This window comes from Albidovulum inexpectatum (assembly GCF_002927635.1).
Taxonomy (GTDB): Bacteria; Pseudomonadota; Alphaproteobacteria; order Rhodobacterales; family Rhodobacteraceae; genus Albidovulum; species Albidovulum inexpectatum.
Genome location: NZ_PRDS01000002.1, coordinates 1 through 56,262 on the forward strand (window position 1 = coordinate 1; position 56,262 = coordinate 56,262).

The window sequence follows — 56,262 nt, forward strand, 5'->3', positions numbered from 1 at the left end:
CGCATCCCGCGACCCGCGCTTCTTTGCTGTCGGTGATTGTCCCATGGAACGCTCCTCCTTTCCCTGAATTGCACGGAAAGAAGATTAAGTGAACATGCCGACAAGTCTCGCAAGCTTGCGGTGGGCGCCTGATCTGCCAGCGTGGGCATGGCCCGTCTGGACCTTGGGCGGGTCTGGACGTAACAGTACCGCCAGTGGCCAGATTTGGGGGCGGGCATGTCCAGGACCGGTCGGGAAGGCGAAGACGAAACAACGGCAGTGGATAAGGGCCCGGCGAATGGGGATCCTTCCATGCGCCCCGTCGAAATGCTTTCGGAAGACGAGGCGCGCGCCGAATGGCAGCGCCTGGCCGGGGCCGTAACGCGGGCTGACGAGGCTTATTATCGCAATGATGCGCCAGAGATCTCGGACGCGGAATACGATGCGCTGAAGCTTCGCCTTCGCGCCATCGAAGAGCGTTTTCCGGCGTTGGCGCGGCCCGACAGCCCAACCCAGCGCGTCGGCGCCGCGCCGGCCGAAGGCTTTGCCAAGGTGCGGCATGTCGTGCGGATGCTCAGCCTCGAAAACGCCTTCAGCGAAGAGGATGTACGCGACTTTGATGCAAGGATCAGGCGCTATCTGAACCTCGGCCCGGATGCGCATCTGGGCTACACGGCTGAACCGAAGATCGACGGATTGTCGCTATCGCTGCGCTACGAAGATGGTTTGCTGGTTCAGGCCGCGACCCGTGGCGATGGCGAAACGGGCGAGAACGTCACCGAAAACGCGCGCACGATCCGCGAGATTCCGCAGCGTCTGTCAGGTGCGCCGCGGGTTCTGGAGGTCCGTGGCGAAGTCTATATGAGCCACGCGGATTTCGCCGCGCTGAACGAACGTCAGGCCGAAACCGGGGGCAAGACCTTTGCCAACCCGCGCAATGCGGCGGCGGGGTCTTTGCGCCAGCTCGACCCCGGGGTCACGGCTCAACGGCCGCTGCGATTCTTTGCCTATGCGTGGGGAGAGGTGTCGGAACCTCTTGGCCGGACGCAGATGCAGGCCGTCCGCCGGCTGGCCGAGCTGGGGTTCCAGGTCAATCCGTTGACGCGCGAATGCGACGGGGTCGAGGAGTTGCTGAACGCCTATGCCGAGATTGAACAAAAGCGCGCGACCCTTGGCTATGACATCGACGGCGTCGTCTACAAGGTCAACGACCTGGCCCTGCAAGAGCGATTGGGGTTCCGCTCGACAACGCCCCGCTGGGCCATCGCGCACAAGTTTCCCGCCGAAACCGCCTGGACGCGGCTCGAGCGGATCGAGATCCAGGTCGGCCGCACCGGCGCGCTCAGCCCCGTCGCCCGGCTTGCGCCGGTCACGGTGGGCGGCGTTGTCGTCTCGAACGCGACGCTGCACAACGAAGACTATATTGCCGGGCGGGACGCGCAGGGCAATCCGATCCGCGGCGGCAAGGACATTCGCGAAGGTGACTGGGTCAAGGTCTATCGCGCCGGCGACGTGATCCCCAAGATTGCCGATGTCGATCTGTCGAAAAGACCCGCCGGGTCAAAGCCCTATCGCTTCCCCGACCGATGCCCGGTCTGCGGCTCTCCCGCGATCCGCGAGGAGGGGGATTCGGTGCGGCGCTGTACGGGTGGTCTGATCTGCCCCGCGCAGGCGGTCGAGAAGCTCAAGCATTTCGTCAGCCGCCCGGCCTTTGATATCGAGGGGCTTGGGGCAAAGCAGGTCGAGCTGTTCTATCGGCTGAACTGGATCGCGGAACCTGCCGACATATTCACGCTCGCGCGGCGCGACGCCGAGCGGCACAAGATGCTGTCCGCGCCACAGGAATTTCTGGGTGCGGAGCGCAGCGTCGAACGGGTCGATGCCCTGGTGGCCGAATACCGCGAGTTGCTCGAGCCGCTGGGCTACCAGATTGTCGGCTTTGCGCAGATCGGCCCCGCGCTTGCGGAACTGGACGGCAAGCCCCTGGCCCGAATCCGGGGATGGGGCGAAACATCGGTCCGCAACCTGTTCGAAGCAATCGAACGACGGCGAGAGATACCGTTCTCGCGGCTGATCTTCGCGCTTGGCATTCGCCATGTCGGCGAGGTCGCCGCTCAGGAACTGGCCCGGCACTTCCGTGACTGGCAGACGCTGACCGCCTGCGTGGATGCGGCCCGTCCGGCGGCTGAGGCCCATCGCCGCGCGCAAGAGGCAGAGGAACAGGAGCGCCGTGTTGCACAGGCAGAAGGCCGCCGTCCGCGCCTGGCAGAGGCACGCGAGCGCGCGCGTGCTGAAAGCGTGGTTCCCGCAGAGGCCGATGCGGCCTGGGCCGAACTGACAGGAATCGACGGGATCGGCCCGGTCCTTGCCTTGTCGCTTTCCGACGCCTTCTCGAACCCGCCAGAGCGCGCAGCCTTTGACAGGCTGGTGGCCGAGTTGCGACGGATCGTGCCCCCAGAGGCGGTCGCCAAGGATTCGCCCGTTGCCGGCAAGACGATCGTCTTTACCGGCACGCTGGAAAAGATGACGCGCGATGAAGCCAAGGCCCGCGCCAAGGCGCTTGGGGCAAAGGTCACGGATTCGGTTTCCCGGAAAACCGATCTTGTCGTCGCCGGGCCGGGCGCGGGGTCGAAGGCAAGAAAGGCGGCCGAACTGGGCATCGAGATCATCGACGAGGATGCCTGGTTGGCCCTGATCGGTTCATGAGCAGGCCCGAGATCCTGTTCCCCCTGTTTGGCGATCTCCGCGGTCTGCCCGGAATCGGCGACAAGCTGGCCGAAAACTTTGCCGCGGCCGGGATCACGCGCCCAAGGGACCTGATCTTCACGTTGCCCGGAGCGGTGATCGACCGCCGCAAGGTGCGCACCATCAAGGGCGCTGCCCTGCCGGCGACCCTGACGGTCGAGGTCGAAATCGGCGCGCATGTCCCGCCAAGCCGCAAGGGAGGCCCGACGCGGATCATGGTGCGCGACGCTGAATGCGATTTCCAGCTCGTGTTCTTTCATGCCAAGGGCGATTGGCTGCAACGGCAATTGCCCAGTGGCGAACGGCGTATCGTATCGGGCAGGGTCGAGCTGTTCGATGGAGTGCCGCAAATGGTGCACCCCGATCATGTCCTGCCCATCGACCGCGTCGGCGATCTGCCTGACTTCGAGCCGGTCTATCCCTTGTCCGCCGGCATAACCCAGCGCGTCATGCAAAAGGCGGTGCGTGCGGCGCTTGGCCGATTGCCCGATCTGGCGGAATGGATCGACCCCGAGCTGAAGGCGCAACGTGGCTGGCCCGGCTGGGCCGAGGCAATGCGCCGGGCCCATGCCCCGCAGGGGACGGCCGAGACGCAGCCGGACTTTCCCGTGCGACAGAGACTGGCCTATGATGAACTCTTTGCCCACCAATTGACGCTTGCCCTGGCGCGGGCGTCGGTTCGTCGGCAGAAGGGCCGGCCAAGCCGTGGCGATGGCGCGCTGCGCGCCAAGGTGCTGGCCGCCTTGCCTTACAAGCCCACCGGGGCGCAGATCCGGGCGGTGCAGGAAATCGCCGAAGACATGGCGTCCGACAGGCGGATGAACAGACTTCTGCAGGGCGATGTCGGTGCGGGCAAGACGCTGGTCGCGTTCCTTGCGCTGCTGATCGCGGTCGAGGCGGGCGGGCAGGGCGCGATGATGGCGCCAACCGAGATCCTTGCGCGCCAGCATCTTCAGGCTCTGCGCCCCCTGGCCGAGGCCGCCGGCGTCCGCATCGAGATTCTGACCGGCCGAGACAAGGCGGGCGAGCGCGCAGCCAAGCTGAAGGCTCTGGCCGAGGGCGAGATCGATATCCTTGTCGGGACGCATGCCATCTTTCAGAAGGACGTGGTCTTTGCCGATCTGCGTCTGGCGGTTGTCGATGAACAGCATCGCTTCGGCGTGGCCCAGAGGCTTGAGCTGGCTGCCAAGGGGCTGCGCGCCGATGTTCTGGTGATGACCGCAACCCCGATACCACGTTCCCTTGCACTGGCCCAGTATGGCGACATGGACGTGTCGGTGCTGGATGAAAAGCCGGCCGGCAGAAAGCCCGTCCGCACGGCCCTGGTTTCGGCACAAAGATACGACGAGGTCGTGGCCCATCTGGCCCGCGCAGTCCAGCAGGGCCGACAGGCCTATTGGGTTTGCCCGCTGGTCGAGGAGAGCGAGCGTGTCGATCTGACAGCAGCCGAGGAGCGGTTCAGGAAGCTTCGCGCAACCTTGGGCGAAGGTGTGGTCGGGCTGGTGCATGGCCAGATGCCCGCAGCCGAGAAGGACGCCGCGATGGCCGACTTCGCGGCGGGACGCACCCGCGTTCTGGTCGCCACGACGGTCATCGAGGTCGGTGTGGATGTCCCGAATGCCTCGATCATGGTGATCGAACGGGCCGAGATATTCGGCCTTGCACAGCTTCACCAGCTGCGTGGCAGGGTGGGGCGTGGCAGCGCCGAATCCACCTGTCTGCTGATGTATCAGCCCCCCCTTTCCGACACCGCTGCACGACGTCTGCAGATCCTGCGGGATACGGAAGATGGTTTCCGCATCGCCGAAGAGGATCTGGCGATGCGGGGCGCGGGCGATCTGATCGGCACGGCCCAGTCGGGCCTGCCGCGTTTCCGGATCGCCGATATCGAACGCCAGGCGGGCCTGATGGCCACGGCACAAATGGATGCGCGCAAGCTTCTGTCGGACGATCCGCAGCTGCAAGGTCCGCGCGGGCAGGCGGCGCGCGTGCTTCTGTGGCTGACCGAGCAGGACCGCGCGATCCGGCTGATATCTGTCGGTTAGCGCGGCGTTCCCGTTTGTTCTCACTTGTTCTCAAAAAGTTCTTTACTTGTTAACCAGCATGTGAGAACAAAGTGGCAACACAAGCGGTTCCAGGAGGTGCAAAATGAAGACCGATCTGAAATCCGTCCTGATGCGCGCGCGCCCGAACCTGGTGCAGGACGCGCTGGGCCTTGGGGCGCTGGTTCTGATGCTGTTCGTCGGGCTGCACCTGCCGCAGATTTTCTAGACCCCGTTCGATCTGCCTGCCTGCGATCGGCTGGCGCTCCGCCCGTCCTGTCCCCAACAGGTCCGCTGTCCCCCAAGACTTTGGCCACGGGCGGCTGTCGCTCGATCGCAACTTGCCGCCGCCTCTGGACCAGAGCGCGGCGGTCTTTTTTTGGGGGTCAGGCGGCGCGTTCGGCCTGTTCCATCGCCTCGGCCGTGGCCTCCAGCGCAAGAAGGATCGAGGCATGACGGTTTCGATAATCGCGCGCGGGCAACAGCGCTTCGTAACCAACGAATGGGGGCGAGGGGACGGGACCGTTTTCCTTGAGCATGGCGCGCAATTCGTCCCGGGCGCGCTCGACTTCGTCGCGCGTGCGTCCGATCATGACCGCGCCTGACAGGGCGGCCGATGCCTGGCCAAGCGCGCAGGCGCGCACGTCCTGGCCATATTCGACGATCCGCCCGTCACGCACCACGACATCGACCGTCACGGTCGAACCGCAAAGCGGCGAGCGTTTGCGCACCGTGGCCGTCGGGTTTTCCAGCCTGCGCGCGTGCGGAATGTTCGCCGCCAGTGCCAGGATCCTTTGCGAATAAAGCTTGATCAGGTCGGTGTCGCTCATGCCATGCCCCCGGCGCTTCGGGCTTTCGTTCCTCGCCCGCAAATTCTAGATAGGCCCAAAGGCCATCTTTGCAAAGGTACCAGACATGCCATTCGACCCTTCGACCTTGCGATTTGACGCCCATGGTCTGATCCCGGCGATCGCACAGGACCATCAGAGCGGCGAGGTGCTGATGATGGCGTGGATGAACGCAGAATCCATCCGCGAAACCTTGCGCACGGGGCGGGTGACATATTGGTCGCGCTCGCGGCAGAAACTCTGGGCCAAGGGCGAAAGCTCGGGCCATATACAGCGTTTGGTCGAGCTGCGGATAGATTGTGATCGCGACTGCCTTCTGTTGCTGGTCGATCAGTCCGGGCCCGCCTGCCACACCAACCGTCAAAGCTGCTTCTACACCGCCCTGCGTGGGGGCGAAGAGGTCGAGATCCTGTCACCCGTTGCGTGACGTGGGCAGCCTCACCATCTTGCGGATGTCGCTGGGCGTGGCGCCGTCCTCGCGATACTTCGCGATGGCCCGGGCGTCGTCGCGCTTGGCAAGGCGCTTGCCGTTTTCGTCGCGGATCAGGCGGTGGTGATGATAGAGCGGCGTCGACAGGCCGAACAGGCGTTGCAGCAGGACATGGATGCGCGTTGCCTCGAACAGGTCCGCGCCGCGAACCACATGCGTGATGCCCTGGAAAGCGTCATCCAGCACGACCGCAAGGTGATAGGACGACCCCATCTCGCGCCGCGCCAGAACGACGTCCCCCACGCGATCGATCAGCTCTTGCGCGGCAAAGGCGATCTGGCCAACTGACGTTCCTTCGCCGCCACCGGTTTCGATAAAGCTCAATCTGTCGCCAGACGCCAGGCCAAGCGAAGCCAGCGCGGCACGCATGTCAAGCCGCAGGGCCACATTGCGCGGCCGGGGCCGGTCGCGCCATGGACGGTTGGCGGCAGGCCGGCAGGTTCCCGGATAGACGATGCCATCCGGCCCCATCGGCGGCTCGCCTTCATTCGGTGCGCCAGCAGCGGCCGCAATGTCGCGGCGATTGCAGCTGCAGGGATACAGAAGGCCACGCGACCAAAGATCGTCCAGGGCGGTGTCATAGGCAGCCTGCCGATCGGATTGGCGCAGGATCGGGCCGTCCCATGTCAGCCCCAGCCACGATAGGTCGCGTTGGATCTGTCTTTCCCATTCGGGGCGTGATCGGCTGCGGTCGATGTCTTCGATCCGCAGCAGGAACTGGCCGCCCGCCGCACGCGCCATGTCATGGGCCAATATCGCCGAATAGGCATGGCCCAGATGAAGCGGCCCGGTCGGCGAGGGCGCAAAGCGCGTGCGCATCAGCCCTGACGTGCCAGCCATTCGGAGAATGCGGCCTTGGCCCTGTCGGTATAGGCCTTGTAGCGTTCCTTGCGCCCCTTGCGGCCGCCGCGCGCGTCGATCGGGGGAAACAGGCCGAAATTGACATTCATCGGCTGGAACGTCCTTGCATCGGCCCCGCCGGTTATGTGGTTCACCAACGCACCCATGGCCGTTTCGGGCGGCGGGGGCGGAAGATCCCGTCCCAGGATCTCGGCCGCGGCCATGCGTCCGGCCAGCAGCCCCATCGCCGCGCTTTCAACATAGCCTTCGACCCCGGTGATCTGGCCGGCAAAGCGGATATTCGGCCGCGATTTCAGTCTCAGCCGGTCATCCAGAAGCGTCGGAGAATTGATGAACGTATTGCGATGAATTCCGCCAAGACGTGCAAACCGCGCGTTTTCAAGTCCCGGAATCATCCGAAAAACATCGACTTGCGCGCCATACTTCATCTTTGTCTGGAAGCCGACCATGTTGTAGAGCGTGCCCAGCGCATTGTCGCGCCGCAACTGCACCACCGCATAGGGCTTTTCGTCCGGGCGGTGCGGGTTGGTCAGGCCCACGGGCTTCATCGGCCCATGACGCAGGGTTTCGCGCCCGCGTTCGGCCATGACCTCGATCGGCAGGCAGCCATCGAAATAGGGGGTGTTCTCGACCTCGCCTTCGTGGAATTCGGTCTTTTCCGCCGCCAGAAGCGCGTCGATGAAGGCGTCGTATTGCTCGCGCGTCATCGGGCAATTCAGATAGGCTTTCCGCTCTTCCTCGGTTTCGCCCTTGTCATAGCGCGACTGCGCCCAGACCACCGACATGTCGATGGAATCGGCATGGACGATCGGCGCGATCGCATCGAAGAAGGCCAGCGATCTGGCCCCGGTGACGGCGCGGATGGATTCGGCCAGCGTGCCCGAGGTGAGTGGACCCGTGGCGATGATCCACATGCCCTCGTCGGGCAGTTCGGTGATCTCTTCGGTGCTGATCGTGACATTGGGGTGCTGGCGCAGCGCGTTCGTCACGGCCTCGGCAAAAGGCTCGCGGTCAACAGCCAGTGCTCCGCCCGCAGGCAGACGATGGCGATCGGCCATGCGCATGATCAACCCGTTCGCCGTGCGCATTTCCCAGTGCAGAAGGCCGACGGCATTCTGTTCGTCATCGTCCGAGCGGAACGAATTGGAACATACCATCTCGGCCAGGTTGCCTGTCCGATGTGCGAATGTGCCGACCTTCGGGCGCATCTCATGGATCACGACGGGCACGCCCGCCCCGGCGGCCTGCCAGGCGGCTTCGGAACCGGCCATGCCGCCGCCAACGATATGCAATGTCTGTGTCATGGCGCTGATGTAGCTGTGGCAGACGACAAAGAAAAGGGGGCGCTCGGCCAGTGTGCCGATCGCCCCCCTGCATTATGGCGCCGTCTTCAGCCGTGTTGCAGCCTGCCCCGCGCTAGTGCCGCATCGACCGACCACGTCCCGGGGCCCTGCAGCGCCAGAAGCAGGAAGCCGCCGCCAAGTCCCAGATTCTTCATCAGCATGGTCATCTGCATCTGATCGGCCGGGTCGAAGTGATACAGCAGGCCAGCCAGAACGCTGAACCCGCCCAGTGCCAGCGCCGCGGGCCGCGTGAGAAGGCCGATCAGCACGGCCACTCCGCCCAGGATTTCCAGCGCAATGACCGGCCAGGCAAGGAATGCCGGCACGCCGCCGGATTCCATGAAGGCGGCAAAGCCCTGGACATTGCCCAGCTTGCCCATGCCGGCGGTGATGAACAGGATGGCGAGCAGGATCCGCGCCACGAGAATTCCGATGTCTTTCATTTCCATGTCTCCGTGCATTCGGGATGCGACCGGCATACCCTGTGCGGATGTGCGGATATAGAGCGAATGGGAAACATAATTTGTGCGAAATTGCAGAATCCTTGGCGCGGGCCGGTGTCCATTCGACAACGCCCCGCCAGGGCGGGGCGTCGCATGATGTTGCTTTCCAAGACGGTCCTCAGGCCTGATCGGCGTCGGGTTCGTCCTGGCCCTGATCCGCGATGCGCGCGACGGACACGACTTCCTCGTCTCCCGTGACGTCGATGACTTTCACACCTCCCGCCGTGCGTGAGCGGAAGCTGATCCCGTCGACCGGGCAGCGGATCGAGCGGCCCGTCGTCGTCGCGACCATGATCTGGTCGTCCAGCTCGACGGGGAAGGAGGCAACCAGCGGCCCGCCGCGCAGCCCCTTGTCGATCGCCATGACACCCTGACCGCCGCGGCCGCGCACCGGATAGTCGTGGCTGGAGGTCAGCTTGCCCTGGCCCCGCGCGGTGACGGTCAGGATCAGATCCTCGGCCGCCGACATCTCGGCATAGCGTTCCGGCGACAGCTGGCCAGCGGTCACGGTTTCCTCGTCATCTTCGGCCGACTCGTCCTCGGTGACACCGGCCATCAATCGGCGCTGTTTGAGATAGGCGGCGCGTTCCTCGGGCGTGGCCTCGAAATGGCGGATGATCGACATCGAGACGACCCGGTCGCCTTCGGCCAGCCGGATGCCGCGCACGCCGGTCGAGTCACGGCCCTTGAAGACGCGCACCTCGGTCGTCGGGAACCGGATCGCACGGCCTTGGGCGGTGACCAGCATCACATCGTCGGATTCCATGCAGATGCGTGCATTCACCAGGCTGACGCCCTCGGGCAGTTTCATCGCGATCTTGCCGTTCGACTTGACGTTGGTGAAGTCGGACAGGGCATTGCGCCGCACGCTGCCATCCGATGTCGCAAAGAAGATCTGCAGGTTGTCCCAGTCTTCCTCGGGCGCATCGACGGGCATGATCGCGGCCACCGAGACGCCCTGCGGTATCGGCAGGATGTTGACGATGGCCTTGCCCTTGGAGGTGCGGCCGCCCTGCGGCAGGCGCCAGCACTTCAGCTTGTAGACCATGCCGTCGGTCGTGAAGAACAGAAGCTGCGTATGGGTGTTGGCGACGAACAGGGTGGTGACGATGTCGTCTTCCTTGGTCGCCATGCCGGAAATGCCCTTTCCGCCGCGACGTTGCGCGCGGAACTCGGCCAGCGGTGTACGCTTGATCCAGCCACCCGAGGTCACGGTGACGACCATGTCCTCGCGTTCGATCAGGTCCTCGTCGTCCAGATCGCCCGCCCAGTCCACGATCTCGGTCCGGCGGGGCACGGCAAAGAGATCTTTCACCTCGCGCAGTTCGTCGGCGATGATGGCCATGATCCGCTCACGCGAACGCAGGATGTCCAGGTAGTCGCGGATCTTCGCGGCCAGATCCTGCAATTCGTCGGTGACTTCCTGCACGCCCATCGCCGTCAGCCGCTGCAGGCGCAGGTCCAGGATCGCGCGGGCCTGGATTTCGGACAAGTTGTAGGTGCCGTCGTCATTGATCGTATGCGTCGGGTCGTCGATCAGGCGGATATATTCGGCGATGTCGTGGGCGGGCCAGCGGCGGGTCATCAGCCGCTCGCGCGCCTCGGCCGGGTCCCGGGAGGACCGGATCGTGGCCACGACCTCATCGACATTCGACACCGCAACCGCCAGTCCGCACAGCACGTGGCTGCGTTCACGCGCCTTGCGCAGTTCATAGGCCGTGCGGCGGGCGACGACTTCTTCGCGGAAGGCGATGAAATGGGTCAGGAAGTCGCGCAGGCTCAGCGTTTCGGGACGGCCGCCGTTCAGCGCCAGCATGTTGCAGCCGAACGAGGTCTGCATCGGCGTGAATCGGTACAGCTGGTTCAGCACGACCTCGGGCGTCGCGTCGCGCTTCAGTTCGATCACGACGCGCACGCCGACCCGGTCGGATTCGTCCTGGATATGGGCGATCCCCTCGATCTTCTTTTCGCGGACCAGTTCGGCGATCTTCTCGATCATCGTGGCCTTGTTGACCTGATAGGGGATCTCGTCCACGACGATGGCATAGCGATCCTTGCGCAGCTCCTCGATATGCGTGCGCGCGCGGATGATCACGCTGCCGCGCCCTTCCAGATAGGCCTTGCGCGCACCCGATCGCCCAAGGATCAGGGCGCCGGTCGGAAAATCGGGACCCGGGATGATCTGCATCAGTTCTTCCGACGAAAGGTCGGGGTTTTCGATCAGGGCCAGCGTGCCGTCGATGACCTCGCCCAGATTGTGCGGCGGGATGTTGGTCGCCATGCCGACGGCGATGCCGCCCGCACCGTTGACCAGCATGTTGGGAAAGCGCGCGGGCAGGACGGTGGGCTCACGGTCCTTGCCGTCATAGTTGTCCTGGAAATCGACCGTTTCCTTGTCGATATCGGCCAGCAGATAGGCCGCGGGTCTGGCCATGCGCACCTCGGTGTAGCGCATCGCCGCGGCATTGTCGCCGTCCATCGAGCCGAAATTGCCCTGGCCGTCCAGCAGCGGCAGCGACATCGAGAAGGGCTGGGCCATGCGGACCAGCGCGTCGTAGATCGCCGCGTCGCCGTGGGGGTGATACTTACCCATCACGTCGCCGACCGGGCGGGCCGACTTGCGATAGGGCTTGTCATGCGTGTTGCCGGTTTCGTGCATCGCATACAGGATGCGACGATGCACCGGCTTCAGCCCGTCGCGCAGATCGGGGATCGCGCGGCTTACGATCACGCTCATCGCGTAATCGAGATAGGCGGTCTTCATCTCCTCGGCGATATCGACGGTGGGGCCGTCATATGCGGGCCGAGGCGGCAGATCGTCTTCCTTTTCAGGGGTTTCTGGCGTGTCGTTCACGAATGCTCGCCCTTGTCTTGATTGGCGCCGTCGGGCGCTAGATCTTGTTGCGCGCGACTATAGCCCAGCCAGGGCTTGGGGTGCAATGCCGCCCCGGCATGGTTGCGGTCAAAACCCGCGCGGATGCGGTAACATATTGTTTTCGTTGCGCGACGCCTGCTCTGATGTAGCATTGAAGTCAGGAGGAAGTGACGGAGGCAATGATGAAGGCGGAAACGCGTCCCAAGGAAGTCGAGCTGATGCTGAAGGGGTACGGGCTGACGACGGCGCAGATCTTCTATCGCATGCCGGATTACAGGAATGTTCTGAACACGTTCATCTGGCAGGAATACGACCTGGCACCGGACTATCCCGAACTGTTCCGCTTCATCGAATTCTGGCAGGAAAAGATCGAAGGCCCCCTGCATTCGGTTGTCTTCACGCACCGCAAGCTGATCGCGCCTGGTGAATGGCAGAACGTGGTGGGCGAATTCCACCTGCACTGAAACGGCGTTGACGGCCCTTGCGCAGCCGGGGGCGTCACGGCATCCTGCGCGCCGAAACAACGATCGTGACGGGGGACAGGATGAAAGCGCGCGTGACCTGGGTGGAAGATCGGACCTTTACGGGGCAGGTCGAGTCAGGCCACCAGATCGTGCTGGGTGCGGCCCATGGCGACAGCCCCAAGCCCGGCCCCAGCCCGATGGAGCTTGTGCTGATCGGCACGGGTGGCTGCGCCAGCTACGATGTCGTGCACATCCTTGAAAAGGCACGTCAGCCGGTCGAGCGCGTGACCTGCGAGCTGGAAGCCGATCGGGCCGAAAGCGACCCCAAGGTCTTTACCCGCATTCACATGAAATTCGTGGTTCGTGGCCGTGGCCTTGACCCCGCGCGGGTCGAACGCGCCGTCGCGCTTTCGGCCGAGAAATACTGTTCCGCCTCGGCCATGATGGCCAGGACCGCCAAGGTCACCCACAGCGTCGAGGTCATCGACACCACGGCCTGATCGGTTCTTCAGGCGTCGATGGGCTCGATCAGTTCGGGCCCGTCATTGCGCACCGAGCCCACGGCGCGGGTGACGGGATGCCATGCAAGGCCCGGAAGACCAAGACGGGGCAGGGCAGACGCATCGGCCCCGTCCAGCCAGTCAAGCGCGCGATCGGGTGACAGGATCACGGGCATCCGGTTGTGGATGCTGCTCATCGGCTCTGGCGCGGTCTCGGTCAGGATCGTGCAGGTCAGCCCTTCGAAGTCCGGCAGGCGGACCGAGCTCCACAATCCGGCCAGAAGCAGGGCCGGGGCATTGCCGGCCGGGCTGATGTAAAGGGGCTGCCTTTCGGTGCCGCGCTTTTGCCATTCGTAATAGCCGGAAACCGGAATCACGCAGCGCGCGCGGCGCCATGCGTCGCGAAAGGTCGGGCTTGTGGCCGCAGTCTCGACCCGCGCGTTGAAGGTCGTGGCCTTGAACTCTGACAGTGTGCCGCGATGCCAGTGCGGGATGAACCACCAGCGCGCGAGGTCCAGGCGCGCGGTGCCATCCGGCCGCCGCAGGATCGGAAGGTCCGATGTCGGCGGCACGTTCCAGCGCGAAGGAATCTCGGGCGTTCCGGCCGGCGGCTTGCCCAGTTCGAGCCATTCGAACAATTCGCGGCTGGAAAGCCCGGCCAGATTCACCCTTCCGCACATGGCGCTCTCCTTCCCTTGCCCCAGACTGGGCCGGGGCGGGACAGGATGCAACCGCGATCAGCCTTCGGCGCGGGCCTGACGCTTGCGTTCGTGCGGGTCGAGATAGCGCTTGCGCAGACGGATCGCCTTTGGCGTGACTTCGACCAGTTCGTCGTCGTCGATATAGGCGATCGCCTCCTCGAGGCTCATCCGCACGGGCGGGGTCAGGCGCACATTCTCGTCCGATCCGGCGGCGCGGATATTGGTCAGCTTCTTGCCCTTCAGCGGGTTGACCTCCAGATCGCCGGGTCGGCTGTTTTCTCCGATGATCATGCCGACATAGACCTGCTCTTGCGGCCCGATGAACAGGCGTCCGCGTTCTTCCAGGTTCCACAGCGCATAGGCCACCGAGACGCCATTTTCCATCGAGATCAGCACGCCCTGCCGGCGACCTTCGATCGGCCCCTTGTAGGGTGCCCAGGAATGGAAGATCCGGTTCAGGACGCCGGTGCCACGCGTATCGGTCAGGAACTGGCCGTGATAGCCGATCAGCCCGCGCGAAGGGACCAGAGCGACGATGCGGGTCTTGCCCGCGCCCGCGGGCTTCATTTCCACCAACTCGCCCTTGCGCTGTCCGGTCAGCTTGTCGATCACCGCTCCGGTGAACTCGTCATCGACGTCGATGATGACTTCCTCGATCGGCTCCAGCCGTTCGCCATTCTCTTCGCGGAAGATCACGCGCGGGCGCGAGATCGACAATTCGAACCCCTCGCGGCGCATGTTTTCGATCAGCACGCCCATCTGCAATTCGCCGCGGCCCGAGACGATGAAGGATTCGCCGCCCGGCGTGTCCTCGACCCGGATCGCGACGTTCGATTCCGCCTCGCGCATCAGGCGTTCCCGAATGACGCGGCTCTGCACCTTGGACCCGTCGCGCCCGGCCAGGGGGCTGTCATTGATGCCGAAGGTCACGCTGATCGTCGGCGGGTCGATCGGCTGGGCGGGCAGGGGCGTCTCGACCTCGGGCGCGCACAGCGTGTCGGCCACCGTGGCGCGAGTCATGCCCGCGACGGTGACGATGTCGCCCGCGACGGCTTCGTCGATCGGCTGCTGCGAAAGACCCCGGAAGGCGAGGATCTTGGTGGCCCGGAACTGTTCGATCCGCTCGCCCGTGCGCGACAGCGCCTTGACGGTGTCGCCCACGCGCAGGCGGCCGGATTCGACGCGCCCGGTCAGGATGCGGCCGATGAACGGGTCGGCCGAAAGCGTCGTCGCCAGCATGCGGAAGGGCTCGTCCACGCGCGACAGCTGGGCGGGCATGGGAACATGGCGCAGGATCAGGTCGAACAGCGCCGACAGGTCCTTGCGCGGACCTTCCAGCGACTCGTCGGCCCAGCCTGCGCGGCCCGAGGCATAGAGATGCGGAAAGTCCAGCTGTTCGTCGCTGGCGCCAAGGGCCACGAACAGATCAAAGACCTCGTTCAGCGCGCGTTCGGGTTCGGCATCGGGCTTGTCCACCTTGTTCAGTACGACGATGGGTTTCAGGCCCAGCGCCAGCGCCTTTTGCGTGACGAACTTGGTCTGGGGCATCGGCCCTTCGGCGGCATCGACCAGAAGCACGACGCCATCGACCATGCTCAGGATCCGTTCAACCTCGCCGCCGAAATCGGCATGGCCCGGGGTGTCCACGATATTGATGCGCGCGCCGTTCCATTCGACGCTGGTGCATTTTGCAAGAATCGTGATGCCACGCTCACGTTCGATGTCGTTGGAATCCATGGCGCGTTCCGCGACGGCCTGGTTTTCCCGGAACGCACCGGATTGTTTCAACAGCTGATCGACAAGGGTTGTCTTGCCGTGGTCGACATGCGCGATGATCGCGATGTTGCGAAGGTCCATGGGTTTGCCTTTTTGCGTCTTTGGCGCACCCGATACACAAGGCCGTGGCGAAAGGCCAGATGCAGCATGCCCCGCGCCGGGGGCGCGGGGCACCGGATCATTCCAGTTCGATGGTTCCGGGCGGTTTGGACGTGACGTCATACATGACGCGGTTGATGCCTGGCACCTCGTTGATGATGCGCGTCGCGGTTTCGCCCAGGAAGTCGTGGCTGAACGGATAGTAATCCGCGGTCATGCCATCGACCGAGGTCACGGCGCGCAGCGCAAGCGCATAGTCATAGGTGCGCCCGTCACCCATCACGCCGACCGTGCGCACCGGCAGGATGGCGGCAAATGCCTGCCAGATCTCGTCATAAAGACCATGCTTGCGGATCTGGTCGATATAGATCGCATCGGCCTTGCGCAGGATGTCCAGCTTTTCGCGCGTGATCTCGCCGGGACAGCGGATCGCCAGACCCGGGCCGGGGAAGGGATGGCGGCGGATGAAGCTTTCGGGCAGACCCAGTTCGCGGCCAAGCGCGCGGACCTCGTCCTTGAACAGCTCGCGCAGCGGTTCGACCAGCTTCAGCCCCATCTTTTCGGGCAGCCCGCCGACATTGTGATGGCTCTTGATCGTGACCGAAGGCCCGCCCGAGAAGCTGACCGATTCGATCACATCCGGATACAGCGTGCCCTGCGCCAGGAACTCGGCCCCCTCGATCTTGGCGGCCTCGCGCTGGAAGACGTCGATGAAGAGCTTCCCGATCGTCTTGCGCTTCACCTCGGGGTCCGAAACGCCCTCGAGCGCGCTCAGGAACAGCTCGGATTCATCGGCGTGGATGAGCGGGATGTTGTAGTGGTCGCGGAACATCGAGACCACTTCCTCGGCCTCGCCCAGCCGCAGCAGTCCGTGATCGACGAAGACACAGGTCAGCTGATCTCCGATCGCCTGATGGATCAGCACCGCCGTGACCGAGGAGTCGACTCCGCCCGACAATCCGCAGATCACGCGCTTGTCACCGACCTGGGCGCGGATCTTCTCGATCGCGTCCTCGCGGAATGACGCCATCGTCCAGTCGCCCACGAATCCCGCGATGCGCACGAAATTCTCGAGCAGTTTCGTTCCCTTCGGCGTGTGGTGCACCTCGGGGTGGAACTGCACGGCAAAGAAGCGGCGTGCGGGGTCGGCCGTGATCGCATAGGGCGCGCCGGGCGAGGTGGCCAGAACCTGGAACCCCGGCGCCAGTTTCGACACGTGATCACCGTGGCTCATCCAGACCTGCTCGCGCCCATCCTCGGTGAACCAGCCGTCAAGAATTTCGTGGCGATGTTCTGTCGGGGTCACGAAGGCGCGGCCGAATTCGGCGGTGCCATGGCCGCGTTCCACCCTGCCGCCCAGGCAATGCATCATCACCTGCTGGCCATAGCAGATGCCCAGGATCGGCACGCCCAGTTCGAAGACCGAGGCCGGCGGCATGGGCGCCCCTTCGGCAAAGACCGAGGCCGGGCCGCCCGAGAAGATGACGGCCTGCGGCGCGAAGCTTTTCAGAAAGGCGTCGTCCACCCGGTTGAAGGGGTGGATTTCGCAATAGACCTTCAGCTCGCGCAGGCGGCGGGCGATCAGCTGCGTGACCTGGCTGCCAAAGTCGATGATGAGGAGGCGTTGATGCGCATGTGTCATGGGCGCGGAATATTGCCTGATTTGCGTTTCTGCAAGCGCCTTGGTCGCGCAATGCGCCGGGCGTCCGTATTTTTCACGCCAGCAGTCCCAGCGTCCGGCGAAACGATTGCTCGGTCAGGCGCGCGGCCTTGTCCCAGCCGAACTGGCCTGCCCGGGCAAAGGCATTGCGCCGCAAAGTTGCGCCAAGGCCGGGCTCGGACAGCAGACGGATGGCCTGTGCCGCAAGGGCGTGCGGATCGGTCGGGTCGAAGAACAGGCCGGCATCGCCCACGACCTCGGGCAGGCTGCCCCGATCGGATGCCAGAACGGGCGTGCCGCAGGACATGGCTTCCAGAGCGGGCAGACCGAAGCCTTCCCACAGCGATGGCATGACAAGCGCGTCGGCGATGGCCAAAAGACCGGCCATGTCGGGGTCCGAAAGCTCGCCCGCAAAGACAATGCGGTCCGAGCTGCGCGCGTCACGGCGGGCGGCGTCCTGCAGATCCGCGATATTGTCCCAAAATCGTGCGCCGGTCGTCCGGCCGACGATGACCAGCCGCGTGCGTGGCGCATGCGAAAGGATTTCCGGCATGGCCCGGATCAGGCTGACGACATTCTTGTGCCGGTTGAACCCGCCGACATAGACCAGCAGACGATCCCGGGGATCGATACCATGGTGGCGCCTGATGTCCTCGGCCCGCCGAGGATCGTCGAGGGGCGCGAAGACAGGCTGGGCGCCTTCGGTCGTCACGTCGATCCGGTCCCGTGGAACAGAAAGCATCCGGGCGATATCGCGGGCCGAGCTTTCCGAAACGGTCAGGATTCGCCGGGCCTGCCGGCGCGCAAGCCAGCCCTTGGCACGCCACAGCAGGTGGTTGCGCCGGGTGGGAAACACCAGGTCCGGGAAACGTTCGGGAATCGTGTCATGGATGCAGACCAGCGCCGGGATCCTGCCAAGAACGGGAAAGAAGGAATAGCTTGCCGGAAAGAACAGCAGGTCGGGCCGCAGTCGGGCCGCACGACGTGCCAATGTCAGCAGGTCGGCCCCGCGCCGCGCCGAATCCCCCGAGGCGGACTCCGCCATGCTGTGAGACGCGCCAGCCACGACGACATCGATACCGTCGGGCAGGGGGCGTTCAGGCGGGCGGTCGCAGATCAGGGTATAGCGAAATCCGGCATCCCGCGCGGCAAGGGCACCGACCAGACTGCGGGTGAAGCGCCCAAAGCCCCGTTCGTTGTCCCAGCTTTGCCCATCCAGCCCGACATGGATCATGCGCCACCCCCTTGCCACGAACCAAGTCGTAACCCGCTGTTGCGCCTGCGTCACCCGGTTTGGTCGGCCTTGGCGCTTTCATTGCCGCGCCGCTCGTGTAGGCTGAAGCCGTATTTGACCCCAAAGGCCTTGTTTCGATGACGGATACCCGCCCGCTTCATGTGCTCGAAATGCAGACCCAGTTTGGCGTGGGCGGGATCACCCGCCATGTCCTGTCGCTGACGGACTGGCTGCGCGGGCAGGGGCACCGCGTCACGCTTGGCGGCTCGCCCGCTGCATGGGCCGGTCCGGACGATCAGCCCGATTACCTGGATCTGCCGACCCGCGCGGTTTCGGGCGAGGGGGGCGGGATGCCCAGGCGGATGGTGGCGGTCGCCCGATCGGTCTGGCGCCTGCGCGCCTGGCTGAAGGCCAATCCGGTCGATGTGATCCACGCCCATGAATCCGCGCCCGCCCTGGTCGCCAACCTTGCCCGCAAGGGCCTGGGCGTTCCGCTGATCGTGACCTATCACGGCTCTGAACCCGAACGCATCGCGGCCTTTGGCCGGATCGCGCGCGGGGCCGATCTGGTCATCACGCCGTCATACAATTCGGCGGCGGATTTGCAGCGGATCGGCGGCGTGGATCCGACGCGGCTCACGGTTCTGGGGCTGGGCGTGCCCGCGGCCCCGTGCGACCCGCCGCAAGAGGTCGCTGCGTTGCGCCAAAGGCTGCTTGCAGGCGGTGATCGGTTGGTGATGACCCTTGCACGTCTGGAGCGGCAAAAGGGTATCGATGTGCTGATCAGGGTTGCCGCGCGTCTGGCGGGGTCGCACCCCGGCTGGCGTTTCGCCGTGGCCGGAGACGGCGTGGACGAGGCGCGGTTGAAGACCCAGGCCCGCGAGGCGGGAGTCGCGGACCGGGTCATCTTTCTGGGTCGGGTCGAGAGGCCACACCTGTATCTTCGCGCGGCCGACCTGTTCCTGCTGACCTCACGTTGGGAAGCCCTGCCGTTCACCATCGTCGAGGCGTTCCAGGCCGGCATTCCGGCGGTTGCGACGGCCTGTTCCGGCGTCGTCGAGCTGATCGACGACACTGTTGGCGCGGTCGTGCCGATCGGCGATGTCGAGGCGATCGCCCAGGCCGTCCGCCGTATCCTTGCGGACGAGACGCTGCGATCGGACATGGCCCGGCGCGCCCTGCAGCGGGCCGCCGAGCCGCGTTTCGACCCCGATTGGGTCCATGCCCAGTTCGTTCAGACCTATCGCAGGCTGGCCGATGGGCGGGCAGGGGCGTGGAATCCCGACCCCTGAAGCATCATAGCTCCTCGATGATCGCGTTTTCGGGCAGACGGGACTTGGGCAGAAAGCGATTGTAATCCGCCTTTGGGTCGGAATAGCCCAAAGCCACCGCCAGGCGGCTGCGATAGCCCTTTTCGCGCAGCCCGAACTCGGCGTCCAGAATTTCGGTATCCACGCCTTCCATGGGCGTTGCATCAATGCCAAGCGCGGCAACACCCAGCAGGAAATGGCCCAGGTTCAGATACAGCTGCCGGGTCATCCATTCCTCGCCGTCGCCGATCTGGTCCTGGTGGACGCCGACAAAGAAGCTGCGCCCGGCATGCATCTGCTGCTTGCGGTCATCGTCGCCGCCAAACCGGCCGTCGGCCTCTTCCTGGGCAAGGATGCGCTTCAGATAGGTTTCGTCGGCATGCACAAGGCTGGCGAATACCACGACATGCGAGGCCGTCCGGATCGGCACGGTATTGAATGGATACCGTTCCTCGGCCGCCCTGGCGACACGCGCCTTGGCCTCATCCGTGGCGGCGATCACGAAATGCCACGGCTGCAGATTGACCGAAGACGGTGCAAGGCGAAGCAGCGCGCGAACCTTTTCCATGTCCGCGTCAGAGATGCGCCGATCGGGCAAATAGGCTTTCGCGGTATGGCGCTGGCGGGCGAAATCGGTGATATGGATGGTCATCACTGTCTCCTTGTTTCTGCGCAGAAGGAGTTAGGGGCTGCGCGGAAAATCTGCAGCCCGTTCAATGCAATGCGGCCATGCGCGAAGGGAATGCCTGAATGACGCCGACGGTTCTTTGGCGCGAAGATCTGGACGCGGTTGCCTTCGACGTGCCCGGCCACGATGCGTCATGCGTGATGCACCGGCGTGCCTTTCGCGTCATCATGCCGACACCCGACCCGCAATCCTGCATCGATTTCGTGTTGCGCAATGCCGACGCCTTTCTTCTGGCCGCGCGCGCCAAGATCAAGCGCGAGGCGCTGCCGAAGGGTCGGAACCTGCATATCAACAGCCGCGATCTGCGGCGCGCTCTGGATGCTCTGGGCCGGGGCGACGGGTAGCACAAGGCTTGCGCGCAGGCCCGGCCGATTGTCTTCCAGCACCAGCCTGCCGCCATGGGCGCGCGCGATCGCATCGACCAAAGCCAGGCCAAGGCCATTGCCGGGCGTGGCGCGACTGCGCTCCAGCCGGTAAAGCCGCCGCGTGACCCTGGGCCGCTCGGCTTCGGGAATGCCCGGCCCGTGATCGGCAACGACCAAGGCGATTTCCGACGCACCTTGTTGCAACCTTATCTCGATCGGCGTTCCCTGCGGCGTGTGGCGCAGGGCGTTCTCGATCAGGTTCGAAAGCGCCTGCGAGATCAACGTCCTGTGGGCATGCACGACCACGGCGCCTTCGGGCAGGGCGGCGGTCAGGACATGCCCGCCATCTTCGGCGCTTGGGGCGTAGAGTTCGGCCAGTTCCCTGCAAAGCGCGACCAGATCGACCGGTTCGAATGCGTCCCGCGCGCTGCCGCCTTCGATCTGCGCGATCTGCAGCAGGGCGCGAAACATGGCGATGGCGCTGTCGGCTTCATCCTGCGCGCGACGGGCAAGATCGTGGGCCGGGGCGTCTTCGGGCAGCTGAGCGGCCAGATCCTGCAGGGTAACGCTCAACCGCTGCAGCGGTGTGCGCAGGTCATGGGCAATGTCCGCCGATACCTGGCGCAGGGCCTCGGTCGCGGATTGCTGGGCCTCGGCCATGCGGTTGATCTGGGCTGCGATTCGGGTCAGGTCGTCGGCGTCTTGCAGATCGGCGTTGTTCACGGGCAAGCGGGCGGCCAGATCGCCGCGGGTCAGGGCGTCCAGCACCGACTCGATCCGCGCCACGCGCCGTTCCGCCCGCCGTGCCAGCCAGACACCCGCGCCCAGCGACAGCGCCGCGCTGGGCACCAGGCTGAGCGCCAGCAGCCAAAGGAAGGTGCGCCGCAGTTCGGCCAGGGGCGTTCGGCTTTCGGCAATCACAAGGATGCCGCCGGCCAGGGGTTGCACCAGCGGCAGATAGCCGTCGGGCGACAGCGGGCGACCTTCGGGCTGGGCGCTGATCTCGACCCCGTCGCGGGCCAGACGTGCCTGCGCGTTGCCCGTCACCCGTCCGTCCGGAGCAATATAGGCAAAGACCCGGCGCGCGGGGTCGGCGGCTGCGGCCTCGGCGGCGACAAGTATTTCGGCCGCGCGCGGGGATGCCACGACCTCGAAGCCCGCTAGGTGCTGGCGCAGATCGGCCTGCATGCGATCCACGAGTTCCGCGCGCAGCGACAGATAGGCAAGGCCCAGGGTCACGAGGTGGACAACGGCAAAGACCGCGACCAGCGCAAGCGCCAGCCGGACCGGCGTCGAGCGCAGCGCCCGCGAGAATGCCTTGCCTGCCCGCTCAGCCATCGATCCGGTATCCCGCGCCGCGCACGGTCTGGATCAGCTCGCGGTCGAATGGCTTGTCCACCTTGGCCCGCAGGCGGCTGACCTGCGTTTCGACCACGTTCGTCTGGGGGTCGAAATGCAGGTTCCACACGGACTCCAGAAGCATCGTGCGCGTCACGACGCGACCCTTGTTCCGCAACAGGTATTCCAGCAGCGCAAATTCCCGCGGCAACAGGTCGATGCGTTGTCCCGCCCGTGTGACCTTGCGCGCGACCAGATCCATCTCCAGGTCGGCCGCGCGCAGCACGGTCTCGCGCATCGGCTGGCCGGCCCGGCGCCGGGCCAGGGCCGCGACGCGCGCGGACAATTCGCCAAAGACAAACGGCTTGACCAGGTAGTCGTCGCCGCCCGCGCGCAGCCCTTCGATCCGGTCGTCCACGCCGCCCAGCGCCGTCAGGAACAGCGCCGGAGTTTCGACCCTTGCCGAACGCAGCGCCCGGATCAGGGACAACCCATCCAGCCCCGGCAACATGCGGTCCACGATCAGCACATCATAGCTGCCGTTCATCGCCTGCACCAACCCTTCGCGCCCGTCGGCAAGATGATCGACGACGTGGCCTTCCTCGCTCAGCCCGCGCCGAACCCAGTCGGCCGTGGTCTTGTCGTCCTCGATCAGCAGGATCTTCATCATCCGTCCCGTCATTGCGCCCAAGCGCTAGGCCAATTCGTGCCGCGCCGCCACCGAGATGGAGAAAGATTGCAGATTTTCAATCCTGCCGAAGGGGCCGTGCAATCGGGACAGCCTATCTGCTGAGCCGAGGCAAATTTCACTGCAGGAGGCAGGTATGAAGGAACTGATGAAACATCGTATCTCGGCACTGGCCGTGGCGGCGATGCTGGGCGCGGGCATGATCGGGGCGGTCTCGCCCATCGCCGCGGTCCCGGCCTTTGCCGAAGCCGCGTCCGAAGGCTATGTCGATCTGGTCGAACAGGTTGCGCCCGCGGTCGTCTATATCGAGGTCACGCAGCGCGCCGATGTCGCGCAATTGCCCGATACTGCGCCGATCGAGGAATTCATGCGCCGCTTTGGCATGCCGGCCCCGATGCCGGGCATCCCGGGTCAGATCGGGCGCGAGATACGCGGAGTCGGAACGGGCTTCATCATCTCGCCCGACGGGCAGATCGTGACGAACGCCCATGTGGTAGACGGCGCGGACGAGGTGAAGGTGACGCTTGGCGATGGCCGCAGTTTCCAGGCCAGGATCGTCGGTGCCGATCCGGCGACGGACATCGCGCTGTTGCGCATCGATGCGGGTGAAGAGCTGCCGACAGTCCGGTTCGGCAATTCCGACGAACTCAAGGTCGGTCAGCCCGTGGTTGCCATCGGCAACCCGTTCGGTCTGGGCAATTCGGTGACGGCCGGCATCGTCTCGGCGCTTGGGCGCGACATCAATTCGGGGCCGTTCGACAACTACATCCAGACGGATGCTGCCATCAACAAGGGCAATTCGGGTGGCCCGCTGTTCAACACGCGGGGTGAAGTCGTGGGAATCAACACCGCGATCTTTTCGCCCAGCGGCGGTTCGGTCGGGATCGGCTTTGCGGTTCCCGCCGAAACGGCCAAAAAGGTTGTCGCTGATCTGGCGGACGATGGCATGGTCGAGCGCGGCTGGCTGGGCGTCCAGATCCAGCCTGTCACCGAGGACATCGCCGCCGCGCTGGGCTTTGACCGGCCGAAGGGCGTGCTGATTGCGAATGTTGATCGCGACACGCCGGCGGACAAGGCCGGCATCATGCGCGGCGACATCGTCATGGCGGTCGACGGCGAAAAGGTCGATTCTCCGCGCGACCTGACACGCGCCATCGCCACCAGCGCACCGGGCAGCAAGGTCAGGATCGAACTGCTGCGTGCGGGCGTCGAAAAGACGGTGGAAGTCACCTTGGGCAAGCGGCCCGAACAGGCGTCGTGACCGCCTGACACCATGGGCTGACATGATTGGGCGACATGCCCCATCCATCCGGGCGGAATGCGTGGCATTCCGCCCTTTTCGTGCCTTGACGCGATAATCGTCCTGTGCCGAACGGGCCGCTTCGGCTATCCTGTCCGCAAAACACATGGGCAAACGGGCAGGACATGAACATTACACGACGCGCCTTCGGGCTTGGGCTGACGGTTGCGGGCCTTTCGGCCTGTTCTGGCGGCGGAGCGGTCAATCGGGCTGCGGATTACACCCGCAATCGTGGCTACGAGGCATGGCTGGAAGCATTTGCCGCCCGCGCGCGGCCCGAAGGAATAGACGATCGAACCCTGCATTCGGCCCTTTCGCAGGCGACCTACCTTCCCGACGTGGTCGCGCTTGACCGCAATCAGGCCGAATTCACCCGGACGCTTGAAGATTATCTGGCCACGGCCGTCTCGGACGAGCGGGTGGAAAAGGGCCGTGCGGCGCATGCGCGGCATCGCCGTACGCTTGACGCGATCGAGCGGCGGTTCGGGGTAAGCGCGCATATTGTCACGGCGGTCTGGGGGCTGGAAAGTTTCTATGGCGCCCGGCGGGGCGACATTCCCGTGATCTCATCGACCTCGACACTGGCCTATGACGGGCGGCGCGGTGCCTTTTTCGAACGTCAACTGATCGCGGCGCTGCGGATCCTGCAGGCGGGCGATACCAATGCCGCGGGCCTGCGTGGCAGCTGGGCCGGGGCCATGGGGCATACGCAGTTCATGCCGACCTCCTACCTCGCCTATGCCGTTGACTTTACCGGCGACGGACGGCGCGACATCTGGGGCGACGACCCGACCGATGCGCTGGCCTCGACCGCCGCCTATCTGGCCCGCAGCGGCTGGCGCACGGGCCTGCCCTGGGGGGGCGAAGAGGGCACGATTGCCGTTCAGGGACGCAGGATCGAACCGCAGCCCGGCGGCCCGGGCTTTGTCGTGACGGCGAATTTCGACGCGATCAAGCGCTACAACAATTCCGATTTCTACGCGATCGCCGTCGGACATCTCGCCGATCGGATCGCGGGGGCAGGGCCGCTGCGCGGGTCTTTTCCGCCGGACGAATTCGGACTGACCCGCGCGGAACGCATCGCCCTGCAACGCAGGCTTGCCCAGCTTGGGCACGATGTCGGCAAGCCCGACGGCCTGATCGGGGACCGTACGCGCGCGGCGATCTCTGCCTGGCAACGCAAGAACGGCTGGCCTGTCACCGGCCAGCCGTCAAAGGCCTTGCTGCGCGCCCTGGGATAGGCGTCACTTGTGACGGATCGTCGTGCCCGTCCATGCCGGCGGGTCCGAGGCGGGAAAGCTTTCCTCGTCGGCCTCCAGCACGGGGTCGAAGCTGTCCGCGTTCAGGTCGCGCGCGCCCTCGGCTTCGACGCCTCGGTACAGATCGTGGGCCGAGCCCGGTCGCGGCAGCCCGCCGATCCACGAGGCACCGGGGGCATCCGCGCCACGATACAGACGATGCGCCGATCGTCCCGCCCAAGGGTTGCGCCGGCGCGGCGGGTCCTCGCGCACGATATAGCGCCAGTTCTGGCGTTCGGCGAAATCCACCGCGCTTGTCCGGTCGGGAAAACGCAGGCGGATCGTACGATAGGGGTCGGTGCCTTGGCGCCAGCCCATCAGCGGGTCGATGCCGCCGTCGGACCAGGGCTCGAATTCCAGGATCCACTCGTCGCGCCTTGGTCCCGATTGGGTCGCCGAGCGCGAGGGCCTGTAGATGATCGCCATGGGCACGTCGTCCGACACCAGATCGGTGCCCGGAATGCGTGGACGATATGGCGGTCTGTTATGGCCTTGGCTCATCGTTCCACCTCCTTTCCAAGCTGCGGACAGGCGCCCGTCACGATAGCGCTTTCTGGATCCGGTCGCGATCCTCGATCGGCTGGGGCACGCGGATCGTGGCGGCCAGCGTGACGCGGATCGCCTCGACCGTGCAGCGGTCTTCGGGCAGATCGGCTTCGCTCAGGCGCTGGCGCAGGAAGTCATGCGCCGCGTCCGCGATGCGCTTGACCTCGTCTTCTTCGATATCCAGGAAGGCCGCCACCTGCTGGGGCGTGTCTCCCTCGATATCCAGCCGTTCGACGACCTTGCGCCACAGCGCCGGCATGTCGGCCATCGCCCGGTGCAGCTGGACCGAGGTCTCGTGTTCGACAAGCGTGGTCTCGGGGTCTTCGCTTTCGGGATCTGCGATCAGTTCCTCGAGCAGCAAAGCGTCATCGGGCTGATAGAATTCGAACATCTCCTGATCGGACTCGGTCGGGTCCTGCGCGGGCTCGCGAGGTGCCTCTTCCAGAGGTTCGGCATCTTCGGGTACCGCACGACGCGCGGCGCGGGCTTCCTCCAGGATCGTCCGGTGCGCGATCTTCATCAGCCAGTCGCCGACCGAGAATTCGGTCGGGCGATCCTCGAAGGTTTCCAGGCCGTTGAGTATCACGGCATCGACAAGACCGCGCACCGTCAGACGACCCGCCGGGACGCGGCCTGACGCTTCCAGGTAGGTCAGTTCGCGCCGTACCGCATCGTAGACGGCGTCCAGGTGCTCCTCGATCAAGTCGAAATACAGCGCGCGGCGCTGGGCCTCGGCCGCGTCGCGGGCAGGCGGAAGCAGCTCGCCCAGCCGGGCCCGACGCGCCGGGCGTTTGAATTCGGGTTCGTGGCGCAGATGCGCCAGATGGCGTTCAAGCCGCTTGCGCAGATCGGCAAAAGCCTTGCGCAGAACGGGCTCGACTTCAAAGCCCTCCTCCTGCGCCGCGATGACGCCCGAGGGCAGCTGCAGGCGCAGGCTGGCATGGATCCGCTTCTTGCCGCGGGTCTGGGTCACGGTCGCTTCCAGCCGCACCAGCTCGGGGCGGAAACGTTCAAGTCGCGGTTCGATCTGACGGATTTCTTCGGCGATGACTTCGGGCGCGCGCAGCTCGCCATGGGAATCGAGATTGCGGAATGCCGTGATGGTCTTCATCTCGAGTCCTCCTTTCATTCGACAATTCCGGGGTATCCGGATGCGGGGACCCCGCATCCGGCAACGATGTTGATCGGGCCGTCAGACGATCAGGCCGAGGCCGGAGCGTCCGAGCCCTTTTCCTTTTCCGAGGACTCCTCGGCCTTCGGTGCTTCCTTGCGCTCGAGCTTTTCGAAGACGATCTTCTGATCGTCACCCGACCAGCGCACGCGGACCTTGTCGCCATCCTCGATGCGGCCCGAGAGCATCTCGCGGGCAAGCTCGGTCTCCAGCTCGTGCCGGATCAGGCGGCGCAGCTCGCGGGCACCGAATTCGGGCCGGAAGCCGACGGCGGCGAAGTGATCGACCACGCTTTCGTCGAATTCCAGCTCGACACCCTGGCCCATGGCCGTCCGCTTGACGCGGTTCAGCTGCAGCTCGACGATCTGACGGATCTCCTGCTTGTTCAGCGAATGGAAGACGATGATCTCGTCGATCCGGTTGATGAACTCGGGCCGGAAATGGCCACGCAGGACCTCCATCAACTCGGCCTTCTGCTTGGCCTCGTCGAACTCCTTGGTGCCGCGCTTGGTCAGGTTTCGCTGGATGATGTCCGAGCCGAGGTTCGAGGTCGCGATGATGATGGTGTTCGAGAAGTCCACCACGCGCCCCTTGCCATCGGTCAGACGGCCATCGTCAAAGACCTGCAACAGGATGTTGTAGACATCCGGATGGGCCTTTTCGATCTCGTCCAGCAGCACCACCGAGTAGGGCCGGCGACGGACCTTCTCGGTCAGCTGGCCGCCTTCCTCATAGCCGACATAGCCCGGGGGCGCACCGACCAGGCGCGCGACAGCGTGACGCTCGCCATATTCGGACATGTCGATGCGGATCAGCGCATCCTCGTCGCCAAAGATGACCTCGGCCAGCGTCTTGGCCAGCTCGGTCTTGCCGACGCCCGTGGGCCCAAGGAACAGGAAGGTCGCGGTGGGACCGCTGCCTTCGCGCAGGCCGGCGCGGGCCAGCCGGACGGCGTCGGCCACGGCCCGGATGGCCTCTTCCTGACCGATCACGCGTTCATGCAGCTTCTCTTCCAGCTTCAGCAGCTTGTCCTTTTCCTCGGTCGTCAGTTCGGTCACGGGCACGCCGGTGATCTTGCTGACGATCTGGGCGACATGGTCGGCGCGCACTTCGGCCGTGGCCGAGGCACGGTCGCGCTTCCAGCTTTCCAGAAGCTCGTCCAGCTCCTTCTGCTTGGCTTCAAGCTCGCGCTTCAGCTCGGCCGCACGGTCGAACTGCTTGCGCGCCGAGGCATAGTCCAGCTCGCGCTTGATCTGCTCGACCTCGGCCTCCAGCTCCTGCACGTCCACCGGACGCGCCGTGGCGCTGATCTTCACCCGGGCGGCAGCCTGGTCGATCAGGTCGATCGCCTTGTCGGGCATGAAGCGGCCGGTGATATAGCGATCGGCAAGTTCGGCCGCGGCGACGATCGCCTCGTCCGTGATCTGCACCTTGTGGTGGCTTTCCAGCGAGTCGCGCAGGCCGCGCAGGATCATGATGGTCTGCGCCACCGTGGGTTCCTCGACATAGACCGGCTGGAAACGGCGCTCGAGCGCGGCATCCTTCTCGATATATTTCTGATACTCGCTCAGCGTCGTCGCACCGATCAGGTTCAGCTCGCCGCGCGCCAGCGCTGGCTTGAAGACGTTGGCAATGTCCAGCCCGCCTTCGCCGCCACCCTGGCCGGCCCCCACGATCGTGTGGATCTCGTCGATGAACAGGATCAGGGTGTCCTTGTGATCCTGGATTTCCTTCAGGATCTTCTGGACGCGTTCCTCGAATTCACCGCGATATTTCGACCCGGCCACCATCGAGTTGATGTTCAGCTCGACCAGGCGCTTGCCGCGCAGGGCCTCGGGCACCTCGCCCGCGACGATCCGCTGTGCCAGGCCTTCGACGATGGCGGTCTTGCCGACGCCGGGTTCGCCGATCAGGACCGGGTTGTTCTTCTTGCGGCGGGCAAGAACCTCGATCGTGGTTTCGATCTCGCGGGCGCGGCCGATGACCGGGTCCAGCTTGCCTTCCCGTGCCAGTTTGGTCAGGTCGCGGCTGTACTGGTCAAGGTCGGGCGTGTCCGAAGGCGGTTCGACGCGGCCTTCCTCGGCGCCGCGGCCCACGACCTTGGTGACCTGCTGACGCAGGGCTTGCGGTGTCAGGCCCAGCTTGCGCAGCATCTCGGCCGCCAGACCTTCGCCTTCCTCGGCCAGACCGATCAGCAGGTGTTCGGGGCCGACATAGGAATGGCCAAGCTCGTTCGATGCGATGAAGGCGCGGTTCAGCGCGTCCTTCAGGCGCGGGCTGACACCGATCTCGGTGCCTTCGGGCAGCGGGTCGCCCTTCTTGGAGTCCGCCTCGATCTGACGGCGCAGATCGTCGGCATCCAGCTTGACCTGCGACAGCAGGGTGCGCACGACGTCCGACTTGGTCAGCGCATGCAGCAGATGTTCGGTGTCCACCTCGCGGCGGCCGAATTCATGCGCTTTCTGAGCCGCATCCTGCAACAGCTTGTTTGCCTGCTCGCTCAGCCGGTCGGCGATGTTCACGCCACCCGATCGGCGGCCATGCGCGCGGCGCGGGGCTTCGTCGCCAAAGGCCGCGTCGACCACATCGTCATCGCGTGCGATGTCGTCGCCGATGCGCGGTGCCCGCCGGTCGAAGATGCTGCCGATTCCGCTGTCGCCGAAGAATTCATCAAACAGCGAACTGCGGCCGAAAAGCGATTCCAGCGGCGAGGTGCTGCGCCCGGACCGGCGCACCATTTCGCGGTAATGCTGGTCGCAAAGTTCCATGTTCTGGACCTTGCCGTTGATCGAGGCGCGTACGCGCGCCGTGGCGGGACGTCCGCAGACATCACATTTTCCGTTCGCCATGGTTTTGTCTCCTTGTGATTATTCGTTTTCGATACTTGTCGGTTTTCCCGGTGCCGCCTTGATCCATGTCATGCGGCGGCCTCGGGTGTCTCTTTTCTGACCCTTTGCGCGATCTTCTGCAGATCGGCGTCATCCAGGGTTTCGCGCTCCAGCAGGTCGCGCGCGCTTTCTTCCAGCAGGTCGCGATTGGCCGAAAGGATCGCGATCGTCCGGTCAAAGACCTTGTCGATCAGGGCCTTGACGGCTGCGTCCATCCGTTCGGCCGTGGCCTCGGAATAGCGCCGGTTCAGCCAGCTGGACTGATCGCCCGTGCCCAGGAAGCCCGGCCGGTCGGTGTCATAGCTGACATGGCCCAGATCGGGATCCATGCCATAGCGGGCGACCATCGCGCGGGCGATATCGGTTGCCTTGACCAGGTCGTCGGCCGCGCCGGTGGACAGGTGGCCATAGATGATCTTTTCGGCCGCGCGACCACCCAGAAGGACCGCGATCTTGTTTTCTAGCTCTTCGCGCGTCATCAGAAAGCGGTCTTCCGTCGGCCGCTGGATCGTGTAGCCCAGCGCCCCGATCCCGCGCGGAATGATCGAGACCTTGTGCACCGGGTCCACGCCGGGCAGGGCCATCGCGACCAGGGCGTGCCCCATCTCGTGATGGGCGACGATCTCGCGCTCGCGCGGGTTCAGGACGCGGTTCTTCTTCTCCAGGCCCGCGATGATGCGTTCGACGGCATTGTTGAAGTCGTCCATCGTCACCGCATCGGCGCCACGGCGGGTGGCCAGCAGGGCGGCCTCGTTCACCAGGTTCGCCAGATCCGCGCCGGAAAAGCCGGGCGTCAGGGCTGCGACCTTTTCGGCATCGACATCCGCGGCCAGCTTCACCTTCTTCATGTGAACCTTGAGGATGGCGATGCGGCCTTTCTTGTCCGGCTTGTCCACCAGGACCTGCCGGTCGAAGCGGCCCGCGCGCAGCAGGGCGGGGTCCAGGATCTCGGGCCGGTTGGTCGCGCCCAGAAGGACGATGCCCACCGACGGGTCAAAGCCGTCGAGCTCGGTCAGAAGCTGGTTCAGCGTCTGCTCGCGCTCATCGTTGCCGCCAATCGGGCCGCCAGCGGTGCGGGCGCGACCCAGCGCATCCAGTTCGTCGATGAAGATGATGGCGGGTGCCGCCTTGCGGGCCTGTTCGAACAGATCGCGGACACGGGCGGCGCCGACGCCGACGAACATCTCGACGAATTCGGAACCCGAAATCGACAGGAAGGTCACGCCTGCCTCGCCCGCGACGGCGCGCGCAAGAAGCGTCTTGCCCGTGCCCGGCGGGCCCACAAGCAGGACGCCCTTGGGAATGCGCGCGCCGAGACGGCCGTATTCGGCGGGGTTCTTGAGAAACTCGACGATCTCCTGCAGTTCGGCCTTGGCCTCGTCCACGCCGGCGACATCGTCAAAGGTCACGCCGGTTTCCTTTTCGACATAGACCTTGGCTCGGCTCTTGCCGATCTGCATGAAGCCGCCAAAGCCCTGCCTTTCGGCAAACTTGCGGAAGAACAGCATCCACAGGGCAAAGAAGACGAAGGCCGGTACAACCCACGACAACAGGTTCGACAGCCAGGTATTTTCCGGCACACCGGTGATTTCGACGCCCTTGCGGTCGATCCGTTCCAGGATGGCGGGATCGACGATCGTGGTCACGAACTGGCTCTTGCCGTCAACCGGCGTGGTAAAGGTGCCCACGATCCGGTCGGTGCCCACGGCGACCGACTGGATGCGGCCGTCGTCAAGATACTGCTCGAACTGGCTGTAGCTGATCGGGGCAACTGTCTTCCAGCTGGCAATGATATCCTGGATGAAGATCACGGCCATGAAGGCCAGAACCCAGTACCAGATGTTAAATTCCGTCTTCTTTTCCATCGCTGTCCCCCTTTTTTCGCCCCGGCAGGCGCGTTACCGAGATGTGACCCAAAAACCACAATTCAAGAGTGCGTGATCAAAAAAGTTCGCATTATGAGACTCTTTCGGGACCGACGCCCCGCGCAGCCCGGATTTGCCTTTGCGCCATGCGCAGATTAGAACGCGGATGAAACGTCGTGATGAAGGCAGGGCATATGGGACTTTCGCCTCGGCACCGGCTCCTGAACCTCGTGCAATCGGCGCTGCTGATTGGCGGAATGGCGATCCTTGCCTGGGTCATCGTGTCGGCCATCGCGGGGCCCGAGATGACGCTGGCCATCGTCGGCGGATCTGTTCTGGGCCTGCTGTTCCTGCCGGCGCTGCCAAAGCGTGTTCTGCTGAACGCATATGGCGCGCGGCCGCTGGGACGGCACGACTTTCCCGAAGGCGTCCAGATGGTCGAGAGGCTTGCGCAAAGGGCCGGGCTGCCAGCGGTGCCCGCCCTGTATTACGTGCCAAGCCAGATGCCGAACGCCTTTGCCCTTGGCACGCCCGAGGACAGCGCGATCTGCGTGACCGATGGCTTGCTGCGCATCTTGAACCGCAGGGAACTTGCCGGCGTTCTGGCCCACGAAGTTGCACATATCGTCAACCGCGACCTGTGGATCATGGGACTTGCCGATGCAATGTCGCGCGCGGTGTCGGTCGCCTCGTGGATGGGGCAGATGATCCTGCTGCTGAACCTGCCGCTGATCATGGTGGGCGTGGCGCATGTGCCATGGATCGTGCCGGTTGTGCTGATCTTTTCGCCAACCTTGATGGCCCTGCTGCAGCTGGCCCTGTCGCGCACGCGCGAATATGACGCCGATCGCGGCGCGGTCGAGCTGACCGGCGATCCCGAGGGGCTGGCCTCGGCGCTGAAGAAGCTTGAGCGGCGTCTGGGCCGCTTCTGGGAAGAGATGTTCCTTCCAGGCCGCCGCATCCCCGAACCCTCGCTGCTGCGCACCCATCCCCCGACCGAAGAACGCATCAGGCGGTTGCGCGAAATGGCGGCCGAGCTTGCGGGTCGCGATGGGGGCGACTGGCCTGCGGCGCCCTTGTCGATCGACCTTGCGCAGCCGCCGCGCCCGCCGCGTTTCGGCCCGTGGGGCGTCTATCGCTAGGACCTCTTGAAAGCGGCGATCACGCTTCCTTTATCGGATGTGAAACGCCCGACAGGGGTTTCGACAGACAGGCGACAGGTTCGGCTTTGCAGCGGACCAACGGCCATCGCCATAGGGGAGGCCGGGAGTCGCAGATGCTTGCCGTCGCGGATGCGGCGGGACCTGACGCATGTCCGTCCACCATGGGCGTTCGCGACCGCGCGATGGCGCGGAACGAAAGACGCAACGGATGGAGGCATGTCATGTTCTACCCTTCCTTTCCACGGCGCAGCGATCCGTTCGATCTGATGCAGGCGATGCTGCGCGACATGGACGATCTGTTTGGCCTTCGCGCCGAAACCGCAACCTTTCCCGCAGTGAATGTCTGGCAGGGTGATGAGGCCATCGCCATCACCGCCGAGATCCCGGGCGTGGACATTGCCGACCTGGATATCTCGGTAAAGGACAACGTCCTGACGATCTCGGGCGAACGCAAGCCGCCTGAACTGCCCGAAGGTGCGCGCTGGCACCGCAGCGAACGCAGCTATGGGCGCTTTGCCCGTTCCATCCGGCTGCCCTTTGCGGCCAGCGATGATCGCGTCGAGGCACGGCTGACCAATGGTGTCCTGCGTATCGTCGTGGCGCGGCCCGAGGAGGACAAGCCCCGGCGGATCGAGATCAAGGCGGCCTGAGAGAAGGGAGAAGGAAAGATGAGCACTGAAGTCACCCGCAAGTCGAATGGCGCGGACGAAGCCGTCAAGCGTGTGTATCGGCCCCTGACCGATATCGTCGAAACCGAAGATGGCGTCACGCTGATGGTCGAGATGCCCGGCGTTGCGCCCGATGACGTGGACGTGACGCTGGAGAAACGGGTTCTGACGATCCGTGGCCGCGTTCATCCCGTTCGTTCGGACAAGCTGCGGCTTGCCTATGCCGAATATGGTGAAGGCGATTTCGAGCGTTCCTTCACCTTGTCCGAGGATTTCGACCCCGAACGTATCGAGGCAAAACTGTCGAACGGGGTGCTGACCCTGACCCTGCCGCGCGCGGCCGAAACGACCCCGCGCAAGATCTCGGTCAAGGCGGCGTGAGCAAGGAAAGGAGGCCAGTCATGCAGATCAAGGATCTCATTCCCTGGGCGCGCAAGGACGAAGCCGGCGATGCGAAGGGTTCGGATCAGAACCCGATCGCGGCGCTTCAGCGCGAGATGAACCAGGTGTTCGAAAACTTCATGAACCGCTTTGGCAAGGGCCTGGGCCAGCTTGACTGGCCCTGGGGCAACAGCGAGGCCAAGTCCGACGTCGTCCAGACAGACGGCGCGGTCGAAGTCTCGATCGAGCTGCCTGGGATGGACATGAAGGACATCGAGGTCACGGTCACCGACGACATGCTGACCGTGAAAGGCGAAAAGAAGATCGAGCGTCAGGAAGAGAAGAAGGGCTATTACCTGTCCGAGCGGAGCTATGGCGCGATCTATCGCACCATCCCGCTGCCGCCCGGGGTCGATGGCGAAAAGGCCGAGGCGACGTTCAAGAACGGCGTTCTGACCATTCGTCTGCCCCAGACGCCCGAAGCCCAGGCCCGGGTCAAGCATATCGAGGTCAAGGGCGCCTGATCCGGAGACGGCTTGCAAGGAAATGAAGGAACGCGGCGGATATGTTTGATCCGCCGCGTTTTTTCTTGGCTTGCCGGCTGGTTAGCCCAGCGCGTAGCCCGCGCCGCGCACGGTGCGGATCGGGTCGTCCCCGCCATGCGCCATCAGCGACTTGCGCAGTCGGCCGACATGGACGTCCACGGTCCGGGTATCGACATAGATGTCGCGGCCCCAGACGCGATCCAGCAACTGCTCGCGGCTGAAGACGCGGCCGGGCTTTTCCATCAGTGTGGACAACAGCCGGAACTCGGTCGGACCCAGCTTGAGCTCATGCCCGGCGCGAAAGACCTTGTGGCTTTCGGCATCCAGCACGATGTCGCCGAATTCCAGCCTCTCGCCGGCGGCAGCCGGTCGCGAGCGGCGCAGCTGGCTCTTGACCCGCGCCATCAGCTCGAGCACCGAATAGGGCTTGACCACATAGTCATCGGCGCCGGTCTCAAGGCCGCGGACCTTGTCGACCTCTTCGCTGCGGGCCGAGATCATGATGACCGGTATGTGCCGCAAGGCGTTCTGCATCTTGATCTGACGGCAGACCTCGATGCCGGACATGCCGGGCAACATCCAGTCAAGCAGGACCACGTCCGGCTCTTGTTCGCGGACGATCAGGATCGCCTCGTTGCCGTCGGCCGCAGAGATGACGTCATAGCCTTCGGCCTCGAGATTGTAGGTCAGAACCTCGCGTTGGGCGGGTTCGTCCTCGACCACCAGAACCGTCGGATGGGGATTGGCCATGTCACTCGTCGCTTGGCTTGAACGTGATCGATGTGCCGTCCTTCTTGGGGCGGTCGTCTTCGGGCAGGGCGCCGGTCACCACATAGATGGTCTGTTCGGCGATGCCGGTGGCATGGTCGCCGACGCGTTCGATGTTCTTGGCGATGAAATGCAGATGCATCCCCGCGGCGATGCTGCGCGGATCCTCCATCATGTGGGTCAGCAGCGATCGGAACAGCGTGTTGTACATGTCGTCGGCTTCCAGATCGCGCTCGATCACGGCTTCGGCCAGCGAGGCATCCTTGCGGATATAGGCATCCAGGGCATCCGACAGCATCGACAGCACGAATGTGGCCATCCGGCGCAGGGCCGGGACGGTGCCCTCGATCTGGGCGTTCTCGGCCAGCACGATCGAGCGTTTGGCGATGTTCTTGGCATAATCGCCGCAGCGTTCCAGGTGGGCCGAGATCTCGATCACCGAAAGAACCAGGCGCAGGTCGCTTGCCGTGGGCGAACGAAGGGCAAGAATGCGCGCGGCGTCGTGCTTTACCTTCAGGTCGAGCTCATCGACCGAGCGGTCGGACTTGCGAACCTTCTGGGCAAGCTCGGTGTCGCCGGTCTCAAGCGCCTTGATCGCGCCGCGCAAGGCTTCCTCGACCAGGCCGCCCATTTTCATCACCGTGGCCTGGATCCCCTCCAGGTCGCGGTCGAAAGCCGAAACGATGTGTTCCTTGGTCATGGTCCTATCCGATCCGTCCGGTGATGTAGGATTCCGTGCGCGGGTCGCGCGGGTTGGTAAAGATTTCGCCGGTGTCGCCGAACTCGACCAGCTGGCCCAGATGGAAAAAGGCCGTCTTCTGGCTGACCCGGGCGGCCTGCTGCATCGAGTGGGTGACGATGACGACCGAGTAGTTCGCCCGCAATTCGTCGATCAGCTCCTCGACCTGGGCGGTTGCGATCGGGTCGAGTGCCGAACAGGGTTCGTCCATCAGAAGGACTTCGGGCGAGGTGGCGATGGCGCGTGCGATGCACAGGCGCTGTTGCTGGCCGCCCGACAGCCCCGTGCCGGGCGCGTCCAGCCGGTCCTTCACCTCGTTCCACAAGGCGGCGCGGCGCAGCGAGCTTTCCACGATGTCGTCCAGCTCGGCCTTGTTCGCAGCCATGCCGTGAATTCGCGGCCCATAGGCCACGTTGTCATAGATCGACTTGGGGAACGGGTTGGGTTTCTGGAACACCATGCCCACCTGGGCACGCAGCTGGACGGGGTCGATGCGCGGATCATAGATGTCCTGCCCGTCAAGCAGGATGGTTCCCTGGACCCGCGCGATGTCGATCGTGTCGTTCATGCGGTTCAGGCAGCGCAGGAAGGTCGACTTGCCGCACCCCGAAGGGCCGATGAACGCCGTGACGGTCTTGTCGGCGATGTCCACGGTCACGTCCTTGATCGCGTGGGTCTCTCCATAGAAGACGTTGACGTTCTTCGCCGAGATCTTGGGTTCCGTCATGGTCGGGTTCCGATCGGTTTGATGCATGTCTTTCATTGTTGTCCCCATGGCGGCCATGTCTACCATTTCCGCTCGAAGCGCTGGCGCAGATAGATCGCGATCGCGTTCATCACGACAAGGAAGCCCAGAAGGACCAGGATCGCGGCCGAGGTCCGGCTGACGAAGCCGCGCTCGGGGCTGTCGGCCCAGATGAAGATCTGTGTGGGCAGGGCCGTGGCGCTGTCGAAGGGCGAGGCGGGGGCCGAGGTGATGAAGGCGTTCATGCCGATCAACAGCAGTGGCGCCGTCTCGCCCAGGGCCTGGGCCAGCCCGATGATCGTGCCGGTCAGGATGCCCGGCATGGCCAGCGGCAGAACGTGGTGGAACACGACCTGCTGGCGCGAGGCACCAATGCCCAGGGCGGCCTCGCGGATCGAAGGCGGTACGGCCTTGAGCGCCGCGCGCGTGGCGATGATGATAGTGGGCATCGTCATCAGGGCTAGCGTCATGCCGCCGACGAAGGGCGCCGAGCGCGGCAGGCCGAACCAGCCGATGAAGACGGCCAGCGCAAGAAGGCCGAAGACGACCGAGGGCACGGCGGCCAGGTTGTTGATGTTGACCTCGATAAAATCGCTGAAGCGATTGCGGGGGGCGAATTCCTCGAGGTAAATCGCCGCGCCGATCCCCAGCGGAAAGGCGATCACGAAGCAGGTCAGCAGCGCCCAGAACGACCCCATCAGCGCGCCTTTCAGGCCCGCAAGTTCGGGAAACCGCGAATCGGCATTCGTGAACAGCCCCCAGTTGAAGGGGCGCGAGACCACGCCCGCCGCGACCAATTGGTCGAACATGGCGATTTCGTCGTCCTTCAGGCGGCGGTTGATCTCGGGCGTTTGCCGGTCGATCAACCCCTTGGCAAGCTGGTCATAGGGGTCGGAAACCGGCACGGTCAGGCTGACCGTCTGGCCGATCAGGCCGGGATCGGCCACGACCATGTCACGCAGGGTGAACTGGGCCCCGTTCGACAGGATGCCCTCGACCTTCTTGCGTGTCTTGCGATCCTTCAGGTCGACGCCGGGCAGCAGCTCGGCCAGCGCCGCCGTCAACACGTCATCGAAGCCCCCGCGCGGAAGGCGTTCGGCCCTGATTTCGGCAGGATCGACATAGACCTGCAATGTCACATGGGTCTGGCGGAACGCCTGCCAGCCAGTCGAGACAAGCGACGCGATCAGGATGAACAGCACCAGAAAGGCCGTGCCGATCGCGGCAATGCCGGCGGCCTGCAGCAGGCGCTGCTTGCGGCGCCGGCGCGGCAGCGAGGCCGCAACGATCTCGGCCGTTCCGCGTTCGCGGCGCGGGGCGTTCGGGCTTGGCGCGGACAGGTCGGTCATTGTCGGATCCTAGTCGTAGATTTCGCGATACTTGCGCACGATGCGTAGCGCGAGAACATTGATCAGCAGGGTCACGATGAACAGCATCATCCCCAGCGCAAAGGCTGCCAGCGTCTTGGGATTGTCAAACGACGTGTCGCCGATCAGCAGCGTGACGATCTGGACGGTGATCGTGGTCACGCTGTCCAGCGGGTTGATCGTCAGCTTGGCAATCAGGCCCGCCGCCATCACCACGATCATGGTTTCGCCGATCGCCCGGCTGACGGCCAGAAGCACGCCGCCCACGATGCCCGGAATGGCGGCGGGGAACAGCACGTTCAGCATGGTCTCGGCACGCGTCGCCCCAAGCGCCAGCGCCCCGTCGCGCAACGCCCTTGGCACGGCGGACAGGGCGTCGTCTGCAAAGGACGAGATGAACGGGATCAGCATGACGCCCATGACGCCGCCTGCGGCCAGAGCCGTGTTGGGCGATACCGGAATGCCCAGGCTGGCCCCGAAACTGCGGATCGCCGGCGCAACGACGAGGATGGCGAAGAAGCCATAGACCACGGTCGGCACGCCGGCCAGGATCTCCAGCACCGGCTTGGCGACGGCCCTAAGGCGCGGCGAGGCGAATTCGTTCAGATAGATCGCGGTGAACAGGCCCACGGGAACGGCAAAGGTCAGCGCAACCACCGTGATGACCAGCGTGCCGACCAGTACCGGCACCCATCCAAAGGCGCCTTCGGCAGCAATCTGGCCTTCGCGGATCGGGATCTGGGGCTCCCAGTTCAGACCGAACAGAAACTCGGTCAGCGGGACCATGGACAGGAATTTCGACGTTTCGAAGACCAGCGCCAGGACGATGCCGATCGTGGTGAAGATGGCGACAAGCGAACAGAAGATCATCAGCCCCGACACGATCCGTTCAACCGCGTCGCGGGCACGGAAACCTGCCGAGACGCGGCGGCGGGTCACGAACAGGATCACGGCGGACAGCAGCGCCGAGACGGCAACCATGAGCCAGCCCGACAGGTTGCGCAGATCGTTCAGACGGTCGGCCGCGGCCAACTTCCACTCTTCCGGCGTGCCAAAGACGCGGCCCGAGGCGATCGACTTGATCTCGCTCAGGATCAGGCTGCGTTCGTTGACATCCAGATTGGCGATCGCCTCATCGGGCAGGCCCGACAGCACGATGCGGTCGATCACCGGGCCTTGCAGCAGCAGCCAGGCAAGGATCACCACCAGCACGGGCACCAGGACCGACAGCGCGGCGAACAGACCGTGATAGGTGGTCAAAGAATGTAGCCTTTCGCCGCGCGCGCGGATCTCGCGCGCCGCACGGCGGTTCAGCCAATACCCGGTCAGAGTGGCGGCCAATAGAACGATGAAGGCGGCTGAGGTCATGTCCGTCCCGTTTTCAGCAAAACCCCCGGGCCATTACAGCCCGGGGAAGGGGTCACGCAAGGCGTGTCTTCACGATTTGGGCGCTTCCATCGGCTTGCCGCTCAGGACGGCATCCTGCAGCTCCATCCGGCGTTCATCCGACAGCGGCACCAGGCCGCGCTCGGACAGGTAGCCGCCCGGCTCCAGCGCGTCGTCCGACATGTATTCCTCGATGAATTCCTCGAGATTGGGGATCACGCCGCGATGCGCGTTCTTGATGTAGATGAACAGCGGCCGCGAAATCGGATAGGACTTGTCGGCGATCGTGTCGGCGCTGGGCTCGACGCCCTCGATCTTGACGCCCTTCAGCTTGTCCAGGTTTTCGTACAGGAACGAGTAGCCGAAGATGCCCAGCGCGTGCGGGTCGGCCTCGAGCCGCTGAACGATCAGGTTGTCGTTCTCGCCGGCTTCGACGAACGGGCCGTCGGTGCGCATGCGCGAGCAGTTCTCCTCGACCCATTTCGAATCGAATCCGCCGTTCTTGACATAGTCGAGCTCTTCGCAGCCGGCATGCATGGCCAGTTCGACAAAGGCATCGCGCGTGCCCGAGGTCGGCGGCGGGCCATAGGCCAGGATGTCGACGTCCGGCAGATCCGGATTGATCTCGGACCACTTCCTGTAGGGGTTGTCGACCCATTCGCCGTTGACCGGCACCTGCGCGGCCAGAGCCAGGTAGACTTCGCCCAGCGTCAGGTCCCAGTCGAAGTCGTTGTCGCGGCTGATCGCCAGCGAAAGACCGTCAAAGCCGATCAGCGCCTCGCTGATATCGGTCACGCCATTCTGCTGGCACAGGTCATATTCCGATTTCTTCATGGCGCGGCTGGCGCCGGTGATGTCGGGGAACTGTTCGCCCACGCCTTCGCAGAAGATCTTCATGCCGCCGCCCGTGCCGGTCGATTCCACGATCGGCGAGGGCGCGCCGGTATTGTTGACGAACTGCTCGGCCACGGCCTGGGTATAGGGGAAAACCGTCGACGAGCCGACGATGCGGATCTGATCGCGCGCGGCCGCGGCGGTGGCCGAAACGGCCAGGACCGCGAGGAACGAGGTCGAAAGCTTGGCGTAGGACATGGATGCTCCTGTTTCGTGGCTGTGGGCCGGTCCATCCGGCCTCGAGCAGCGGTCTAGGCGCGTTACGTGAACCGTATGCAAAAGTTTGATGACAGTTTTGTGACAGTCGCGGCGCTGCCGGGCCGGGGGGCATGGCCCAAAGCCCGGAAACCGTCAAAGGCGGCTTAAAGACTTCACGAATACGCCCGTCCGGTGTAACTGGGCCGTCTGTGCCGATATCGCCGGAGCCACGAGGATGCAGAACGACAGGATTCGCCGCGCCGCGCGCCTTTCCGTCGCGCCGATGATGGATTGGACCGACCGGCATTGCCGCTATTTCCACCGGCAGATCAGCCGGCACAGCCTGCTTTACACCGAAATGGTCACAGCGGCCGCCGTCATCCACGGAGATCGCGACCGTCTTCTGGGCTTCGATTCGGCCGAACATCCCGTCGCGCTGCAGCTTGGCGGTTCGGACCCCGATGAACTGGCCCGGGCGGTACGGATCGCCGCCGGTTACGGGTATGACGAGATAAACCTGAATGTCGGTTGTCCTTCGGACCGGGTGCAATCGGGATGCTTTGGTGCGGTCCTGATGACAAGGCCGCGCCTCGTGGCCGAATGCGTGGCCGCGATGATCGCCGAAAGCCCCGTCGAGGTGACGGTCAAATGCCGCATCGGCGTGGACGATCAGGACCCCGAGCGGGTTCTGCCCGAATTCCTGGACCTCGTCGCCGACGCAGGCGTCCGCCGCTTCACGATCCATGCCCGCAAGGCCTGGCTGCAAGGGCTTAGCCCCAAAGAGAACCGCGAGATCCCGCCTCTGGACTATCCGCTGGTGCTGCGCATGAAACGGGAACGTCCCGATCTGCACATCTCGATCAATGGCGGCATTGCATCGATCGATCAGGCCGAGGAGTTCCTGGCGCTGGGGGTGGATGGCGTGATGATCGGCCGCGCGGCCTATCACGATCCGTATTCCATCCTGGCGCCGGCGGATGCGCGCATCTTTGGTGGTGAGCCATGCCCCGGCCGGGTGGAGGTCGTCGAACGCATGAGACCCTATATCGAGGCCCATCTGCGCGATGGCGGCCGCCTTCACCAGATCACGCGCCACATGCTGGGCCTCTTTCATGGCTGCGCGGGCGCGCGCGGATGGCGTCGCATCCTGTCCGAGCGGGCCACGCGCCCCGATGCGGGGCTTGATGTGCTTGATGCCGCGCTGGCGCAGGTTTCCGATCTCGCGGCCTGATCGGGTCTGGCAAAGGCGCCGCGCACCGTTTAGCAAGATCGCGCCAAAGCCGGAGAGGAAACCATGCCGCCCATGATGGATCTGCTTGCAATGCTTGCCTTGCTGATGGCGATCGGTGCCTTTGCGGGCGTGATCGCCGGGTTGTTGGGCGTCGGCGGCGGAATCATCCTGGTGCCGGGCTTCTTCTATGCGTTCACATGGCTGGGATATGGCGGACCGGACCTGATGCAGGTCTGCCTGGCCACATCTCTGGCAACGATCATCGTGACCTCGGCCCGATCGGTCCTGTCGCATAACCGCAAGGGCGCGGTCGAATGGCAGATCCTGCGAAGCTGGGCGCCCGGTATCGCCGTTGGTGCCGTGATCGGCGTGCTGGCCGTGGCGGCGCTTCGTACGCCGGTATTGCAGGCGATCTTCGGTTGCCTGGCGCTGAGCATCGCGGCCTATATGGCCTTTGGGCGCAATGACTGGCGGCTGGGCGCAGAAATGCCTCGGGGGATCAAGCGGGCCATACTGTCACCCATAGTCGGATTCCTGTCCGTCTTGATGGGCATTGGCGGCGGCAGTTTTGGTGTCCCGCTCATGAGCCTGCACGGCGTTCCGATCCATCGCGCGGTCGCCACCGCGGCCGGGTTCGGGGTTCTCATCGCCGTGCCGTCGGTGGCTGTCTTTCTGGTGACACCGGCGCAAAGCGCGCCGCCTCTGACCATTGGGTCGGTGAACCTGCCGGCATTCCTGATCGTGATTGCCATGACGCTGATGACGGCACCGCTTGGGGTCCGCCTGGCCCATGCCATGGACCCCAAACCGTTGAAACGGGTCTTTGCCCTTTTCCTGGCCGTCGTCGCGCTGAACATGTTGCGCAAGGCCGCCGGCTGGTAGCAGGACGCCGCCGGAGCCCGGGCCCCGGAAGCGCGCATCCGTCACGCGGCCTTGGCCTTGGCCCGCAGCAACATGCCATACAGATCGCGCGGATCGTCGGGGTCGGCGATCATGTCCAGCGGCTCGCTGAAGGGCAGGGTCTTGAGCTGTTCATGGACATAGCGCAGGGCCGAGAAATCCTCGATCGCGAAGCCGACGCTGTCGAACAGCGTGATCTGGCTGGCGCTGGTCCGTCCCGGTGCCTTGCCGGCAATGACCTGCCACAGCTCGGTCACGGGGTGGTCGGGGTCAAGCTGCTGGATTTCGCCTTCGACCCGTGTCTGGGGCGGGTATTCGACAAAGATCGTGCTGCGCAGCAGGATGTCGCGATGCAGTTCCGTCTTGCCCGGGCAGTCGCCGCCGACCGCGTTGATATGCACGCCGGGGCCGACCATGTTGTCGGTCAGGATCGTGGCATATTGCTTGTCGGCGGTGCAGGTCGTGATGATCTGGGCGCCCTCGATCGCTTCTTCGGATGACCGGCAGGCCACGACCTTCAGGCCCGAGCCCGAAAGGTTGCGCACGCATTTCTCGGTCGCCGCCGGATCGATGTCATAAAGGCGCACTTCCTGGATGCCGCACAGGGCCTTGAAGGCCAGCGCCTGGAATTCGGCCTGGGCACCATTGCCGATCATCGCCATCACGCGCGCATCGCGCGGCGCCAGGTGGCGCGCGGCCAGGGCCGACATTGCCGCGGTGCGCAGCGCGGTCAGGATCGTCATTTCGGTCAGCAGAAGCGGATAGCCGGTATCAACATCGGCAAGCACACCGAAGGCCGTGACGGTCTGCAGCCCCTCGCGCGTGTTCTTCGGGTGCCCGTTGACATATTTGAAGCCATACATCTCGCCATCGGAGGTGGGCATCAGTTCGATCACGCCCACGGGCGAATGCGAGGCGATGCGCGGCGTCTTGTCAAAGCTTTCCCAGCGCAGGAAGTCGGCCTCGATATAGCCGGCAAGTTCGGTCAGGACGCGTTCGATCCCAAGATGAAGAACCAGCTTCATCATGTTGTCGACGCTGACGAAAGGAACGATGTTCAGTGCTTTCATGGCGGTCATCCAAAGCTGCGGGTGGGGCGATCGAAAACCTTGCGGCCCATCAGCGAGCCGACCAGCTCCACCATCAGTTTCGCGGTCTTGCCCCGCTCATCCAGGAACGGGTTGAGTTCGACGAGGTCGAGCGACGTCACCAGACCGGATTCGTGCAGGTGCTCCATCACCAGATGGGCTTCGCGGAAGGTCGTGCCGCCCGGGACGGTCGTGCCCACGGCAGGCGCGATTCCCGGGTCCAGGAAATCCACGTCCAGCGAGACATGCAGCAGACCGTTTTCGGCGCGCACCTTGTCCAGGAATTCGCGCAGCGGCGCCACGATCCCGCGTTCATCCAGAACGCGCATGTCGCACACCGTCATGTCGGTCTGCAGCAGGGCCTCATGTTCGGGCGCATCGACCGAGCGGATGCCGTAAAGGCAGATCCGTCGCGTCGGAACCGGCGCGGGAAAGGGCGGGAAGGCGTCGAAACCGGGACGCCCGGCGATATAGGCCACCGGTGTGCCGTGCAGGTTGCCCGACTGCGTGGTCAGAGGCGTGTGATAGTCGGAATGCGCATCCAGCCACAACACGAAGAGCGGGCGGCCGATCTGTTCCGCATGCGCCGCAACGCCCGCGACCGAGCCGAGCGAAAGCGAATGGTCGCCCCCCATGAAGATCGGGAAACCCTTTTGCATCGCGTGGCGGCCCTGTTCTGCCAGGGCGCGCGTCCATGCAACGGTCTCGGCCAGGTGGTGGACGACGGGGTTCGGGCTGCTGACCGGGTCAGGAACGGGGATCGAAAGGTCTCCCCAATCCTCGACCGGATGGCCAAGTTCGACCAGGCTTTGCGCAAGACCGGCCACGCGATAGGCGGCGGGCCCCATCAGGCAGCCGGCGCGTTTTTGTCCGGTGTCGATCGGCGCACCGATCAGGATGCAGGTCGGTTTCATGATTATTGTCCTTTCTGCATGGATCGGCGCCATGCTATGTCGTTTTGCGGCACGAACAAGCAAATCCTTGTTCAAATCGTGCATGGTGTTGGGCAAAGTGAAAAGAAGAGATGACCGAACTGGATGAGATCGACCATTCCCTGATCGCGGCCCTGCGGCGCGACGGGCGGGCGTCGCTGTCCGAACTTGCCGCGCGTCTGGGGGTGGCGCGCGCAACGGTGCGGGCGCGGCTGGAACGACTGCAGGCGCGGGGCGAGATACAGGGGTTCACGGTCGTGACCCGCGGGGACGTGACCCAGGCCCCGGTGCGCGGGCTGATGATGATCGGGATCGAGGGGCGGGGCGCCGAGCGCATCACGGCCCGGCTGCTGGGCATGCCCGAGGTTCAGGCCGTTCATACGACCAACGGGCGGTGGGACCTGATCGCCGAGATCGGGGCGCGAACGCTGGAAGAGTTCGACGCCGTGCTGGCGCGCATTCGCAATATCGAGGGCGTGACCTCGTCCGAAACCAACCTGATGCTGACCACGCGGCGGGCGGGACGACGCTAGGCTTTCGCGCCCCGGCGCGCGGCCATGATCCACACGGCCATCAGCGCAAAGGACAGGATCGCGTTCCAGCTGGCCATCGACAAGCCAAACAGCGACCAGGCGACTTCGTCACAGCGGATCAGCGGGGCCTCCATGATCTGGCGCATCAGGTCCTCGGCCGAACCGGACAGGTTGCCGGACGATGTGCAGGTCGAAGGACCTTCCCACCAGCGCAGCTCGACCCCGGTGTGATAGATGCCGATTGCGCCGGTCAGGCCCGCGGAAAGCGCACCAATCCAGGTCAGGAACCGGGCATTCGTCGCGAAGAAGGCAAGACCGGCCACGATCGCCGCCGCATGCGGCCAGCGCTGCCACAGGCACAGCTTGCACGGCGCATAGCCAAGGGCTTGAAACAGGAAGGCGCCGGCCAGCAGGGCGGCGGAACCGCCGGCGGCAATCAGCACGAGTCCCTTGCGTGTCACAGATACCTCACCAATGCAAAGCCACCCAGAAGGATCGCGACGAACAGCGTGAACATCAGGCCAAGGCGACGTTCGATGAAATCGCGGATCGGAGGGCCAAACTTCCACAACAGACCCGCGACCACGAAGAAACGCAGGCCGCGCGCCACGATGGCCGATACGACGAAGACAGGCAACGAAAGCCCCGTCCATCCCGAGACGATCGTGATGACCTTGAACGGAAAGGGCGTGACACCCGCGATCAGGACGGCCCAGGCACCATAGGCATTGAACCGGTCGGCGAAGAGATCCGCAGCCTCGGTCTTGCCATAAAATTCAAGGATCGGCCGACCGAGGCTGTCCCACATCGCCCAGCCGATGAAATAGCCGAACAAGCCGCCCAGGACGGACGTCACCAGCGCGACGGTCGCGATCAGCCATGCCCGCGAGGGCCGCGCAATGATCATGGGGATCATCAGCACGTCGGGCGGTATTGGGAAAAAGCTGCTTTCGATGAAGGACACCGCCCCAAGCGCCCAGAGCGCATGGGGGTGATCCGCGAGCCGGATCGTCCAGTCATATAATGCGCGGATCATTGCCGCCCCTTCATGCCCAACGCAAACTGGCCTTCTTAGGGCACGACCTGCGACAAGGGTCAAGAAGCTGCGGAACGATTCGGGTTGGAAACGGGTTCGTTTGCGTGACACTCATGGCCCTGAATGGCCCTGAATGGCCGGCAGCAGACGGGAGACACGGGATGAAATGGCGGGGGCGGCGTGGCAGCCGAAATGTCGAGGACAGAAGGCGTGCATCGGCCGGCAGGGCGGTTGGCGGGCTTGGGCTGGGCGGCGTTCTCGCCGTTCTGGCCATCGGCTATTTCCTTGGCGTCGACGTCACGCCGTTGCTGCAGCAAGGAGGATCGATCGGAGGCGGCAGCTCGGCCACGATCACGCAGGCCGACGAGGAGCGGGCCGAGTTCGTGTCGGTCGTCCTGGCGGACACCGAACAGATCTGGTCCGACATTTTCGCCGACCAGTTGGGGCGGCAGTATCGCCCGGCGACACTGGTTCTGTTCAAGGGTGTCACGCAGTCGCCCTGCGGCGGTGCCTCGGGGGCGACGGGGCCATTCTATTGCCCGGCCGACCGCAAGGCCTATCTGGATACCGATTTCTTTGTCACGCTTTCGCGGAAACTGGGTGCAAAGGGAGATTTTGCAGCCGCCTATGTCGTGGCGCATGAGATCGCACATCACGTGCAGAACGAGCTGGGCATCCTTGAACAGGTCAACGAAATGCGAAAGCGCGTGGACAAGGCGCAGTCGAATGCGCTTTCGGTCAGGGTCGAGCTCCAGGCGGATTGTCTTTCGGGTGTCTGGGCCCATCACGCCGCCGGTCGCCTAGGCACCGTTGAGCGTGGGGACATCGCCGAGGCCATGAACGCGGCGCGGCAGATTGGTGATGACACGTTGCAGCGCAATGCCGGACGGACCCCGATGCCCCATACCTTTACCCATGGCACCTCGGAGCAGCGGCAGCGGTGGTTCGCACGTGGCTTTTCCTCGGGTAACGTGGCCGACTGCGATACATTCGGGACAAGCAGCCTGTGATGCCGTGAAGCCGCTTGTCATGGCGCGCGCCGCGCGATAGATGAGGCACCGGGCCCGAGTGGCGGAATGGTAGACGCAGCGGATTCAAAATCCGCCGCCGCAAGGCATGCGAGTTCGAGTCTCGCCTCGGGCACCACATCCGAACGACAATGTGATTCGCCGTCGTGGGGGAATTTTCCCGGCCAGTCGCTTGCCGACGCCCAACCTGTGGCTGTGACAGTTTCCTGCGAAGTGCAGCTGGGTTGAATGTGGCGCGCTGCAGGGCTCAATGCCAAATAGTTTTCAGTTTGGCGACAATAGCCTGTCGAAAAAGACAGGTCTTTCTTTGGAATGGTGAAGTGGTGCGATGGCTTGGTCTGCCATTCTATTGATAAAACGTATAAAAAGTCGGCGCGCCTTCTTGGTGTGCATTGGTCGATCCACCCTCACATTGTGGCATTGTCCACGTATATGGGGGTAATAATCCATCCAATTGCTACATTCGCGGTTCTATTCGCTTCCGTGCGGCAAGCGACATGGCTAGGATCAAACCATGCGTCCGATGGCGCATGAGTGGTGGTGGTCGTCAGAGCCCTCTCGGTCCCGAAGCGGATCGGGAGGCTCTGTACATCAGGTGAGAAAATGCAGCCCGTCCGCGGTCTGAACCGTTCGAGCATGCTGTCGATCTCCGAATGCGCACAGGCGAAACGGAAACGACGTAAGGTCATTTGCTCGCGCCATATTCCAGTCCGATTTGCGCGATAACGTGTTCTCAACTTGTTCCAGTAAAGGTGGCGTGGACAATTCACTGATGCCGCAACCGAATCCTGGCTATGTGGTTGACTATTTGGGTGTTGAAAAAATATGAAAGACGCGGGTGTTGGTAGTTTGATTTCTGTTGGGTGTGTGATGCTTGAACGAAATACCGCAGTCATGCGCGAGGTGCCCCGCACCCCGTGTTTCACTGCGGGTACGATGATTGCGACCGATCGCGGATCGATCCGGATTGAAGACCTTCGCGTAGGCGACCGCGTTCTGACGCGCGACAGGGGCTACAGGCCGATCCGTTGGATAGGCGCGCGAAGGTTCGATTGCGATGCTCTTGTCGAACATCCGGAACTGCGCCCGATCCTGATTCCTGCCGGCGCGCTTGGCCAGGGTGTCCCGGCGACGGATCTGATCGTCAGTCCGCAGCACCGGATCCTGCTGTCCGGAAACGCCGCGAAACAGCTTTCGGACGAAACCGAGATCCTTGTTGCCGCGGTTGATGCGATGCAGGCGATCGGCGCAAGGCGGGCCGATCTGGATGAGGTCGTATATTACCACATCCTTTTCGACGGGCATGAGATCATTCTGTCGAATGGTTGCTGGTCTGAAAGCTTTCATCCGTGCAGGGATGCCATCGCCGGGCTTCATGACGCGCAGCGGCAAGAAATTCTGGCGATATTCCCCGAACTTGCGAATCCGGCCTTCGCTGACAAATTTTCACCCGCGCGCCTGTGCTGGACCCCGTCCAACATGCGTCACGAGACAGGGAAGGCGGCCTGACCCTCTGTCGGCCGGTCTGCTACGGCTTCATTTCCGTGTCGCTGGGCTTTGCGGTCATGCCTGATCCTGCCTGCGGGAAAACCATCGCTTGAAGTCATCCTCGGTGTCCAGATCCGTGGTTGCATGACGGCCGGGCAGGGGAACCAGCAGCACGTTTTCGCCCTGCAGGACGCGTGCGGCGCCACAATCGCCCGCCAGAACCGAAATTTCCTGGAACAGCCGCCGCGGAAGGATCACCGGATGACCCGGCCGGCCGGTTTCCTCGGCGCCTCGCACGGGTCGATTGGGATTCGACGCGAATGCGGAAATGACGCGACGCAGGTCCTGTGTGGTCAGCTCCGGCATGTCCGGCAAATGAACCATCAGCCCTTCGGCCGATCCGGCGATGGCGACACCCGCGCGCAGGCTGGCGGACATGCCATCCTGGAAGTCATTGATCTGCACAACGCGCACATCCAGCCCGGCCAGTGCAGCGCGTCTTGTTGCCATATGAGGACCTGCCGCCGGAAGCGTCACGATCACCTCGGCCCCCGTAGCCCGCGCCGCGGCTGCCGCGCGCGCCAACAATGGACGGCCATCGATTTCCACCGTCAGCTTGTCATGGCCATGCATGCGGCTCGACTTGCCTGCCGCCGGAATCAGGATAACCACATCTGGCATTCGTACTCACCACCATGCAGGACGCGCCGCCCTCTCAACCGATTATCGGCTTGTGCCGCGGCGCCGTAAAGACTTTGGCAGCGCCGTGTCCTCGGCAGGGGGACAGGAGGCTGAAAGACAGCGAACAGACGATCTTGCCTTGCTTGCGCGGATCGTGACTTCCCGTCCGCTTGACTGTGTTCCCGAGCCCCGCTGCCCATGAGTGCCAAATTGTTGCCTGTCCGTGCCCTTCGCGGGTTCTGTCCGCCGTGGCACAACGAGTATCACGCCGACGCCGGCTTCCATAGGCTGCAATGCGATATGCCCGCATACGGTATCTCCATCCCGCCCGTAGCCCCCGAACCTGCGCTGGCAGCGAAAGACCGTGGAACCGCTTGACGCTTTCCGCGCCGTCCTTGGCCTGTTCGAGGCGAAGGCGATGGCCAAGCCGGAGCCCGATCCGTTGTGTATCCACGCCATGCGACGAAGAAGCTTGGCGTTCGTGATTTCATCGCCCTCGGGTGGGCGGAGACGTTCCCCCCGTCATTCGGCAGGGATGAGGAAATTGACCTCCGATCTGTGATCGCCCCCCAAAATCACGGGCCTGGCTGCGGCGGCTGGCCTCGAACCGCCGGTTCCCGATCGGGCGCTGTCGATTGTTCCAAAGGTTTGCGCGCGGGCCGAGGCGCGCGTCCGTAATGGGTGGCGCATTTTCCCTTCGTGCAAGCCGCTTATGATGTTGCCGGTCCCTTTCTACAAGCTGACAGGACATATCCGGAGATCGGAGGCTGGGGTGCGGATTTCTTCAAACGTTTGGCGCGCGCTTGCGCTGGCTGGTGTGTTTGCTGTGCTGGTACTTGCGCGGCCCCTGTTGCCCGTCGATGAGACGCGCTATCTGGATGTGGCATGGGAAATGCACCTGTCGGGCGATCCGTTTCATCTGACCCGCAATTTCGATCTCTACACACACAAGCCGCCGCTGTTGTTCTGGCTGATCAACCTGGTCTGGATGCTGACCGGTATGGCCGAGTTTCCCGCAAGGATGGTCGCGCCGCTGATCGGGGTCGTGTCTGTTGCCTCGGCGGCGCGTCTGGCGCGACAGCTCTGGCCCGATGATCCTGGCATCGATCGCCGGGTCTGGATCATCCTTTCCAGCCTTTCGGTGTTCCTGATCTATGCCAGCGCGAAAATGTTCGACACGATGCTGATGCTGGCCTCGGTCCTGGGCGTCGGACTGATCTGGCGTATCGGGCAGGGCGATCACCGGGTGCGAAACTGGGCCTTGATTGGACTTGTTCTGGGGGCCGGAGTGCTGGCAAAGGGACCCGTGATATTCGTTCACATCCTGCCCGCGGTCGTGCTGATGCCTTTGTGGGCCACGCGCCGCCCCGGTGCGACGGCATTTGCCCTTGGCCTGACGGTTTCCTTCCTGATCACCGCGGCTGTCGTGGCGCTTTGGCTCGTCCCGGCCTTGTGGACCGGGTCGCCCGAATATCGCGAAGAGCTCTTGTGGCGCCAGACGGCCGATCGCGTGGCGGGCGGCATGGCCCATGATCGCCCTGTGTGGTTCTTCCTCGCGACCCTTCCGATATTGCTGTTTCCGTGGGGCTGGTCACCGCGAATGTGGCGCGCGATCGGTGGCCTGCGCCATGACAACGCATCGCGGCTGCTGATGATCTGGGCCGCGGCCGCCCTGGTGATCTTTTCGGTGATTTCATCCAAGCAGGCGCATTACCTGCTGCCCGAACTTGGGGCTTTTGCCCTGCTGGTGGCGCGGGCATGGGGGCAGACCGAGGCGGGTCGCAATCCCGCCCCGCTTGGGCTGCTCGCGGTTTCCCTGGTGGGATTTGCGGCGGCTTTCGGCGCGATCAAGACACACCAGCCGGATCTTCTGACCCCGGAATGGGCTTTCGTGGCCTTCGGCATCGTGTGTCTGTCTGTTGCCACCCTGTCGTGGCGAATGGGCGGTCTGCGCGGCATGGCGGTCTCGGGTTTGGGTCTTGTGCTGGCCGCGCATGGCCTGATCCTCGGCAGCAGGCTGTACCCTGCCTACGATCCCAAGCCTGTCGCCGCAAGAATGGCCGCGCATGATGGGCCAATTGCCGTTGCGGGGATCGATTACAATGCCGAGTTCAACTTTTCGGCGCGGCTGACAAGACCGGTAGAAGTTTTGCGCGCCCCGGATGCAAAGGATTGGCTGTCGCAACACCCCGATGGCATGCTGGTCGGCCCCATGAAAAAGATGAGCATCGAAGCCGCGCCCCAGGACCGGATCTGGTTTGACCAGATCGAATTCGGCCTGTGGCGCGGCGATGTCGTCAGCGCTCGGGTATCAGGCCCCGCGGGCTGAAGCGCAGGACCAGCAGCAGGACCAGGCCCATCGTCAATAGCCGCATATGGGCCGCGCTTTCCTGAAGATGGGTCTTCAGGGCGCCGTCCGCCATGCCCGAGGTGATCAGCCCCATCAGGGCATGGCCCCAGGGTTCGACCTTGATCCACAGGAACCAGATCAGGAAACCGCCCAGGATTGCACCCCAGTTGTTGCCCGATCCGCCCACGATCACCATCACCCAGATCAGGAAGGTAAAGCGCAGCGGGTTGTAGGTACCCGGCGTCAGCTGGCTGTCCAGGGTGACCATCATGGCCCCCGCAAGGCCGCAGATGGCCGAGCCGATGACGAAGATCTGCAGGTGGCGGCGTGTGACATCCTTGCCCATGGCCTCGGCCGCGATCTCGTTGTCGCGGATCGCACGCATCATGCGCCCCCAGGGCGAACGAAGCGACAGCTCGGCCCCCCAGATCAAGACCAGAAGAACGGTCGCGAACAGGGCCGCATAGAGCAGCTTGACCACGATGGTCGATGCGGTCATCGGGTCCGTCCCCATGCTGGCGGCGAATTCAAGAAAGCCCGGATCCTGTTGCAGATCCACCTCGTACGGTACGGGGCGGGGAATGCCGATGACGTTCTTCACGCCGCGGGCCAGCCAGTCTTCGTTCTTCATCACGGCAATGATGATCTCTCCGATCCCCAGCGTCGCGATCGCCAGGTAATCCGAGCGAAGGCCAAGCGCGGTCTTGCCGATCGCCCAGGCGGCCCCGGCCGCGAACAATGCGCCGACAGGCCAGGCCAGAAGAACCGGAAGCCCAAGACCTCCGATATTTCCGTATTTCGAGGGCTCGAAGGATTCGACGAATTCAACGGCCGGGTCGAGCAGCGCGCGATAGGCGAAATAGCCGGCGATCAGGGTGACCGTCATCGCCAGCGCCCGGATGCGCCCCTTCAGGCGACGGTTCAGGAAGATCGCGGCCGCTATCACGCCAGCACCAACCATTAGCGCAAAGAAAATTCTGTAGGCGCCATCGGTTGTCCAGACTTCGCGCACCGGTGGCATCGCGACAAGCACGGGGGCCAGGCCGCCGATCGCAACGAAACCGACGACACCAACGTTGAACAATCCGGCATAGCCCCATTGCATGTTCACGCCCAGGGCAAGGATGGCCGAGATAAGCCCCATGTTCAGGATGCCAAGGGCGGTGTTCCAGCTCGCCGTCATGCCCTCGATCACGATCAGGCCGAATACGGCGGCAAACAGCAGGATATTGCGCAGGTTCATACCGCTTTCCCCTTGAATAGCCCCGTGGGCTTGAACAGCAGAACGACGACCAGCAACGCGAAGGAGACGGCGAACTTGTAGTCGGTGGACAGGATCTGCAGCAGCCCGTCAGGCGCAAGCGACTCGGGCAGTACATAGGTCGCAACCTTCTTCCAGGCATAGGTCAGGCCGACCTCGGAAAAGGCAATCAGGAAGCCGCCCGCGATCGCGCCCAGCGGATTGCCAAGGCCGCCCACGATCGCCGAGGCAAAGACCGGAAGCAGAAGCTGGAAATAGTTGAACGGCTTGAAGGCCTTGTCGAGGCCGTAGAGCGTGCCCGCGATGACGGCAAGACCCGCCGCGATGATCCATGTCACGGCGACCACGCGTTCGGGATTGATCCCGGACAGCAGGGCCAGATCCTCGTTGTCGGAATAGGCGCGCATCGACTTGCCGGTACGTGTGCGGTTGAGGAACCAGAACAGCGCCGCCACCACGATGACGGCGGTCACGATTGTCAGCGCCTGCGAGGTCTTGAAGGCCAGACCTTCCTTCAGGCCGGTCATCTTGCGGAACTCGGTGGCGTTGATCAGAAAGCGCGCGCCGTCCTCGAAGCGGATTTCGTCGACGCCGATCATGAAGCGGGTCACGCCGTTCATGACAAACATCACCCCCATCGACACGATGACAAGAATGACGGGCGCCGCCTTCTGCCGGCGATAAAAACGATAGACGACGCGGTCGGTCGCAAGGACCAGCGCGGCCGTCGCCGCGATTCCGAAGGGCAGGGCCAACAGCGCCGTGGGCAGTGGACCCAGACCGATCCCCGCCGCCTGCATCGCCCAGGTGACCAGGATCACGATTGCCGTGCCAAAGGCCATCGTGTCGCCATGGGCGAAGTTGGAAAACCGCAGGATGCCATAGATCAACGTGACACCCAGCGCCCCAAGCGCGAGCTGCGCGCCATAGGATGCGGCCGGAATGACCACGAAGTTCAACAGCACGACGATCGCGTTCAGAAGATCCATCAGCCCCCCGCTTTCTCTCTTGTTACCCGGATGCCGTGTTTGGCGCTGATTAGCACAAAACCGCCAGCCTGCAACCGCTGGCGGTCGTTTCGACGGCCATGGAAAGCAATATCAGTTCTCCAGAACGCGGCATTCGCCGCGACGATTGCCCTGACGGCTGCCCGATGCGGAATAATCGTACCGGCCTTCCTGGACATTCACCGCGTATTGGAAGGTAAAGCCATCGCCGATATGCAGGAACGTCACCGCGCCTTCCAGACCCGGCAGCACCATCGCCTCGAACTCCTGATCGCCAAGGACGATGCGGCCCTTGTTTTCCCCGTCGAACAGGATCAGATGGGCGCCCATTTCCGGCTTGGCCGGGTCCGGCGTTCCACATTCGATCGCCAGATCGCCCGCTTGCGCGAATGCGGGGCACAGGACAAGGGCCAATGTCGCAAGATGTTTCATGTCTGCCTGGTCCGATGTGATTGAGCGTAAGTTGCTTTGAGTGCTTTCAGCTAATTGGGGCCGAATGCGGCAGAAGCTTGGCCCCGGATCGTGCGGCCGTTTTCGCGCATGTCCCGATGCCCCGTCTCGAGCGTTGAGCGGTTTGCAAATCAGCCACCAAGGAACGTCCGCCGCACCTCGGGATCGGCCAGCAATTCCTGACCCGTCCCGGTATAGCGGTTCGCGCCCTGGACCAGGACATAGCCCATGTCGGCGATCTCCAGCGCCTGGCGGGCATTTTGCTCGACCATCAGGATCGAAATGCCGGTGCGCGCAACTTCGATGATGCGATCGAAGAGTTCGTCCATCACGATCGGCGATACGCCGGCCGTCGGTTCATCAAGCATCAGCAGCTTTGGCCGCGTCATCAGGGCGCGACCCACGGCCACCTGCTGGCGCTGACCGCCGGAAAGCTCGCCCGCGGGCTGGCGACGCTTTTCCTTCAGGACCGGGAACAGATCGTAGACCTGCTCCATCGTTTCGCGGAAATCGTCCCGACGAAGAAAGGCGCCCATTTCGAGGTTCTCCTCGACGCTCATGGACGGAAAGACGTTGTTGACCTGGGGAACGAATCCCATGCCATGCGCCACGCGATCCTGCGGCGACAGATGCGTGATGTCCTTGCCGTCCAGAACGACCCGCCCCTGGCGCAGCTTCAGCATGCCGAAGACCGCCTTCATCGCGGTGGACTTGCCTGCGCCATTCGGCCCCACGATGACCGCGATCTGGCCCTTTTCGACCTTCAGCGTGCAGCCGTGCAGGATATCGGCGGCGCCATAACCGCCGGTCATGTTCTCGGCCAGGAGGAACGGCGTGCCCGGCGCGGGGTGCGCCTCATGGCCGGTCTCGGGGTCGATGATCTCGGATCCGCCGGGGCGGGTGATCGACCGATCCTTGTTGCCGCGATCTTCCTGCCAGGGGTTCTGCGTCGAGCTCATGCCTGCGCCTCTGCCTTGACCTTGTTCTTCAGACCGCGGCCCAGATAGGCCTCGATCACCGCTTCGTTCTTCATGATCTCGTCGGGATGACCCTCGGCCAGCACCTTGCCCTCGGCCATCACGATGACCGGGTCGCACAGGCGACCGATGAAATCCATGTCGTGTTCGATCACGCAGAACGTATAGCCACGTTCGCGATTCAGACGCACGATCGCATCGCCGATCGTGTTCAGCAGCGTGCGGTTCACGCCGGCTCCGACCTCGTCCAGGAAGACGACCTTGGCATCGACCATCATCGTGCGGCCAAGCTCCAGAAGCTTCTTCTGCCCCCCCGAAAGGTTTCCCGCCTTTTCGTCGGCAAGATGGGCGATCGTCAGGAACTCCAGAACCTCGTCCGCCTTGGCGCGCAGGGCTTCTTCCTCTTGCCGGATGCGGCGACGGTGAAACCACGTGTTCCACAGGGATTCGCCCGATTGGCCGGCGGGAACCATCATCAGGTTCTCGCGCACGGTCAGCGAGGAAAATTCATGCGCAATCTGGAAAGTTCGCAGCAGCCCCTTGTGAAAAAGCTCATGCGGGGGCAACCCCGTGATGTCCTCGCCATCCATGATGACGCGGCCCGAAGTCGGTTTGTAGACACCCGCGATCACGTTGAACAGGGTGGATTTACCCGCCCCGTTTGGACCGATCAGACCGGTGATCGAGCCTTTCTCGATCTTCAGCGACGCGCCATCCACTGCGCGAAAGCTGCCAAAGTGCTTGTGCAGATTCTCGACGACGATCATTCCTGTCCCCCGCTTTGGGGCGTTCAACTCGCTTCCAGATGACGTTTTGTCAAACGAAAAGTCAGCCCGGATTGCCCGGACTGACCTTTTTTTGTTCGATTA

General features: G+C 64.1%; 51 protein-coding genes and 1 tRNA gene. 20 read left to right on the plus strand and 32 right to left on the minus strand.

The window, feature by feature from the left end; all coding sequences use genetic code 11:
- Window positions 1–291: 291 nt before the first annotated feature.
- From ligA to LV82_RS15200, 3 genes are all read left to right on the plus strand, one after another.
- Window positions 292–2,685, plus strand: a complete 2,394-nt coding sequence (gene ligA, locus LV82_RS03350; protein ID WP_245873059.1) for an NAD-dependent DNA ligase LigA — start codon at window positions 292–294, stop codon at window positions 2,683–2,685.
- On the plus strand, window positions 2,682–4,769 hold the full coding sequence (gene recG, locus LV82_RS03355) for an ATP-dependent DNA helicase RecG (RefSeq protein WP_104069328.1): 2,088 nt from the start codon (window positions 2,682–2,684) through the stop codon (window positions 4,767–4,769). Before ligA ends, recG begins: the two co-directional genes overlap by 4 nt.
- Window positions 4,770–4,872: 103 nt before the next feature.
- Window positions 4,873–4,995, plus strand: a complete 123-nt coding sequence (locus LV82_RS15200) for a hypothetical protein (protein ID WP_281259910.1) — start codon at window positions 4,873–4,875, stop codon at window positions 4,993–4,995.
- A 157-nt stretch (window positions 4,996–5,152) separates the two neighbouring features.
- On the opposite strand, the gene LV82_RS03360 is transcribed toward LV82_RS15200, so the two are convergent.
- A complete protein-coding gene (locus tag LV82_RS03360; protein WP_104069329.1) occupies window positions 5,153–5,596 on the minus strand; it encodes an iron-sulfur cluster assembly scaffold protein in 444 nt (147 codons plus the stop codon).
- 85 nt (window positions 5,597–5,681) lie between these two features.
- Here LV82_RS03360 and hisI point away from each other — a divergent pair, with 85 nt between their 5' ends.
- Window positions 5,682–6,041: a phosphoribosyl-AMP cyclohydrolase gene (gene hisI, locus LV82_RS03365; RefSeq protein ID WP_104069330.1), complete on the plus strand. Its 360-nt coding sequence runs from the start codon at window positions 5,682–5,684 to the stop codon at window positions 6,039–6,041.
- Here hisI and gluQRS read toward each other — a convergent pair.
- From gluQRS to gyrA, 4 genes are all read right to left on the minus strand, one after another.
- The gene (gene gluQRS, locus LV82_RS03370) at window positions 6,027–6,923 is read right to left on the minus strand and encodes a tRNA glutamyl-Q(34) synthetase GluQRS (RefSeq protein WP_104069331.1); all 897 of its coding nucleotides are present in this window, start codon (window positions 6,921–6,923) and stop codon (window positions 6,027–6,029) included. The two genes, hisI and gluQRS, sit on opposite strands and share 15 nt — an antisense overlap.
- Entirely contained in the window at window positions 6,923–8,269 is a 1,347-nt protein-coding gene (gene trmFO, locus LV82_RS03375) for a methylenetetrahydrofolate--tRNA-(uracil(54)-C(5))-methyltransferase (FADH(2)-oxidizing) TrmFO (RefSeq protein WP_104069332.1), read from the minus strand. Before trmFO ends, gluQRS begins: the two co-directional genes overlap by 1 nt.
- An 86-nt stretch (window positions 8,270–8,355) precedes the next feature.
- Window positions 8,356–8,751, minus strand: coding sequence for a DoxX family protein (locus tag LV82_RS03380; RefSeq protein WP_211289165.1), 396 nt, complete (start codon window positions 8,749–8,751; stop codon window positions 8,356–8,358).
- Between the two features lie 178 nt (window positions 8,752–8,929).
- Entirely contained in the window at window positions 8,930–11,665 is a 2,736-nt protein-coding gene (gene gyrA, locus LV82_RS03385) for a DNA gyrase subunit A (RefSeq protein ID WP_104069334.1), read from the minus strand.
- Between the two features lie 203 nt (window positions 11,666–11,868).
- On the opposite strand from gyrA, the gene LV82_RS03390 reads away from it, so the two are divergent.
- Both LV82_RS03390 and LV82_RS03395 read left to right on the plus strand, forming a co-directional pair.
- A complete protein-coding gene (locus tag LV82_RS03390) occupies window positions 11,869–12,150 on the plus strand; it encodes an usg protein (RefSeq protein WP_104069727.1) in 282 nt (93 codons plus the stop codon).
- 80 nt (window positions 12,151–12,230) lie between these two features.
- Window positions 12,231–12,650 (plus strand): OsmC family protein, encoded by a 420-nt coding sequence (locus LV82_RS03395; protein ID WP_104069729.1) that lies wholly within the window; start codon window positions 12,231–12,233, stop codon window positions 12,648–12,650.
- A gap of 8 nt (window positions 12,651–12,658) precedes the next feature.
- Here LV82_RS03395 and LV82_RS03400 read toward each other — a convergent pair whose 3' ends face one another.
- The 4 genes from LV82_RS03400 to LV82_RS03415 all read right to left on the minus strand — a co-directional run bounded on the left by LV82_RS03400 (window position 12,659) and on the right by LV82_RS03415 (window position 18,120).
- The gene (locus LV82_RS03400; RefSeq protein WP_104069335.1) at window positions 12,659–13,330 is read right to left on the minus strand and encodes an SOS response-associated peptidase; all 672 of its coding nucleotides are present in this window, start codon (window positions 13,328–13,330) and stop codon (window positions 12,659–12,661) included.
- Window positions 13,331–13,387: 57 nt separating this feature from the next.
- Window positions 13,388–15,208 carry a translational GTPase TypA gene (gene typA / locus LV82_RS03405; RefSeq protein ID WP_104069336.1) on the minus strand — a complete coding sequence of 607 codons (1,821 nt, stop codon included), beginning with the start codon at window positions 15,206–15,208 and terminating at the stop codon, window positions 13,388–13,390.
- 97 nt (window positions 15,209–15,305) lie between these two features.
- The gene (gene guaA / locus LV82_RS03410; RefSeq protein WP_104069337.1) at window positions 15,306–16,868 is read right to left on the minus strand and encodes a glutamine-hydrolyzing GMP synthase; all 1,563 of its coding nucleotides are present in this window, start codon (window positions 16,866–16,868) and stop codon (window positions 15,306–15,308) included.
- Window positions 16,869–16,941: 73 nt separating this feature from the next.
- Entirely contained in the window at window positions 16,942–18,120 is a 1,179-nt protein-coding gene (locus tag LV82_RS03415; RefSeq protein WP_104069338.1) for a glycosyltransferase family 4 protein, read from the minus strand.
- Between the two features lie 137 nt (window positions 18,121–18,257).
- On the opposite strand from LV82_RS03415, the gene LV82_RS03420 reads away from it, so the two are divergent.
- A complete protein-coding gene (locus LV82_RS03420; protein WP_104069339.1) occupies window positions 18,258–19,412 on the plus strand; it encodes a glycosyltransferase family 4 protein in 1,155 nt (384 codons plus the stop codon).
- Between the two features lie 4 nt (window positions 19,413–19,416).
- Here LV82_RS03420 and nfsB read toward each other — a convergent pair whose 3' ends face one another.
- The 3 genes from nfsB to LV82_RS03435 all read right to left on the minus strand — a co-directional run bounded on the left by nfsB (window position 19,417) and on the right by LV82_RS03435 (window position 22,488).
- Window positions 19,417–20,082 carry an oxygen-insensitive NAD(P)H nitroreductase gene (gene nfsB, locus LV82_RS03425; protein WP_211289166.1) on the minus strand — a complete coding sequence of 222 codons (666 nt, stop codon included), beginning with the start codon at window positions 20,080–20,082 and terminating at the stop codon, window positions 19,417–19,419.
- A gap of 167 nt (window positions 20,083–20,249) precedes the next feature.
- Window positions 20,250–21,821: a sensor histidine kinase gene (locus LV82_RS03430; protein ID WP_104069340.1), complete on the minus strand. Its 1,572-nt coding sequence runs from the start codon at window positions 21,819–21,821 to the stop codon at window positions 20,250–20,252.
- On the minus strand, window positions 21,814–22,488 hold the full coding sequence (locus LV82_RS03435; protein ID WP_104069732.1) for a winged helix-turn-helix domain-containing protein: 675 nt from the start codon (window positions 22,486–22,488) through the stop codon (window positions 21,814–21,816). The genes LV82_RS03430 and LV82_RS03435 overlap by 8 nt, the downstream gene beginning before the upstream one ends.
- Window positions 22,489–22,645: 157 nt before the next feature.
- Between LV82_RS03435 and LV82_RS03440 the strand changes: the two genes are divergently transcribed.
- Together LV82_RS03440 and LV82_RS03445 are read left to right on the plus strand one after the other, a co-directional pair.
- Entirely contained in the window at window positions 22,646–23,770 is a 1,125-nt protein-coding gene (locus LV82_RS03440; protein ID WP_104069341.1) for a Do family serine endopeptidase, read from the plus strand.
- 164 nt (window positions 23,771–23,934) lie between these two features.
- Complete coding sequence (locus LV82_RS03445; RefSeq protein ID WP_104069342.1) at window positions 23,935–25,050, plus strand: lytic murein transglycosylase; 1,116 nt, start codon at window positions 23,935–23,937, stop codon at window positions 25,048–25,050.
- A 3-nt stretch (window positions 25,051–25,053) separates the two neighbouring features.
- Here the strand turns inward: LV82_RS03445 and LV82_RS03450 are convergent, their stop codons facing one another.
- The 4 genes from LV82_RS03450 to ftsH form a co-directional block, all read right to left on the minus strand.
- A complete protein-coding gene (locus LV82_RS03450) occupies window positions 25,054–25,608 on the minus strand; it encodes an NADH dehydrogenase ubiquinone Fe-S protein 4 (RefSeq protein ID WP_104069343.1) in 555 nt (184 codons plus the stop codon).
- 37 nt (window positions 25,609–25,645) lie between these two features.
- Window positions 25,646–26,764: a sigma-70 RNA polymerase sigma factor region 4 domain-containing protein gene (locus LV82_RS03455; protein WP_104069344.1), complete on the minus strand. Its 1,119-nt coding sequence runs from the start codon at window positions 26,762–26,764 to the stop codon at window positions 25,646–25,648.
- 89 nt (window positions 26,765–26,853) lie between these two features.
- Window positions 26,854–29,673, minus strand: coding sequence for an ATP-dependent Clp protease ATP-binding subunit (locus LV82_RS03460; RefSeq protein ID WP_104069345.1), 2,820 nt, complete (start codon window positions 29,671–29,673; stop codon window positions 26,854–26,856).
- A gap of 68 nt (window positions 29,674–29,741) precedes the next feature.
- Entirely contained in the window at window positions 29,742–31,577 is a 1,836-nt protein-coding gene (ftsH, locus tag LV82_RS03465; protein WP_104069346.1) for an ATP-dependent zinc metalloprotease FtsH, read from the minus strand.
- Between the two features lie 194 nt (window positions 31,578–31,771).
- On the opposite strand from ftsH, the gene LV82_RS03470 reads away from it, so the two are divergent.
- From LV82_RS03470 to LV82_RS03485, 4 genes are all read left to right on the plus strand, one after another.
- Window positions 31,772–32,719, plus strand: coding sequence for a zinc metalloprotease HtpX (locus tag LV82_RS03470; RefSeq protein ID WP_104069733.1), 948 nt, complete (start codon window positions 31,772–31,774; stop codon window positions 32,717–32,719).
- A gap of 242 nt (window positions 32,720–32,961) precedes the next feature.
- Window positions 32,962–33,390 (plus strand): Hsp20/alpha crystallin family protein, encoded by a 429-nt coding sequence (locus tag LV82_RS03475; RefSeq protein ID WP_104069735.1) that lies wholly within the window; start codon window positions 32,962–32,964, stop codon window positions 33,388–33,390.
- Between the two features lie 18 nt (window positions 33,391–33,408).
- Window positions 33,409–33,789 carry an Hsp20/alpha crystallin family protein gene (locus tag LV82_RS03480; RefSeq protein WP_104069347.1) on the plus strand — a complete coding sequence of 127 codons (381 nt, stop codon included), beginning with the start codon at window positions 33,409–33,411 and terminating at the stop codon, window positions 33,787–33,789.
- 20 nt (window positions 33,790–33,809) lie between these two features.
- Window positions 33,810–34,313 carry an Hsp20/alpha crystallin family protein gene (locus LV82_RS03485; protein WP_104069348.1) on the plus strand — a complete coding sequence of 168 codons (504 nt, stop codon included), beginning with the start codon at window positions 33,810–33,812 and terminating at the stop codon, window positions 34,311–34,313.
- 81 nt (window positions 34,314–34,394) lie between these two features.
- Here LV82_RS03485 and phoB read toward each other — a convergent pair whose 3' ends face one another.
- The 6 genes from phoB to LV82_RS03515 all read right to left on the minus strand — a co-directional run bounded on the left by phoB (window position 34,395) and on the right by LV82_RS03515 (window position 40,431).
- Window positions 34,395–35,084, minus strand: coding sequence for a phosphate regulon transcriptional regulator PhoB (phoB, locus tag LV82_RS03490; RefSeq protein WP_104069349.1), 690 nt, complete (start codon window positions 35,082–35,084; stop codon window positions 34,395–34,397).
- A gap of 1 nt (window position 35,085) precedes the next feature.
- A complete protein-coding gene (phoU, locus tag LV82_RS03495; RefSeq protein ID WP_104069350.1) occupies window positions 35,086–35,802 on the minus strand; it encodes a phosphate signaling complex protein PhoU in 717 nt (238 codons plus the stop codon).
- Window positions 35,803–35,806: 4 nt separating this feature from the next.
- On the minus strand, window positions 35,807–36,568 hold the full coding sequence (gene pstB / locus LV82_RS03500) for a phosphate ABC transporter ATP-binding protein PstB (RefSeq protein ID WP_245873060.1): 762 nt from the start codon (window positions 36,566–36,568) through the stop codon (window positions 35,807–35,809).
- A 59-nt stretch (window positions 36,569–36,627) separates the two neighbouring features.
- Complete coding sequence (gene pstA, locus LV82_RS03505; RefSeq protein ID WP_104069351.1) at window positions 36,628–37,935, minus strand: phosphate ABC transporter permease PstA; 1,308 nt, start codon at window positions 37,933–37,935, stop codon at window positions 36,628–36,630.
- Between the two features lie 9 nt (window positions 37,936–37,944).
- Entirely contained in the window at window positions 37,945–39,321 is a 1,377-nt protein-coding gene (gene pstC / locus LV82_RS03510; RefSeq protein WP_104069352.1) for a phosphate ABC transporter permease subunit PstC, read from the minus strand.
- A 69-nt stretch (window positions 39,322–39,390) separates the two neighbouring features.
- The gene (locus tag LV82_RS03515) at window positions 39,391–40,431 is read right to left on the minus strand and encodes a PstS family phosphate ABC transporter substrate-binding protein (RefSeq protein WP_104069353.1); all 1,041 of its coding nucleotides are present in this window, start codon (window positions 40,429–40,431) and stop codon (window positions 39,391–39,393) included.
- 235 nt (window positions 40,432–40,666) lie between these two features.
- Between LV82_RS03515 and dusA the strand changes: the two genes are divergently transcribed.
- Together dusA and LV82_RS03525 are read left to right on the plus strand one after the other, a co-directional pair.
- Window positions 40,667–41,662: a tRNA dihydrouridine(20/20a) synthase DusA gene (gene dusA, locus LV82_RS03520; protein WP_104069354.1), complete on the plus strand. Its 996-nt coding sequence runs from the start codon at window positions 40,667–40,669 to the stop codon at window positions 41,660–41,662.
- Between the two features lie 63 nt (window positions 41,663–41,725).
- The gene (locus LV82_RS03525; protein ID WP_425427726.1) at window positions 41,726–42,544 is read left to right on the plus strand and encodes a sulfite exporter TauE/SafE family protein; all 819 of its coding nucleotides are present in this window, start codon (window positions 41,726–41,728) and stop codon (window positions 42,542–42,544) included.
- 41 nt (window positions 42,545–42,585) lie between these two features.
- Here the strand turns inward: LV82_RS03525 and LV82_RS03530 are convergent, their stop codons facing one another.
- Together LV82_RS03530 and rocF are read right to left on the minus strand one after the other, a co-directional pair.
- Window positions 42,586–43,632, minus strand: a complete 1,047-nt coding sequence (locus LV82_RS03530) for an ornithine cyclodeaminase (RefSeq protein ID WP_170063344.1) — start codon at window positions 43,630–43,632, stop codon at window positions 42,586–42,588.
- A gap of 5 nt (window positions 43,633–43,637) precedes the next feature.
- The gene (rocF, locus tag LV82_RS03535; protein WP_104069738.1) at window positions 43,638–44,564 is read right to left on the minus strand and encodes an arginase; all 927 of its coding nucleotides are present in this window, start codon (window positions 44,562–44,564) and stop codon (window positions 43,638–43,640) included.
- Between the two features lie 110 nt (window positions 44,565–44,674).
- On the opposite strand from rocF, the gene LV82_RS03540 reads away from it, so the two are divergent.
- Window positions 44,675–45,115, plus strand: coding sequence for an Lrp/AsnC family transcriptional regulator (locus LV82_RS03540; protein WP_425427727.1), 441 nt, complete (start codon window positions 44,675–44,677; stop codon window positions 45,113–45,115).
- Here the strand turns inward: LV82_RS03540 and LV82_RS03545 are convergent.
- Together LV82_RS03545 and LV82_RS03550 are read right to left on the minus strand one after the other, a co-directional pair.
- The gene (locus LV82_RS03545; RefSeq protein ID WP_104069357.1) at window positions 45,112–45,576 is read right to left on the minus strand and encodes a disulfide bond formation protein B; all 465 of its coding nucleotides are present in this window, start codon (window positions 45,574–45,576) and stop codon (window positions 45,112–45,114) included. The genes LV82_RS03540 and LV82_RS03545 overlap by 4 nt on opposite strands.
- Window positions 45,573–46,151, minus strand: a complete 579-nt coding sequence (locus LV82_RS03550) for a YqaA family protein (protein ID WP_104069358.1) — start codon at window positions 46,149–46,151, stop codon at window positions 45,573–45,575. Before LV82_RS03550 ends, LV82_RS03545 begins: the two co-directional genes overlap by 4 nt.
- A gap of 161 nt (window positions 46,152–46,312) precedes the next feature.
- Between LV82_RS03550 and ypfJ the strand changes: the two genes are divergently transcribed.
- The 3 genes from ypfJ (at window position 46,313) to LV82_RS03565 (ending at window position 48,688) form a co-directional block, all read left to right on the plus strand.
- Window positions 46,313–47,161 (plus strand): KPN_02809 family neutral zinc metallopeptidase, encoded by an 849-nt coding sequence (gene ypfJ, locus LV82_RS03555; protein WP_104069359.1) that lies wholly within the window; start codon window positions 46,313–46,315, stop codon window positions 47,159–47,161.
- Between the two features lie 52 nt (window positions 47,162–47,213).
- A tRNA-Leu gene (locus tag LV82_RS03560) sits at window positions 47,214–47,297 on the plus strand.
- Window positions 47,298–48,004: 707 nt separating this feature from the next.
- Window positions 48,005–48,688, plus strand: coding sequence for a Hint domain-containing protein (locus LV82_RS03565; protein WP_104069360.1), 684 nt, complete (start codon window positions 48,005–48,007; stop codon window positions 48,686–48,688).
- A 54-nt stretch (window positions 48,689–48,742) separates the two neighbouring features.
- Here LV82_RS03565 and LV82_RS03570 read toward each other — a convergent pair whose 3' ends face one another.
- Complete coding sequence (locus tag LV82_RS03570) at window positions 48,743–49,348, minus strand: nucleotidyltransferase family protein (protein WP_104069361.1); 606 nt, start codon at window positions 49,346–49,348, stop codon at window positions 48,743–48,745.
- A gap of 772 nt (window positions 49,349–50,120) precedes the next feature.
- Between LV82_RS03570 and LV82_RS03575 the strand changes: the two genes are divergently transcribed.
- Entirely contained in the window at window positions 50,121–51,677 is a 1,557-nt protein-coding gene (locus LV82_RS03575) for an ArnT family glycosyltransferase (RefSeq protein WP_170063345.1), read from the plus strand.
- Here LV82_RS03575 and LV82_RS03580 read toward each other — a convergent pair.
- From LV82_RS03580 to LV82_RS03600, 5 genes are all read right to left on the minus strand, one after another.
- A complete protein-coding gene (locus LV82_RS03580; RefSeq protein ID WP_104069363.1) occupies window positions 51,646–52,941 on the minus strand; it encodes a branched-chain amino acid ABC transporter permease in 1,296 nt (431 codons plus the stop codon). The two genes, LV82_RS03575 and LV82_RS03580, sit on opposite strands and share 32 nt — an antisense overlap.
- Window positions 52,938–53,948 carry a branched-chain amino acid ABC transporter permease gene (locus LV82_RS03585; protein ID WP_104069364.1) on the minus strand — a complete coding sequence of 337 codons (1,011 nt, stop codon included), beginning with the start codon at window positions 53,946–53,948 and terminating at the stop codon, window positions 52,938–52,940. The genes LV82_RS03580 and LV82_RS03585 overlap by 4 nt, the downstream gene beginning before the upstream one ends.
- 111 nt (window positions 53,949–54,059) lie before the next feature.
- Window positions 54,060–54,398, minus strand: coding sequence for a hypothetical protein (locus tag LV82_RS03590; protein ID WP_104069365.1), 339 nt, complete (start codon window positions 54,396–54,398; stop codon window positions 54,060–54,062).
- A gap of 149 nt (window positions 54,399–54,547) precedes the next feature.
- Window positions 54,548–55,375, minus strand: coding sequence for an ABC transporter ATP-binding protein (locus LV82_RS03595; protein WP_104069366.1), 828 nt, complete (start codon window positions 55,373–55,375; stop codon window positions 54,548–54,550).
- Window positions 55,372–56,160, minus strand: coding sequence for an ABC transporter ATP-binding protein (locus tag LV82_RS03600; RefSeq protein ID WP_104069367.1), 789 nt, complete (start codon window positions 56,158–56,160; stop codon window positions 55,372–55,374). The genes LV82_RS03595 and LV82_RS03600 overlap by 4 nt, the downstream gene beginning before the upstream one ends.
- Window positions 56,161–56,262 lie beyond the last annotated feature (102 nt).

Coding starts and splice junctions, on each gene's coding strand:
- ligA (WP_245873059.1), top strand. CDS start 292: ATGCGCCCCGTCGAAATGCTTTCGGAAGACGAGGCGCGCGCCGAATGG.
- recG (WP_104069328.1), top strand. CDS start 2,682: ATGAGCAGGCCCGAGATCCTGTTCCCCCTGTTTGGCGATCTCCGCGGT.
- LV82_RS15200 (WP_281259910.1), top strand. CDS start 4,873: ATGAAGACCGATCTGAAATCCGTCCTGATGCGCGCGCGCCCGAACCTG.
- LV82_RS03360 (WP_104069329.1), bottom strand. CDS start 5,596: ATGAGCGACACCGACCTGATCAAGCTTTATTCGCAAAGGATCCTGGCA.
- hisI (WP_104069330.1), top strand. CDS start 5,682: ATGCCATTCGACCCTTCGACCTTGCGATTTGACGCCCATGGTCTGATC.
- gluQRS (WP_104069331.1), bottom strand. CDS start 6,923: ATGCGCACGCGCTTTGCGCCCTCGCCGACCGGGCCGCTTCATCTGGGC.
- trmFO (WP_104069332.1), bottom strand. CDS start 8,269: ATGACACAGACATTGCATATCGTTGGCGGCGGCATGGCCGGTTCCGAA.
- LV82_RS03380 (WP_211289165.1), bottom strand. CDS start 8,751: ATGAAAGACATCGGAATTCTCGTGGCGCGGATCCTGCTCGCCATCCTG.
- LV82_RS03390 (WP_104069727.1), top strand. CDS start 11,869: ATGAAGGCGGAAACGCGTCCCAAGGAAGTCGAGCTGATGCTGAAGGGG.
- LV82_RS03395 (WP_104069729.1), top strand. CDS start 12,231: ATGAAAGCGCGCGTGACCTGGGTGGAAGATCGGACCTTTACGGGGCAG.
- LV82_RS03400 (WP_104069335.1), bottom strand. CDS start 13,330: ATGTGCGGAAGGGTGAATCTGGCCGGGCTTTCCAGCCGCGAATTGTTC.
- typA (WP_104069336.1), bottom strand. CDS start 15,208: ATGGACCTTCGCAACATCGCGATCATCGCGCATGTCGACCACGGCAAG.
- guaA (WP_104069337.1), bottom strand. CDS start 16,868: ATGACACATGCGCATCAACGCCTCCTCATCATCGACTTTGGCAGCCAG.
- LV82_RS03415 (WP_104069338.1), bottom strand. CDS start 18,120: ATGATCCATGTCGGGCTGGATGGGCAAAGCTGGGACAACGAACGGGGC.
- LV82_RS03420 (WP_104069339.1), top strand. CDS start 18,258: ATGACGGATACCCGCCCGCTTCATGTGCTCGAAATGCAGACCCAGTTT.
- nfsB (WP_211289166.1), bottom strand. CDS start 20,082: ATGACCATCCATATCACCGATTTCGCCCGCCAGCGCCATACCGCGAAA.
- LV82_RS03430 (WP_104069340.1), bottom strand. CDS start 21,821: ATGGCTGAGCGGGCAGGCAAGGCATTCTCGCGGGCGCTGCGCTCGACG.
- LV82_RS03435 (WP_104069732.1), bottom strand. CDS start 22,488: ATGAAGATCCTGCTGATCGAGGACGACAAGACCACGGCCGACTGGGTT.
- LV82_RS03440 (WP_104069341.1), top strand. CDS start 22,646: ATGAAGGAACTGATGAAACATCGTATCTCGGCACTGGCCGTGGCGGCG.
- LV82_RS03445 (WP_104069342.1), top strand. CDS start 23,935: ATGAACATTACACGACGCGCCTTCGGGCTTGGGCTGACGGTTGCGGGC.
- LV82_RS03450 (WP_104069343.1), bottom strand. CDS start 25,608: ATGAGCCAAGGCCATAACAGACCGCCATATCGTCCACGCATTCCGGGC.
- LV82_RS03455 (WP_104069344.1), bottom strand. CDS start 26,764: ATGAAGACCATCACGGCATTCCGCAATCTCGATTCCCATGGCGAGCTG.
- LV82_RS03460 (WP_104069345.1), bottom strand. CDS start 29,673: ATGGCGAACGGAAAATGTGATGTCTGCGGACGTCCCGCCACGGCGCGC.
- ftsH (WP_104069346.1), bottom strand. CDS start 31,577: ATGGAAAAGAAGACGGAATTTAACATCTGGTACTGGGTTCTGGCCTTC.
- LV82_RS03470 (WP_104069733.1), top strand. CDS start 31,772: ATGGGACTTTCGCCTCGGCACCGGCTCCTGAACCTCGTGCAATCGGCG.
- LV82_RS03475 (WP_104069735.1), top strand. CDS start 32,962: ATGTTCTACCCTTCCTTTCCACGGCGCAGCGATCCGTTCGATCTGATG.
- LV82_RS03480 (WP_104069347.1), top strand. CDS start 33,409: ATGAGCACTGAAGTCACCCGCAAGTCGAATGGCGCGGACGAAGCCGTC.
- LV82_RS03485 (WP_104069348.1), top strand. CDS start 33,810: ATGCAGATCAAGGATCTCATTCCCTGGGCGCGCAAGGACGAAGCCGGC.
- phoB (WP_104069349.1), bottom strand. CDS start 35,084: ATGGCCAATCCCCATCCGACGGTTCTGGTGGTCGAGGACGAACCCGCC.
- phoU (WP_104069350.1), bottom strand. CDS start 35,802: ATGACCAAGGAACACATCGTTTCGGCTTTCGACCGCGACCTGGAGGGG.
- pstB (WP_245873060.1), bottom strand. CDS start 36,568: ATGACGGAACCCAAGATCTCGGCGAAGAACGTCAACGTCTTCTATGGA.
- pstA (WP_104069351.1), bottom strand. CDS start 37,935: ATGACCGACCTGTCCGCGCCAAGCCCGAACGCCCCGCGCCGCGAACGC.
- pstC (WP_104069352.1), bottom strand. CDS start 39,321: ATGACCTCAGCCGCCTTCATCGTTCTATTGGCCGCCACTCTGACCGGG.
- LV82_RS03515 (WP_104069353.1), bottom strand. CDS start 40,431: ATGTCCTACGCCAAGCTTTCGACCTCGTTCCTCGCGGTCCTGGCCGTT.
- dusA (WP_104069354.1), top strand. CDS start 40,667: ATGCAGAACGACAGGATTCGCCGCGCCGCGCGCCTTTCCGTCGCGCCG.
- LV82_RS03525 (WP_425427726.1), top strand. CDS start 41,726: ATGCCGCCCATGATGGATCTGCTTGCAATGCTTGCCTTGCTGATGGCG.
- LV82_RS03530 (WP_170063344.1), bottom strand. CDS start 43,632: ATGAAAGCACTGAACATCGTTCCTTTCGTCAGCGTCGACAACATGATG.
- rocF (WP_104069738.1), bottom strand. CDS start 44,564: ATGAAACCGACCTGCATCCTGATCGGTGCGCCGATCGACACCGGACAA.
- LV82_RS03540 (WP_425427727.1), top strand. CDS start 44,675: ATGACCGAACTGGATGAGATCGACCATTCCCTGATCGCGGCCCTGCGG.
- LV82_RS03550 (WP_104069358.1), bottom strand. CDS start 46,151: ATGATCCGCGCATTATATGACTGGACGATCCGGCTCGCGGATCACCCC.
- ypfJ (WP_104069359.1), top strand. CDS start 46,313: ATGAAATGGCGGGGGCGGCGTGGCAGCCGAAATGTCGAGGACAGAAGG.
- LV82_RS03565 (WP_104069360.1), top strand. CDS start 48,005: ATGAAAGACGCGGGTGTTGGTAGTTTGATTTCTGTTGGGTGTGTGATG.
- LV82_RS03570 (WP_104069361.1), bottom strand. CDS start 49,348: ATGCCAGATGTGGTTATCCTGATTCCGGCGGCAGGCAAGTCGAGCCGC.
- LV82_RS03580 (WP_104069363.1), bottom strand. CDS start 52,941: ATGAACCTGCGCAATATCCTGCTGTTTGCCGCCGTATTCGGCCTGATC.
- LV82_RS03585 (WP_104069364.1), bottom strand. CDS start 53,948: ATGGATCTTCTGAACGCGATCGTCGTGCTGTTGAACTTCGTGGTCATT.
- LV82_RS03590 (WP_104069365.1), bottom strand. CDS start 54,398: ATGAAACATCTTGCGACATTGGCCCTTGTCCTGTGCCCCGCATTCGCG.
- LV82_RS03595 (WP_104069366.1), bottom strand. CDS start 55,375: ATGAGCTCGACGCAGAACCCCTGGCAGGAAGATCGCGGCAACAAGGAT.
- LV82_RS03600 (WP_104069367.1), bottom strand. CDS start 56,160: ATGATCGTCGTCGAGAATCTGCACAAGCACTTTGGCAGCTTTCGCGCA.